The sequence below is a fragment of the Bradyrhizobium sp. CCBAU 11386 genome, from assembly GCF_028128955.1.
Classification (GTDB): Bacteria; Pseudomonadota; Alphaproteobacteria; order Rhizobiales; family Xanthobacteraceae; genus Bradyrhizobium.
Window position 1 is genome coordinate 1 of record NZ_LBKA01000238.1, and the last position, 56207, is coordinate 56207.

The window sequence follows — 56207 nt, forward strand, 5'->3', positions numbered from 1 at the left end:
CGCCTTGACTGCCGAGCACGATGCCGCACACTTACAGCCGATCGGCCCCCTTGACAGACAAGACGGTAGATCTGCGCTGCGCTCTGGGCAACGCTACGCGTTGCCAGGAGCTACGCTTGTCCGGGACGACGGCTGAGCTTGTGGCGGCAGCTCACCAAACCAACGTCTTCAAATCTTACGTCTGCTCCGCCTTCGCAAAGCGATCATCCAGCGCGTAGCCGGCGCCGCGGACGGTGCGGATGGGGTCCTGCTCGCGGCCGAGATTGAGCAGCTTGCGCAGGCGGCCGATATGGACGTCGACGGTGCGCTCGTCGATGTAGATGTCGCGGCCCCAGACGCTGTCGAGCAGCTGCTCGCGCGAGAACACCCGGCCGGGATGCTCCAGGAAGAACTCCAGCAGGCGATATTCGGTCGGGCCGAGGTCGATCGGCCGGCCCGAGCGCGCGACGCGGCGCTTGTCGCGATCGAGCTCGATGTCGCCATAGGCGAGCACGGTGGCGAGCCGCTCGGGGCTGGCGCGCCGCAGCAGGCCCTTCACGCGCGCCAGCAGCTCCGGCACCGAGAACGGCTTGACGATGTAGTCGTCCGCGCCGGTCGCAAGGCCCCGCACCCGCTCGCTCTCCTCGCCGCGCGCGGTGAGCATGATGATCGGGAGTTGCTTGGTCTCGGGCCGGGTCCGCAGCCGCCGGCACAGCTCGATGCCCGACAGTCCCGGCAGCATCCAGTCGAGCACGATCAGATCGGGGATGTGTTCCTTGAGGCGGGTGTCGGCGTCGTCGCCGCGCATCACCGTCTCGACGTCATAGCCGTCGCCTTCGAGGTTGTAGCGGAGAAGCTCGGTGAGAGCTTCCTCGTCCTCAACCACCATAATGCGTGCGCCCATGGTGTCGTCGCTCCTTGCGTCTTCAGGTATTCGGGACCGTCGTGGCGAAGGTCGTCATGTCGCCCTTCGGCCGCTTGTCGGTGATCGCCTGGCCTTCGATCATGTAGAACACGGTCTCGGCGATGTTGGTGGCGTGGTCGCCGATCCGCTCGATGTTCTTGGCGCAGAACATCAGATGGATGCAGAACGAGATGTTGCGCGGATCCTCCATCATGTAGGTGAGGAGCTCGCGGAACAGCGAGGTGCAGATGGCGTCGACTTCCTCGTCGCCCTTCCACACCGCCATCGCCGCCGGCAGATCGTGCGCGGCATAGGCGTCCAGCACCGACTTGACCTGCTGCTGCACGAGGTCGGTCATGTGCTCGAGGCCGCGGAACAGCTTGAGCGGATGAAAATCCGTCTCCAGCGCCGCGACGCGCTTGCCCATGTTCTTGGCGAGGTCGCCGATGCGCTCGAGATCGGTCGCAACGCGCATGGCGCCGACGATCTCGCGCAGATCGACCGCCATCGGCTGGCGGCGGGCGATGGTGAGCACGGCGCGCTCCTCGATGCGCTTCTGCAGCGCGTCGAGATCGGTGTCGGTGGCGACGACGCGCTGGCCGAGCGCGACGTCGCGGCGGATCAGCGCGTCGACGGAATCGACGATCATGCGCTCGGCAATCCCGCCCATCTCAGCGACGAGCCGGGTGAGCTCCTGGAGGTCGGTGTCGAAGGCCTTTGCGGTATGTTCAGAACCCATGTTCCGTCTCCTCAGCCGAACCGGCCGGTGATGTAATCCTGCGTTCGCCGGTCGCTCGGCGACGTGAAGATCTTGCTGGTGTCGTCGAACTCGATCAGCTCGCCGAGATACATGAAGGCGGTCTTGTCGGAGACGCGCGCCGCCTGCTGCATGTTGTGGGTGACGATCGCGATCGTGTAGTTCTCGGACAGTTCCTGGATCAGCTCCTCGACCTTGGCGGTCGAGATCGGGTCGAGCGCCGAGCAGGGCTCGTCGAACAGGATCACCTCGGGCCGCACCGCGACGGTGCGGGCGATGCAGAGGCGCTGCTGCTGGCCGCCGGAGAGCGACAGGCCGGAGGCGTTGAGCTTGTCCTTGACCTCGTTCCACAGAGCGCCGCCGCGCAGCGCCTTCTCGACGCGGTCGTCCATCTCGGACTTCGAGATCTTCTCGTAGAGGCGGATGCCGAAGGCGATGTTCTCGTAGATCGTCATCGGGAACGGCGTCGGCTTCTGGAACACCATGCCGACGCGGGCGCGCAGCAGATTGAGGTCGAGCCTGGGGTCGAGGATGTTGGTCTGGTCGAGCATGAGCTGGCCGGTGGCGCGCTGGCCCGGATAGAGGTCATACATCCGGTTGAAGATGCGCAGCAGGGTCGACTTGCCGCAGCCCGACGGGCCGATGAACGCGGTGACGCGGTTGGTGCCGAGCGTCAGGTTGATGTTCTTCAGCGCGTGGTGCTCGCCGTAATAGAAGTTGAGGTTGCGCACCGTCACCTTGGCCGGGGCCTCGGGCAACACCGACGCCTGGGGCAGTCCACCGGACGCGCTCATCGATACGGAAAGCTCACTCATTTTGCGGTCCTCTCGGCGCCAAGGATGCGCGCGCCAATGTTCAGGGCAAGCACGGTAATCGTGATCAGCAGCGCGCCGCTCCAGGCAAGCTGCTTCCAATAGGCGTAGGGGCTCTGGACGAAGTTGTTGATGGTGACCGGCAGGTTCGCCATCGTCTTGTTCAGGCCAAGGCTGAAGAACTGGTTCGACAGCGCGGTGAACAGCAGCGGCGCGGTCTCACCGGCGACGCGGGCGGTTGCGAGCAGCACGCCGGTGATGAGGCCGGAGCGGGCGGCGCGATAGGCGATCCGCTTGATCACCAGCGAACGCGGCAGACCGAGGGCGGACGCCGCCTCGCGCAGCGCGTTCGGCACCAGCAGCAGCATGTCCTCGGTCGTGCGCAGCACCACCGGGATGACGATGACGGCGAGCGCGAGGCTGCCTGCGATCGCCGAGAAGCCGCGCATCGGCACCACCACCGCGCCGTAGATGAACAGGCCGATGATGATCGAGGGCGCCGAGAGCAGGATGTCGTTGATGAAGCGGATCACCGAGGTCAGCTTGTCGTTGCGGCCGTACTCCGCGAGATAGGTGCCGGCGAACAGGCCGAGCGGTGCGCCGATGCCAACGCCGAGCACGGTCATGATGATCGAACCGACGATGGCGTTGCGCAGGCCGCCTTCGGTCGAGCCCGGAGGCGGCGTGTCTGCCACGAAAATCTCAAGGTTCAGACCGGCGATGCCGTTGTAGAGCAGCGTGATCAGGATCAGCGCAAGCCAGGTAACGCCGAAGGCGGCGGCGGCCATGCAGAGTCCGCGAACGAGGATGTCCTTGCGGCGGCGGCGTGAATAGATCGGGTTCATGGCGTTAGTTCCCCGCCTTCTTTTCCAGCCGCATCAGCATCAGCCGTGCCGCTGCGAGCACGAAGAACGTCAGCACGAACAGCAGCAGGCCGAGCAGGATCAGGCCGGACTGATGCAGGCCGTCGCTCTCGGCGAACTCGGATGCGATCGCCGCCGAGATCGTAGTACCCGGCGCGAAGATCGAGGAGGAGATGCGGAACGAGTTGCCGATGATGAAAGTCACCGCCATGGTCTCGCCGAGCGCGCGGCCCAGCGCCAGCATGACGCCGCCAATGACGCCGACGCGGGTGTAGGGGATCACCACGCTGCGCACGACTTCCCAGGTGGTGCAGCCGACGCCGTAGGCGGCCTCCTTCAGCACCGGCGGCACCGTCTTGAACACGTCGACCGAGATCGAGGTGATGAAGGGCAGCACCATGATGGCGAGGATCAGCGCGGCGTTGAACAGGCTGAGATAGGACGGCGGACCCGCGAAGATCGCGCCCAAGACAGGGACGCCGTCAAAGATCTTGATCATGAAGGGCTGGAACGTGTTGGCCAGGAACGGGCCCAGCACGAAGAAGCCCCACATGCCATAGATGATCGAGGGGATGCCGGCGAGCAGCTCGATCGCCATCCCGATCGGGCGGCGCAGCCATTGCGGACAGAGCTCGGTGAGGAAGATCGCAATGCCGAGGCCGACGGGAATGGCGATCAGCATCGCGATGAAGGAGGTGACGAGCGTGCCGTACATCGGCCCGAGCGCGCCGAGCACGGGCGGATCCGCCGACGGCGCCCAGCGCTGCGTCCACAGGAAGGAGACGCCGTATTCCTTCATCGCCGGGAAGGCGCCGACGATCAGCGAAATGATGATGCCACCGAGGATCAGCAGCACCGAGATCGCGGAGAGCCGCGTGATCCAGTAGAAGGTGACGTCGCCGAGCTTGAACGCGCTCAAGGCCTTGGCGCGATCATACGGTCCGGCGTCGTCGATTACATCGCTCTGAACGGCCATCTCTGCCACGCCGATCCCCTGTGCCCGTTATAACGCTTGCTGTCGGTCTTGTTGTTGGTCTTGCGCTCCGGATGCGGCACGAGGCCGATCCGGAGCGGAGGTCTCTTGAGATCCCGGCGCGCTGTCCGGGACAGGGGCGCTTAGCTCTTGATCTCGGCAGCCCAGGTCTTCTCGATCAGGGTCACGACACCCTCGGGCATCGGGATGTAGTCGAGCTCTTCAGCCGCCTTGCCGCCGTTCTTGAAGGCCCAGCGGAAGAACTTGATGGCTTCCTGCGAGGCCGCCTTGTCGGTGGCATCCTTGTGCATGAGGATGAAGGTCGCCGCCGTGATCGGCCAGGACTTGTCGCCGGGCTGGTCGGTCAGGATGACGTAGTAGCCGGGCGCCTTGGCCCAGTCGGCGTTGGAGGCGGCCGCCTGGAAGGCTTCGACGGTCGGCTGCACCGGCTTGCCGGCCTTGTTGACGAGACCTGCGTAGGTCAGCTTGTTCTGCTTGGCATAGGCGTACTCGACGTAGCCGATCGAGTTCTTGGTCTGGCCGATGTTGCCGGACACGCCCTCGTTGCCCTTGGCGCCGACGCCGACCGGCCACTCGACGGCCGTGCCCTCACCGACCTTGCTCTTCCAGTCCGCGCTGGCCTTGGAGAGGTAGTTGGTGAAGTTGAAGGTGGTGCCCGAACCGTCCGAGCGGCGGACCACGGTGATCGCCTCCGACGGCAGCTTCAGGTTCGGATTGAGCTTCTTGATCGCGGCATCGTCCCACTTGGTGATCTTGCCGAGATAGATGCTGGCGAGCGTCTCGCCGTCGAACACCATCTCGCCCGGCTTCACACCCTCGATGTTGACGACCGGAACGATGGCACCCATCACCATCGGCCACTGGACGAGGCCGTCCTTCTCGAGCTGCTCGGCCTTGAGCGGCGCGTCGCTGGCGCCGAAGGTCACGGTCTTGGCCTGGATCTGCTTGATGCCGCCGCCGGAACCGATCGACTGGTAGTTCAGACCATTGCCGGTCTCCTTCTTGTAGGCGTCAGCCCACTTGGAATAGATCGGGAACGGGAACGTCGCGCCGGCGCCGGTGATGTCGGCAGCAAAGGCTGCCGTCGTCGATGCGGCGACCAAGCCGGCAGCGACGATCGTTTTGAGGAAATTCATGCTGGTCTCCATACAGGGGAGCGAAGCGCCATCCGCGCCCGATCGCGCTCCCCGTGCCGCCCCTTTAGGAGCGGTCGGCTGTGCTTTTACGAAGGTTTCGTGACAGTCGGATGACACCCCCAAGCAATTGAAATCGCTTGAGTTTCAGGTTATGACCGGAGCCCTGACCTGGGGAAAGCAGGCGGTGAAGGTGGCGCCCTGTTTGGGCACGCTTTCGATCACAAGCCGGCCGCGATGCCGGTTAAGAATATGTTTCACCAGCGATAATCCGAGCCCGGTCCCGCCCTGCAGGCGGCTGTCGCCGACGTCGACCCGGTAGAACCGTTCGGTCAGCCGTGGCAGGTGCTCGGGCGCGATGCCGGGGCCGAAATCCCGGACCATGACCCGGATTTCCTGAGTTCCATCAGTGGCGGCGCCCGAGGTCAGCGACACGATGACGCGTCCGCCCGAGGCACCGTATTTGAGCGCGTTCTCGATGAGGTTCTCGAACAGGCGGAGCAGCTCCTCGCGGTCGCCCGCGATCATCACCGGCGGCTCCGGCAGATGGATCTCGACCTCGACCTGGCGCTCGCGCGCCAGCGGCTCGAGCCCGTCGGCGACCTGGCGGATGATCGGCAGCAGGTCGACCAGGGTGTCGGGCCGCACATGGGCCGACAGCTCGACCCGCGACAGCGAGAGCAGATCGTCGATCAGGCGCGCCATGCGGGTGGCCTGGTTGTGCATGATGCCGAGGAAGCGCTCGCGCGCCTTGGGGTCGTCCTTGGCCTGGCCCTGGAGCGTGTCGATGAAGCCCGACAGCGCCGCGAGCGGCGTGCGCAGCTCGTGGCTGGCATTGGCGACGAAGTCGGCCCGCATCTCCTCGACGCGGCGCAGCGGCGTCTGGTCGTGGAAGGTCATCAGCATGCATTTGTCGGCGCCGCCGAAGGTGGTCGGCACCGGCACCGGCGTGATGATCAGCTCCATCCAGCGATCGACCGGGACATGGTCGAGATAGGTCGCGCGCCGCGGCTCGGTGGTCGCGATCGACTCGCGTAGCGCCGTGATGATCTCCGGCGAGCGCAGTGCGAACTGGGCGAGCTCGTTCCTGCGCAGCGCCGGCGCGAGCTGGGCCGCGGCCGCGTTGAGATGGATGACGCGGCCGGCGCGGTCGAGCAGCACCGCCGGGTCCGGCATGCCGGCGACGACCGCGGCCACCGCGGCGCTCTCGACCGGGTTGATGCGCCTGACATCGTCGCGCGAGGCGGCGGTGTCGTGCAGCCGCCAGGGGATCAGCGCCGCAGCGGCGATGCAGAGGAACACGGCAATGGCGTGCAACGCCGACAATTCGCCGAGCGAGACCACGACCGACAGCGCCAGCGCCGCGGCGATCAGGATGATCGTCGAGTGCCGCAGCCGGTCGGACCAGGGCTGCGCGGTGGGAGAAGAAGGGGCGTCGATCGCCATCGGGCGGGCTTCTCCTAAGGGCTTGTCCTGACGGCCTTGTCCTGACGGCTTGGCCGATCAGGCGCCGCTGTCGCTGCGCTCTCTCACATAGGCGGCTTCACGCGCCGGGCCGGGGTCGAGCTTGAGCGCCGCCTGCTGCAAACGCTTCGATCGGGCGCCGATTATAACTTCGCGAAACGTCAGCAAGATTACAGATATGACGAAGGGGGACAGATAATAGAGGACGCGGAACAGCAGCATGCCGCCGAGGAGTTCCTCCCGGTCCATCTGCCAGAGGCCGACCAGCATTGCGGCGTCGAACACCCCGAGTCCCCCGGGCGAGTGGCTGGCAAAGCCGAGCAGGGTCGCCGAGACGAAGATGACGGCGACCACGACGAAGCCGAGATTGGGCTCGTCCGGGACCAGCACGTACATCGCGAGCGCGCAGAAGCCGAGATCGATGATGCCGATCGCGATCTGGAGCAGCGTCAGCGGACCGCCCGGCAGCATCACGGTCCAGGGCCCGCGGCCGACCACGCGCGGCTGGGTCCAGACCCAGACCACATAGCCGACCAGTCCCACGATGATCATCAGCGCCAGCGTCCGGTTCAGCCAGGGCGGAAGCTGGTCGATCGAGGAAGCCGCCTCCGGATGGTAGGAGATGCCGAGGCCCAGCACGGCGGCATTGCCGAGCCAGAAGGTCAGGCCGGCGAGGAAGCAGATCTTTGCGACGTCGATCGCGTTCAGCCCATAGGCCGAATAGATGCGGTAGCGCACCGCGCCGCCGGTGAAGACGCTGGCGCCGACATTGTGGCCGATCGAATAGCTGGTGAAGGCGGCGAGCGCATTGATGCGGTAAGGCACATGGGCGTGGCCAATCGCGCGCACGGCGAACAGGTCGTAGAAGGTCAGGGTGAAATAGCCCGCGGCCACGAACAGCGCCGCCATCGCAATCTGGCTCGGCTCGGTGCTCTTGATCGCCTCGATCACCTCGTTGAAGTCGATGCCGCGCAGCATGTGGTAGAGCACATAGCAAGCGATGCCGATGACCGCGACGCTGATCACAACTCCAAGCTTATGCAGGATTTGCTTCTGGCGCAGCAACGTCATCGCCCTGCGTATGGCTTCCAGCATCTAGACCTCGAACAACGCTTCAGCGGCCGGGACGGCCGGCGAACAGGCGGACGACGCACAGGCACTCAACGAACCCTCGCCGCCGGCTCCGGCATCGCGCATGCCCCCTGCCCCTCCACTAGCGCGTTTTGGGGCGGAGTGGAATTCGGCAATTCGAACAAAAACTCGTGCCTTCAATGTTTTAGGCAGATTGCGGGCTCCTGATGCACGGTTTGGCGCTTTCGGCGGCAAGGCTGACACGAATCTCCATGGCAATCCTGCGCAGGCGCCATGAAGTTTTGATGATTTCGGCCGCACAATGTTCCGTCACGCCTTAAGCCGACGTCAATCTATGGGCCGCGCCCGCCTGTTGAAAGAGGGGCGAGAGGCGCATTGTGCACCGATTTTCCGATGTGCCGAAAGGCCGTGGCGGCAGGCGCCGGCTCCTGACCGCAATGGTCAGGGTGCATGGCAACATCACAGGGCGGCTGGCGGCGCGCTGCGCGAGACCACCCGGTCGCGCAGCCAGGCGCCGATGGTGCAGCCGACCAGGTAGCAGGCGAACATGATGAGGCCGAGGTCGAGCCAGTAGCCGAAGCGGCCGGGGACCACATGCGCGAACGAGGCCGCGACCAGCGCGACGGCGAGCGCGGCGAGCCAGCGCGCGGCGACCTTCGAGGTACCGTTGCCGCGCTGGACCACCGAGATCCAGCCCATGCAGAAGCCCAGCACCAGCGATCCGATCAGCCAGCCCAGATGGAACGAGAGGAGATAGGGCATCGTCACCTCACCAGAAATTCGATGCGGCGGTTCTGCGCCTTGCCGTCGTCGGTGTCGTTGCCGGCGACGGGCTGCGTGCTGCCGTGGCCGACCGCGGTGAAACGGCTGGCGGGAAGGCCGGCCTTGACCAGATAGTCGATCACCGCCTGCGCGCGCTTCTCCGAGAGGGCCTGGTTGAACGCGTCCTCACCGTCGGCATCAGTGTGCCCGGCGACCTCGATATTGGTGGTGGGACAGCGCAGCGCCGTCTCGATCAGATGGTCGAGGATTCCCGCAGAGTCCGGATCGATGTCGGCGCGCTTCGTTGCGAAGCGGATCTTGCCCTTGGTCAGGAGCTCGGAGAACAATTGCTGGCAGACAGTGCCGTCGACCGGGCCCGGCGCGGGCTTCACCGTGATTTCCGGCTTGTACTGCCAGTTTTTCGGGAAGTCCTTGCCGAGGCCGGCGCGGATGTCGTTGGCGGCGCCTTCATAGAGCGCATCGCCCGACAGCTTCACCTCGCGATCGGACACCACGAGCGTGCCGGTCGACAGCCGCGACAGCGCTCCGAGCGCTGCGACCACGGCGGGGTTGAAGGCGCCGGGCGCGCCGAGGCTGGCCTTGAGATTGTCGACGACCTTCTCGTTGAAGAATTTTCGCGACGCGCTGGTTGCGATCGCCGCGTGGACATTGTTGTCGGGAACATAGCCGGTCAGCGTCACGGTCGCGGCAACCGGGTCCTTGTAGGCCTGGAAGATGTAGGGCGGCGCCTTGATGTCGTTGGCGGCGATCGAGAACCCTTCCGGCAAATTCTTCAGCGCAGCCGCGATCGCCTCGCGTCCGCCGAGCTCGCGCGCCATTCCGGACAGATTGACCTGGGTGTCGGAGATCGTGATCTTGCCGTCCTTGAGCTTGCCGATCTGGTCGAGCAGAAGCATCGCGGCGGCCTCGAAACGCGGTGGCGCGCCACGCGCCAGCCTCATCTGATCGGCCACCTCGACGCCGCCGACCTCCTTGCGCGCCGCCTCCGTCAGCCGGGCCTTCATCGACGGCAAGGGCGCGGAGCCCGACAGCGTCACCCGCACCACGTCACGTTCGGCGTTCCAGACGAAGGGCTTTGCCTCGGCAACGAGGCGGGTCCGGTCGTCGACCAGGCGTACGCCCGGGACGATCTCCACCGCCATCACGGCGTCACGGCGCCCTTCCTCGGAAAAGGCGTCCGCGGCCAGGCTGACGTCGCGGCCGTCCACCGCGATCCGGGTCTTGTCCAGAACGGTATCCTTGAGCGCCGCCGAGCTGCGGGCGGACAGGTCCGCCTCGACCGGTAAGGTGTTATTCCAGGCCGCAAATCCCCACATGACGGCCAGGGGGATCAGCCCTGGCCACCATTTGCTGGCCCACCTGAAAAGCTTCTGCATTCGACGACCCGAACTCTGGAACCGGAGACAAAACAAACCCTTGGCAGGCTGTCAAACCGGAAATGGCGGCCCTCGCAAGGCCTTTGCGTGGACAATTGGAATAACTTTTTCTTCAAGGGTTCTTCCGTAAGTTGAAAGCGGAATGCCAGAGTCCGCCAGCGGGTCATGAAACAACTTCGTAACAACGTCATCCGCGCCGGGCTGGGAGCACTCTATTTCAGCGGAGCGCACCACCTGCTGCGCCCGCTCCTGTCGGGCGTCGGCGCCATTTTCATGCTGCACCACGTGCGGCCGGCCCGCGAGGCCGCGTTCCAGCCGAACCGGCATCTGGAGGTCACCCCGGATTTCCTGCGCGCGACGCTGCGCCATCTGCGCTCGCGCGACATCGACATCGTCGGCATGGACGAACTGCATGAGCGGCTGGTGCAGGGCCGGTTCACCCGCCGCTTCGCCGCCTTCACCCTCGACGACGGCTATCGCGATAATCTGGACTATGCGCTGCCGGTGCTGCGCGAATTTGACGCGCCTTTGGCGGTCTATGTGGCCAGCAATTTCGCCGAGGGCACGGGGCGGCTGTGGTGGACGGCGCTGGAAGCCGTGATCGCCGGGGCCGAGCAGATCGACGTAAGAATCGGCAATTCCACGCTCCGGCTCGATGCGACGACGCCTGCCGCGAAACAGGCGGCGTTCGACCGCCTGCACGACTGGCTGCGCGCGCTGCCGGGCGAGCATGATCTCTCGCGCGAGATCGCGGCGCTCTGCACCAGGCATGGCGTCGACATGGAAGCGCTGTGCCGCACCCTCTGCCTGTCCTGGGACGGGGTGAAGCAGCTGGCCGCAGATCCGCTGGTCACGATCGGCGCGCACTCCATCAGCCATTGCAATCTCGCCAGGCAGAGCGAGGAGATCGCCGCGCAGGAGATGGCGGTGAGCCGCACGCGGATCGAACAGGCCCTGGAGCGTCCCGTGTTGCACTTCGCCTATCCCTATGGCGACCGCGAGGCAGCCGGCGAGCGCGAATTTGCGCTGGCCGCATCGGCCGGCTTCAAGACCGCGGTGACGACGCGGCCGGGCATGCTGTTCGCCGAGAACGCCGGCCACATGACCGCGCTGCCGCGCGTCTCGCTCAACGGCAACTACCAGGACACGCGGATCCTGCCGGTGCTGACCTCGGGCGCCGCGACCGCGATGTGGAACGGCTTCCGCCGGATTGCGGCGGCGTAAGCCCAAAACTCCGCTGTCGTCCCGGACAAGCGCGCCCAAAGCGCGCGCAGATCCGGGACCCATATCCACGAAACCGCGTTGGGCGAAGACTCGGGGTTAACAGCCTCGCGCTACAACTGCTCCCTGTGATTATGGGTCCCGGATCTGCGCTCCGCTTCGCTGCGCTTGTCCGGGACGACGAGCTGAGTTGACTCCCCCTTCCTCCCCGCCCAAAACGTCACCAACCAAGGGAGGCACCATGTTCAACGATCTGTTCTCGCTCAAAGGCCGCATCGCACTCGTGACCGGCGGCTCGCGCGGCATCGGCAAGATGATCGCGGCGGGTTTCCTCGCGCAAGGCGCGGCGAAGGTCTACATCACCGCGCGCAAGGCGGGACCGTGCGAGGCGACGGCGAAAGAGCTGTCAGGCCAGTATGACGGCGAGTGCATCGCGCTGCCGATCGACATCTCGACCGTCGAAGGCTGCAACAAGCTCGCCGGCGAAATCATCAAGCTGGAGCCGAAGCTCGACATCCTCGTCAACAATGCCGGGGCGGCCTGGGGCGCGGAGTTCGACGAATTCCCCGAAAGCGGCTGGGACAAGGTGATGGACCTCAACGTCAAGTCGCTGTTCTTCCTGACCAAGGCGCTGGCCAAACCGCTGCGCGCGGCTGCAAGCCCAGAACGTCCGGCCAAGGTCATCAACATCGCCTCGGTCGACGGCATCTTCGTCAATCCGAGCGAGACCTATTCCTACGCCGCCAGCAAGGCCGCCGTGATCCATCTGACACGGCGCATGGCGACGAAGCTGATCAAGGACAACATCAACGTCACCGCGATCGCGCCCGGCGCGTTCAAGTCCGACATGAACCGGGCCGCACGCGACCACGCGGACGAGGTCGCCAAGCGCATTCCGGCGCGGCGCATCGGAACCGCCGAGGACATGGCGGGGGTCGCGATCTATCTCGCCTCGCGTGCGGGCGATTACGTGGTCGGCAACACCATCGCGGTGGACGGCGGCGTGGTCTACGCCAATGCGGGGCTGGAGATCGCGGGGTAGCAGTGCACGCGAATGGTGAGTAGCGAATGGCGAGTAGCTGCTCTTTCGCTACTCGCTACTCGCCATCCACTATTCGCCAACCACCTCACGACTCGATCTTTACATACTCGAAATCGCCGGGCTTGTTGTCGATGCCGACTTTCGGCGGCGAGATCCAGGAGGCGAATTTGCCGGTTTCGGTGACGGGCTGCATCAGCGAGGTGATGAAGTCGCCGTCGGCCGTCGAAGGCAGCCATTCGTCCTTGCGCTTGGCCCAGGTGGCATCGTCGATCAAAATGCCGTCGGGCGTCGCATGGACGTCCTTGAACTCGCCGATGTGGCGGTGGAAGGCGACGTTGGGCAGGGTCAGCTTGAAGTCGTAGCCCGCGGTCGAGATCACCTTGTTCCAGCGCAGCATGCCCTTGACGCAATCCTGGCTGTAATCGTCGCGCAGGCGCATGTTGAGCGCGGTCAGCGCCGGCTCGTCGACCAGCTTGATCTCGCCGTTGATGAACTTGAGCACCGGATAGGTGGCGTTCTTGAGCTGGTGATCGTCCTCGATCTGGGTCTCGTGATAGCGGCCCTTGATGCCGGCGTTGAAGGCGTTCGCCGCGTTGGTCGAGACCTCCGAGCCGAACAGGTCGAGCGACAGCGTGTAGTGCAGGTTCAGCTTCTTCTGGATGGTCGGCAGGTCGATCACACCGAGCGCGCGGACCTTGGCGATGTCGGTGGGATCGGTGATGCCGGCTTCGCGCATTGCATCGCAGGTGCGCTGCACGACACGGGTGATGCCGGTCTCGCCGACGAACATGTGGTGCGCTTCTTCCGTGAGCATGAAGCGGCAGGTGCGCGAGAGCGGGTCGAAGCCCGACTGCGCGAGGCTGTGCAGCTGCATCTTGCCGTCGCGGTCGGTGAAGTAGGTGAACATGAAGAAGGACAGCCAGTCCGGCGTCGCCTCGTTGAAGGCGCCCAGCATGCGCGGCGCATCCGCATCGCCGGAGCGGCGGCGCAGCAGATCGTCGGCTTCCTCGCGGCCGTCGCGGCCGAAATATTTCTGGAGCAGGTAGACCATCGCCCAGAGGTGGCGGCCTTCCTCGACATTGACCTGGAACAGGTTGCGCATGTCGTAGAGCGAGGGCGCGGTCTTGCCGAGATGGCGCTGCTGCTCGACCGAGGCCGGCTCGGTGTCGCCCTGAATCACGATCAGGCGGCGCAGCATGGCGCGATGCTCGCCCGGCACCTCCTGCCAGGCCGGCTCGCCATAATGCTCGCCGAACGGAACGACGCGGTTCTCTTCCTGCGGCGCAAGCAGGATGCCCCAGCGATATTCGGGCATGCGGACATAGTCGAACTTGGCCCAGCCGCGCGGATCGACGGAGTAGGCGGTGCGCAAATACACCAGCGACTCCTGAAAACCTTCCGGCCCCATGTCGCTCCACCAGTCCATATAGCCGGGATGCCAGCCTTCCAGGGCCTTCAGCACCTGGCGGTCTTCGGCGAGATTCACGTTGTTCGGAATCTTGGTCGAGTAGTCGACGTTCATGATGTTCATGTTCATGGTGGACCTCCCGTGTGGGGACTGAGTTACGTGATCGCTGTCATCGTCTTGCGGGCTCGCGAATGGCGAGTAGCGAATTGAAATGCACCATTCGCTATTCGCCACTCCCCATTCGCCCCTACACCCGTGTCATATCGAATTTCGGCTTCTGCCCGCTGCCGTAGCGGCGCAGCGCGCCTTCCTCGCCGACCGCGTTCGGGCGCTGGAAGATCCAGTTCTGCCAGGCGGTGAGGCGCGCGAAGATCTTTGATTCCATCGTCTCCGGGCCGACGAAGCGCAGGCTGGCTTCCATGCCGGTGAGGCTGTCGGGCGAGAAGCTGGCGCGCTCCTCCAGAAACACGCGGACCTCGTCATCCCAGTCGATGTCGTCGAGCGCGAAGGTGACGAGGCCGAGCTCCTCGGCCTCCTCGGCGTCCAGACTGGTGCCGACGGTGGCTTCGGCGCGCTCCAGATCGGACGGGTCGGCCTGGAAGCGCGACTGAAGCCGCGTCAGGCCATGGCTCATCGGATACGGGCCAAAGTTCATCGCCGACAGTTCGATCGACGGCGGCGGCCGGTTGTCGCCCTGGCGGGTGCCGATCAGCATGTAGGAGCGATCGGCGGCGAAGACGAGCTCGGCGAGCGTGCCGGCAAAGCAGGAGCCGGGCTCGACCAGCGTCACCAGCGTGCGCGAGGTGACGTCGATGCGCTTCAGCACGCGCTTCCAGTAATGCCTGATCTCGTTGACCAGCCAGTGCGCCTTGTTGGCTTCGAGGAAGGCGTCGGCTGCGAGCACATGGGCGCGGTCGCCGTGGCTCTTGAACACCAGCATGGCGATCTCGAGCTCGTTGATGCGCAGATGCAGGATCGCATCGTCGAGCTCGCGCGCGACCTGGAGCGGCCAGAACGAAGCGCCCTGCGCCATCATGCCGTCGATGTCGGCAGGCGGAGCGGCCTCCGGCGCCTTGATCGAGATGGTGGCGATGCGGGCGGCACGATCGATGTCGACGGTGACGAAGCCATAGCGCAGGCTGGTCTCGTCGATGATGCGCCTGAGCGGCGTCAGCGCAATGCCCTTGCCGCTGCCGCTGCGTTTGGAGGCAGCTGCGAATTCCTTGACGCGCTCGGCAATCCTGCCTTCCAGCTTGGAGTTCGGCACGATCTCGTCGACGAGACGCCACTGCACGGCGCGCTTGCCTTTCACGCCTTCCTCGATGGTGCAGAAGAAGTCGGCATGGTCGCGGCGCACCTTGCGCTTGTCGACGACGCGGGTGAGGCCGCCGGTGCCCGGCAGCACCGCGAGCAGCGGCACTTCGGGCAGCGCCACCGAAGAGGCACCGTCGTCGGCGAGGATGATGTGATCGGTCGCAAGCGCCAGCTCATAGCCGCCGCCGGCCGCCGAGCCGTTCACCACGGTGATGAAGCGCTGGCCGGAATTCTCGGACGAATCCTCCATGCCGTTGCGGGTCTCGTTGGTGAACTTGCAGAAGTTGACCTTGTGGGCGTGGGTGGAGCCCGCGAGCATGCGGATGTTGGCGCCGGCACAGAACACGCGGTTCTTGGCCGAGCGCATCACCACGACCTTCACCTCGGGATGCTCGAAGCGCAGCCGCTGGATCGCATCGGCAAGCTCGATGTCGACGCCGAGGTCGTAGGAATTGAGCTTGAGCAGATAGCCCTCGAACAGGCCGCCATTCTCGTCGACGTCCATGGTCAGCGTGGCGACGTCGCCATCGACCGCGAGCTTCCAGTGCTTGTAGCGGGACGGTTCGGTCTGGAAATCGATGAATGTCGCGCCGCCTGCGAGGCGCCGATCTTCCCCGGCCATGGGCCACCCTTGAGTTCGTCTTGGTTTAACCGTTAGATGCACAATAGTGCACATTCTGGAGTGAGTCTAGCCCCTAACGGCCAAGACATGCACTTTGTTTCATGCCACCGCCTAGGACCGCACAAGGCCGAGGGCACCAGCGCCTTGGCCATGTCGAGCGTCTCGTCGTCGGCATCCAGCCCGGCGGCCTCGCCCGGCACATAGGCCCATCGCGGCCACGGCAATTGGCCGCTCGCATTCGGCGGCGCACTCATGAAAGGTGCGCGCCGCCGCAACATCATGCGGCGCGTCCCTGAAGTCCCTGATCGTCGCGCAGGGCCGCCTTTGCAAATGGCTCAATCGCGTCAAGCGTCGCCCCCGGCGCTTCACGATGCGGGGAATGTCCCGCGCCTGAAATGACTTTCAAATCTACCGGACAATAACACTCGTCCTGCGCGATCTCGACCTGGCGCAGTGTGCCATATTGGTCGTCCACACCTTGCAGGACCATGACAGGGACGCGGATATAGGCGAGATATTCCGAGATGTCCCAGTCGCGGAATTTCGAATCGAGCCAGGCGCCGTTCCAGCCATAGAAGGCGTTGTCGACGTCCTTGTGCCAGCGCGCGAGCTTCGTCTTGAGATCGGTGGTCTCATAGGCGGTCTTGATTTCCGCGATCGACTTCACCGAGATGTCCTCGACGATGAAATGCGGCGCGATCAGCACGAGGCCGTTCAGGCGATGATCCTGATGCGCGCCGGCATAGATCGTCGCGATCGAGGCGCCGTCGGAATGGCCGAGCAGGAGGCCACGCTTGAAGCCGATGGCATCGAGCAGTTTCGGCAGCACATCCAGCGCCTCGCGCTGCATGTAATCGAGCGGCCGCGGCAGCGCGACCGGGCTCGACTGTCCGTAGCCCGCCCGCGAATAGACGAAGATGCCGGCACCGGTGGCCTCTCGAAGCTTTTCCGGAAAGTCGCCCCAGAGGCCGACCGAGCCGAGGCCCTCGTGCAGCATGACGATGGTCGGTGCGTCGGCTGATTGCGGCGCCAGCCATTTGTATTCGAGGCTGGCGTTGCCGATGCGGAGGAAGCCGGTGGGGGTGAGGTTGGTCATGCTGTCACTCTGCTCTTCTGCCTTGTCCAGCGAGGAACGCAATCACGCGCCGCTCACTCCGTCGTTCCCTCCCCCCTTGCGGGGGAGGGCTAGGGAGGGGGGTGCCATACGGGGACTCTCAGTGTGACGAAGAACGTCTGGCACGCGACAACGAATACCTTTTCCTGGGCTACCCCCCTCCCCTGCCCTCCCCCGCAAGGGGGGAGGGAGCGCAGTGAGGCTTGCCGCAGAAGTATCGATCACACTCGACGTGCGCACGCTCAATTCGCGCCGTCCCGCAGCTTGAACCGCTGGATCTTGCCCGTCGCGGTCTTCGGCAGCGAGTCCACCACGTCGATCCAGCGCGGATATTTCCACGGTCCGATCTTCTGCTTGACGTGCTCCTTCAGCATCTCCTGCAAGTCCGTCGTCTTCACGCCCGGACGCAGCACGACGAAGGCCTTCGGTTTCAGAAGGCCTTCCGGATCGGCCTCGGGCACGACGGCGGCTTCCAGCACCGCCGGATGCGTGATCAGCGCGCTCTCGACCTCGAACGGCGAGACCCAGATGCCGGAGACCTTGAACATGTCGTCGGCGCGGCCGCAGAAGGTGTAGCGGCCCTCGGCATCCCTGACATATTTGTCGCCGGTGCGGGTCCACGGGCCCTCGAAGGTGCGGCGGCTCTTGTGGCGCTGGTTCCAATAGCCTTCGCCGGCGGAAGGCGCATCGACCAGGAGCTCGCCGACCTCGCCATCGGCCACCTCCTGACCGGCCTCGTTGACGAGCCGAACCGCGTAGCCCGGCACCGGCTTGCCGGAGGAGCCGTATTTGATGTCGCCGGGCGCGTTCGACAAGAAGATGTGCAGCAGCTCGGTCGAGCCGACGCCGTCGAGAATGTCGACGCCGAAGCGCGCCTTCCAGCTGTTGCCGACGGATTCCGGCAGCGCCTCGCCGGCCGAGGTGCAGATGCGCAGCGATTTTCCGCCACGCTCGCTCTTCATCGTCTCGTCGTTGAGCATGGCCGCGAACAAGGTCGGCACGCCGTAGAAGATCGACGGGTTGTAGCGGTTCATCAGGTCGAACATGCGTGCGGGCGTCGGACGCTCGCTGTTCAGCACCACGGTGGCGCCGACCGACATCGGGAAGGTCAGCGCATTGCCGAGGCCATAGGCGAAGAACAGCTTTGCTGCGGAGAGGCAGACGTCGCTCTCGCGAATGCCGAGCACCTGCTTTGCATAGGTGTCGGCGGTCGCCTGCAAGTTCGAATGCAGATGGCGCACGCCCTTGGGCATGCCGGTCGAGCCGGACGAATAGAGCCAGAAGGCGGGCTCGTCCGGATGCGTCGCGGCGGTGGTGAACTGATCGCTCTCGCCCGCGAGCTCCTCGGCGAGTTGCTTGTGGCCGTTCTGCTTGGCGCCGGAGACCACGACATGCTCGAGATCGGGCATGCGGCCGACGACGTCCTTGATGACGGGATAGAGCGCTTCGGAGACAAACAGCACGCGGGCACGGCAGTCGGCGAGGATGTAGGCGTATTGATCTGCGGTCAGCAGCGTGTTCAGCGGCACCGGCACGATGCCGGCGCGGATCGCGCCCAGGAACACGATCGGGAAATCGACCGTATCGAGCATGATCATCGCCACGCGCTCCTCGCGGCGGACGCCGAGACGGCGCAGCATGTTGGCGGCGCGGCGGCTTTCGCGCTGGAGCTCGCCATAGGTGAGCCGCGAGACGGTGTCGTCGAAGGCGAGCTTGTTGCCACGCCCCTCCTCGACGTTACGGTCGAGCAGCCAGGTCACCGCGTTATAGGATCCCTCGCTCACGGACTTCTCCCCCGAATTTAGAATTATAATTCATAGAAAGACACTGCGGCGGCTTGCTGTCAATGCTAGCAGGCATTATGTTTCATTAAAATGCGCCGCAGGACATTCGCTAAAGAAGGCTCATGACCGACAGTCCCGACGCCGAATCCCGATTTCTCGAACAGCTCGGCCAACGCGTGCGCACCATGCGCGCACTGCGCGGCATGTCGCGCAAAGTGCTCGCCAAGGTATCAGGAATCTCGGAGCGCTACATCGCGCAGCTCGAAAGCGGCAAGGGCAATGTCTCTATCGTGCTGCTCCGCCGCGTCTCCGACGCGATGGGCGCGCATCTCGAAGATCTGCTGCCCAGCGCCGATCCGACGCCGGACTGGCAGATGTTTCGCGACCTGCTGCGCAAGGCGACGACTGCGCAGATCGCGCAGGCCAAGGATCTGCTCGCTGGCGGCAGCGCATCGGCGCCGCGCCGCGCGCCGTTCTGCGGCATCGCGCTGATCGGCCTGCGCGGCGCCGGCAAGTCCACGCTCGGCAAGATCCTGGCGAAGAAGGTCGGCTGGAGCTTTGTCGAGCTCAACAAGGAGGTCGAGCAGCAGAACGGCCTCTCGGTCGCCGAGATCATCGCGCTGTACGGCCAGGAAGGCTTTCGCCGCATGGAGCAGGCGGCGCTGCAACAGCTGCTCGCGCGCAACGAGCTGATGGTGCTGGCGACCGGCGGCGGCATCGTCTCGGAGCCCCTGACCTTCGACCAGATCCTGTCGTCGTTCTACACGATCTGGCTGAAGGCCGAGCCCGAGGAGCACATGGCCCGCGTCCGCCGCCAGGGCGACCTGCGTCCGATGGCGGACGATCGTTCCGCCATGACGGAGTTGCGCAACATTTTGCGCAGCCGCGAGCCATTGTATGCGCGTGCGACGGCGGTGGTGGATACCGCAGGACTCAGCGTGGATGCCGCCGCCGCGCGCCTGATCGACGCGGTGCGGCCGGTGCTGCAGAACGAAGCCCGCAGTTTTGGTCTGCGCAGCGTGGCGCTGTAGGTCGTTTGGACCTCGCAAGAGCTACACACTCCGCTATCGTCCCGGACGAGCGCGCCACAAGCGCGCGCTGATCCGGGACCCATACCCCCAGGGAGAAGTTGTTGCGCGAGCTGGTAACCACGAGTCATCGCAAAACTGCTCCCTGTGGTTATGGGTCCCGGATCAGCGCTCCGCTTCGCTGCGCTTGTCCGGGACGACAGCAAGGGCTTTGCGCGACCTCCAGCAACACTATATCAGCGCCGAGCAGCAAGCCTTGGGATTCATGATGACCGATAGCGACGTCGCAATCTCCATGTTCGAGCGGATCGGCGGCAGTGCCACGATCGACCGGCTGGTCGAGCGTTTCTATGAGCGGATGGATACGCTGCCGGAGGCGGAGACCATCCGCGTGATGCACGCAGCCGATCTCGGCCTGATCAGGGACGTGCTGAAGCGCTATCTCACCGAATGGACCGGCGGACCAAGACTTTATTCGGTTGAGAAAGGCCATCCGCGGTTGCGCCAGCGGCATATCGGCTTTGCCATCGGCGATGCAGAACGCGATGCCTGGCTCACCTGCATGCGCGGCGCGCTGGAGGAGACAATCACGGACGCTGCCGCGCGGCAGGACCTCGACAAGGCACTGTCCGGCCTCGCCGACTGGATGCGCAACCGGTAACAGTACCGTAGCCCGGATGAGCGAAGCGACATCCGGGACTCTGCGGCCGGCGGTCCCGGGTCTCGCTTCGCTCACCCGGGCTACAAAGATTGCTGCGCCGCTAGATCGACCAGTAATGCGGATGCGGGTAGGGCCGCGAGCGGTCACCCCAGTCGAACGCGTCGCCATCGAACTCACACGGGCCGCTGCTGAGCTGGTCCAGCGTCAACTCGATCTGGAACGCCTGCCGTCCTGGATCGTATTTCAGCGCGCTCCACTGCACCGGATAATGGTGATGAGTACCGAGCAGTCCGCCGGTCTTGATCACGGCATAGGTGACCATTCCGCTGACCTTGTCGAGCATCAGTCGCTCGATCGTGCCGAGTTTCGTGCCGTCGCGCCCGTAGACGGCGACGTGCTCCACGCGATCACTGGGAACCATGGTATGGTGCATGGCATCCTCCCTCGTCTTGGGTGGAGCGCATTATAGTCTCGTAGCCCGGATGAGCGAAGCGACATCCGGGGTCTGCGACACTTTCCCGGGTATCGCTGCGCTCACCCGGGCTACTGGCTACGGCCTACAGCAACCGCGAACGCACCGCTTCGGCGCCCTCGCGCAGCAGCGGCAGGAAGCGGTCGATCAGCTCCTGCGCCGGCACGCGGTCGACATGGGCGCCCATGTTGATGGCTGCGACGATCACGTCGTCATAGCGGCGGACGGGGACGGAGATCGAGCGGAAATGCGGCTCGGCCTCGCGGTCGACCAGTGAGTAGCCCTGCGCGCGGTCGGCAACGATCCGTGCGAGCAGCGCCCTGGGATCGGTCACCGTCTGCGGCGTCAGCGCCTCACGCTTCATCGCCTTCAGGCGTGCGGCAAGTTCGGCATCGTCGCGCTGGCCGAGCATGGCACGGCCGACCGAGGTGCAGAAGGCCGGCAGGCGGTAGCCGATTTCGAGCCCGCCCGAAAACATCCGCGCCGGACTGCTGCGCGCGACGAACACGACGTCGTCACCGTCGAGCACGGCGAGCGAGGAAATTTCGTTTGCCGCTGTTGCGACGCGATCGAGCACCGGTTGCAGGACCGTGACGAGCTGATTGGAACGCAAATAAGACGCCGCCAGCGTCAGCACGTGCGGCGTCAGCGAGAACAGCTTGCCGTCACCGGCAACGAAGCCGCCACGCTGGAGCGTGAACAGCATGCGCCGGGCGGTGGCTCGCGGAAGATCGGCGGCGCGGGCGAGATCGCTCAAGGTCATCGGGCCTGCCGTCGTGCCGAAGCACTGAAGCAGGCGCAGGCCACGATCGAGGCTTTCGACGAAATCCGTCGCGCGCTCGTCGCTCTCGCTCCGCTTCAGCTTGGGCATGGCGCCGGGACTTTCCTGCAAAATAGTGCTTGCTCCCGATCCAAGGCATGTCATAATTCGCCCATTCGTTCAATAGGCGAACAAAACGCCCCTCCAGAAAAAGGACGCGACCGCCATGATGAGCCAGGAGCAGAACGACCTGATCACCCGCACCGGGCCGAAGGACCCGTGCGGAAAGCTGATGCGGAGCTACTGGCAGCCGGCGGCGCTGGTCGACGAGCTGGAAGGTGCGCGCCCGATCCGCCCGGTCAAACTGCTCGGCGAGAACCTGGTGCTGTTCCGCGACGAGCGAGGGCGCTACGGCCTGATCGACCGCCACTGCGCGCATCGCGGCGCCGACCTCGCCTTCGGGCGGCTCGAGCATGGCGGTCTGCGCTGCGCCTTCCATGGCTGGCTGTTCGACGCCACCGGCCAGTGCATCGAGACCCCGGCCGAGCCGAAGGATTCAAAGCTCTGCCAGAACATCCGCCAGCGCTCTTATCCCGTGGTGGAGAAGAGCGGCATCCTCTGGGCCTGGCTCGGCGAGGGTGAGCCACCGGCCTTCCCGGAGATCGATTGCTTCGTCGCACCCGGCACGCATACGTTTGCGTTCAAGGGCCACATGGCCTGCAACTGGCTGCAGGCGCTCGAGGTCGGCATCGACCCCGCGCACGCCTCCTACCTGCATCGCTTCTTCGAGGACGAGGACACCTCCACCGCCTACGGCAAGCAGTTCCGCGGCGCCTCCGCGGGCAGCGACCTGCCGATGACGAAGATCCTGCGCGAATACGACCGCCCGATCATCAATGTCGAGCACACCGAATACGGCCTGCGGCTGATCGCGCTGCGCGAGATCGACGAGGAGCGCACCCATGTGCGCGTCACCAACCAGCTGTTCCCGCACGGCTTCGTCATCCCCATGAGCACGGAGATGACGATCACGCAGTGGCACGTGCCGGTCGACGACGAGAACTGCTACTGGTACGCGATCTTCACCAGCTACACCAACCCTGTCGACAAGAAGAAGATGCGCGACCAGCGGCTCGAGCTCTATGAGCTGCCCGACTACAAATCGCGCAAGAACAGCGGCAACGATTACGGTTTCGATCCGCACGAGCAGCAGACCGCGACCTATACCGGCATGGGCAACGACATCAACGTCCACGACCAGTGGGCGGTGGAGTCGATGGGCGCGATCCAGGACCGCACCAAGGAGCATCTCGGCCAGAGCGACAAGGCGATCGTGCAATATCGCCGCCTGCTGCGGCAGGAGATCGAGAAGGTCGGCGGCGGCGAGAGGCCGATGCTGTTCTTGGACGAGGCCAACGCGCGCAGCATCCAGGGACCGGCGACCATGGACGGCATCGGGCCGACGCGGGGCTGGGAGACCTACTGGATGGAGGTCGACGTCAAGCGCCGCCGCGGCGCGCCCTGGACCGCGCCGGTGCCGAAGGAGATCGCGGATAACGTGCATCGGTTGACGGCGGCGGAGTGACGTTCGTGCACCGAACCCGTAGGGTGGGCAAAGGCGCAAAGCGCCGTGCCCACCAAGCTTCTGTCCGGACGATAGACGCGGTGGGCACGCTTCGCTTTGCCCACCCTACGGCAGCGGAGCGAGTGTGAAGGCCTATCCCCGTCATTGCGAGTGCAGCGAAGCAATCCAGAAATGCATCCGGGGAAAGACCCTGGATTGCTTCGCTGCGCTCGCAATGACGGAGAGTGTGGCGGGCGTCTTGCGCCCATCAAGATCGGTGACTGAGGAGCAATCAAAGTGACTTTCGTCGCGCGTCATGCGCTGTGGTCGGATGAGCAGAGGGACGCGGCGACGCGCATGCGGCGCCTCGTCGAGGAGAGAAACCTCGAAGTCATCCGCCTCGCCTTCCCCGACCAGCACGGCATCCTGCGCGGCAAGACCATCATCGCCGCGGAGGCGATCGCCTCGCTGGAGAGCGGCTGCTCCATCACCACCACCATGTTGGCGAAAGACACCTCGCACCGCACGGTGTTTCCGGTGTTCACCGCTGGCGGCGGCTTCGGCATGAAGGAGATGGAGGGCGCGGCCGACGTGCTGATGGTCGCCGATCCCACCACGTTCCGCGTGCTGCCATGGGCGCCGACGACCGGCTGGGTGCTGTGCGACCTCTATTTCAATGACGGCCGCCCGGTGCCGTTCGCCACGCGCGGGCTCTATCGCAAGGTGCTCGATGATCTCGCTGGCCGCGGCCACGATTTCGTCGCCGGGCTCGAGGTCGAATTCCACATCTTCAAGCTCGACGATCCGCATATGCGTGCGGAAGACGCCGGCCAGCCCGGGACGCCGCCCTCGGTGAGCCTGCTCAGCCACGGCTACCAGTACCTCACCGAGCAGCGCTTCGATCAGATGGAGCCGGTGCTGGAGATCCTGCGCCGCGACGTCGTCGCACTCGGGCTGCCCTTGCGCTCGGTCGAGGTCGAGTTCGGGCCAAGCCAGTGCGAATTCACCTTCGCGCCGAGGAAGGGGCTGGAGCCCGCCGACAACATGGTGCTGTTCCGCTCCGCGGTGAAGCAGATCGCCCGCCGCCACGGCTATCACGCCACCTTCATGTGCCGACCGAAACTGCCGAACCTGTTCGCGAGTGGCTGGCATCTGCACCAGTCGATCGTCTCGCGCACGAGCGGCGAGAACCAGTTCATGGCCAAGGAAACGGTCAAGGCAGGCGGCGAGCCGCTCAGCGCGTTCGGCAGCGCCTACCTTGCCGGCCTGCTCGACCACGCCCGCGCGTCCACCGTGTTCACCACCCCGACCATCAACGGCTACAAGCGCTACCGTTCCTATTCGCTGGCCCCTGACCGCGCGATCTGGGGCCGCGACAATCGCGGCGTGATGATCCGCGTGCTCGGGGCTGCCGGCGATGCCGCCACGCGCCTTGAGAACCGCATCGGCGAGCCCGCCGCCAATCCCTATCTCTACATGGCCTCGCAGATACTTTCGGGCCTCGACGGCGTCGACCGCAAACTCGATCCGGGCCCGTCGGCCGACACGCCCTACGAGACCAAGGCGCCGCTGCTGCCGAAGTCGCTGCGCGATGCGGTTGCCGCGCTGAAGGACGACCCGTTCTTCCGCGAGAAGCTGGGCGCCGAGTTCGTCGACTACTACACCCACATCAAGAACGCCGAGATCGATCGCTTCCTCGCCGAGGTCACCGACTGGGAGCATCGGGAATATTTCGAGATGTTCTGACACCCCTCGACGGGCGGCTTGAGGAGTGCCCGTGCGCCTCACGCCCCCGTGAGGCGACTTCGTCCCGCCTGTTCCGACGACATCACACCCCCATCCGACGAAGCCATTTTCCTCCCTCCTCGAAAACCGCCGGAAAGATACGGGGTCTAGAGTTCTGCTCGATGATCAACAATGGAGTTCGGTCATGTTGGCTCAATTGTTCAGTCTTATCTATCGCTTGTCCTGCCGGGCCACCCTGATCGAAATCGGCACGCACCATCTGTCGCGTTAGTCGCCGGCGCGTGCGAATTGGGTAAGACGGATTGACCAGATAACGGGGATTTCCATGCGCAAGCTGATCCTGATCGCGGCAATGTCGCTGCTCGCAACCGAGGCTTATGCCGGTGGTCCGCGGAGCCTGAGCCTGGCGGCGACCAATTCGAACCAACAGGCGACCGAGCAGCCGGCCGCGACGGCAACTGCCGCGCCGCCGCAGGCCCCGGCGGCAACGCAGGCGCCGAACGTGCAGACGGTGACGACTGCCCCGACGTCAACACCCCCAGCCGCAATCACGGCTACGACGCCGCCGACGGCAGCCGCGCCGGTCGCGACCGCCCCGGTTGCCACGACGCCCACTCGGTCCACTGCCGCACCGGTGGTCGCCACGACCGAAACGGCGAAGCCAAAGCGCCGCCAGCCGTCCACCGAGGCGCGCGTGATCCGCGAGCTGCATCGGCATGGGATTTATTGGTGATTAGAGCGCGCCCTCTCCCCAACGTCGTCCTGGCGAACGCCAGGACCCATTACCCGAGGGCGAAGTTTGGCGAAGACGGGTCGCCTGGTACCAATACCGACCGCACCCGATAGATTCCGCGGTATGGGTCCTGGCGTTCGCCAGGACGACACCGAGTGAGCGGCGCCAGCGTCCCGCCCCTCACCTCAACGGCCGCTAAATCCCCAGATATTTATGCTGCAGATCCGGCTCGGCCATCAGCTCGTGCGACGTGCCGCTCCACACCGTCTTGCCGCGCTCGATGATGAAGTGGCGGTCGCAGATGCGGGCGAGGTGGTCGACGTTCTTGTCGACGACCAGGATCGACTGTCCCCGGCTCTTGAGCAGCGACAGGCAGTTCCAGATTTCTTCGCGGATCAATGGCGCGAGGCCCTCGGTCGCTTCGTCCAGAATGAGGAGTTTCGGGTTGGTCATCAGCGCGCGGCCGATCGCCAGCATCTGCTGCTCGCCGCCGGAGAGCTGGTTGCCCATGTTGGACGCGCGTTCGGCGAGGCGCGGGAACATCACGTAGATCGAAGCCAGCGTCCAGGGATTGCTGCTGCCGAAGCGGTCGGCGGCCGCGGCGACGAGATTTTCGCGCACGGTGAGGTTCGGGAAGATCTGGCGCCCCTCGGGTACGAGGCCAACGCCGAGCTTGGCGATCCGGTAAGACGGGAGCTGCCTGACTTCAGCACCTGCGAAGCGGATCGCACCCGCGCGTGCCGGCGTCAGGCCCATGATGGAGCGGATGGTCGTGGTCTTGCCCATGCCGTTGCGGCCCATCAGCGAGACCATCTCGCCCGGCTTGATCGACAGCGACAGGCCGAACAGCACCTGCGAGAGGCCGTAGCAGGTCTCGATGCCGTCGACGTCGAGCAGCGTGTCAGCCATGGTGCGTCACCACATGCTGGTCGCCGAGATAGGCGCGCTTGACGTCCTCGTTCTGGCGGATCGCGGCCGGTTCGCCCGAGGCGATGACGCGGCCGTAGACCAGCACCGAGATGCGGTCGGCCAGCGCGAACACCGCCGGCATGTCGTGCTCGACCAGCACGATCGAGACCTCCTTGCGCAGCTCCTGGAGCAGTTTCACCATGCGCTGGGATTCGGTGACGCCGAGGCCGGCCATGGGCTCGTCGAGCAGGAGCAATTTCGGCTTGCTGGCCAGCGCGACCGCAAGCTCCAGCTCGCGGCGCTCGCCATGGCTGAGCCTGCTCACCACGACGTCGGCGCGGTGCAACAGGCCGACGCGGTCGAGCGCGGCATGGGCGGCATCGCGCAGGCCCTTTTCCTTGCGCGCATCGGCAAAGAAGCGGAACGAGGTGCCGGCATGGGCCTGCGCCGCCAGCGCGACATTGTCGGCGGCGGTGAAGTCGAGCAGCAGCGAGGTGATCTGGAACGACCGCGCCAGCCCCAGCGCGCAGCGGCGATAGGCCGGCAGGTAGGTGATGTCGCGACCACCGAGCGAGACGCTGCCGGAATGCGGCTCGAGATGCCCGGTGAGCTGGCTGATCAGCGTGGTCTTGCCGGCGCCGTTCGGGCCGATGATGGCGTGCAGCTCGCCGGCCGCGACGTCGAGCGAGACGTTGTCCGTCGCGATGATGCCGCCGAAGCGGCGCACCAGCTTCTCGACGCGGAGCAAGGGTTCAGCCACGGCCAGCCCTCCCGAGCACGCCCATGATGCCGCCGCGCCCGAACAGCACGATCAGCAGCAGCAGCGGCCCCATGATCAGCGCCCAGTACTCGGTAATCTGCGACAGGAATTCTTCCAGCAGCAGGAACACCACGGCGCCCATGACCGGGCCGAACAGCGTACCCATACCGCCGAGGATCACCATCACCATGAGGTCGCCGGACCGCGTCCAGTACATCACGGCCGGGCTGATGAAGTCGGTGTTGTTGGCAAGCAGTGCGCCGGCAAGTCCGCACATCATGCCCGAGATGACGAAGCACACCAGCTGATAGCGCTTGGCAGGAAAGCCGATCGCCTGCATGCGCTGCTCGTTGGAGCGCAGGCCCTGCACCACGAGGCCGAAGCGCGAATTGACGATGCGCCAGATCAGGATGAGCACGGCGAACAGGCAGGCGAGGCAGAGATAGTAGAACTGCGTGCGGTTGCCGAGATTGACCAGGCCGGAGAAGTCGCTGCGCTTGTAGACGGTGAGGCCGTCATCGCCGCCGTACCGCGCCAGCCCCGAGGCGACGTAATAGGCCATCTGCGCGAAGGCCAGCGTGATCATGATGAAATAGACGCCGCGGGTGCGCAAGCTGAGCGCGCCGATCACCAGCGCGTAAGTCGCGGAGGCCGCCAGCGCGACCGGAAACTGGATGAAGCCGCTTCCGACGCCTTCCTGCGCGAGCATGCCGACGGCGTAGCCGCCGATGCCGAGATAGGCGGCGTGGCCAAAGCTCATCATGCCGCCAAACCCCATGATGAGGTTGAGGCTCGCGGCGGCCAGCGCCAGGATGACGATGCGGGTGAACAGCGTCAGGATGAAGACGTTGCCGGAGAGCTGCGAATAGAGCGGCAGCAGCACGAGGCCCGCCAGCATCAGGGCCGTGACGGCCTTGCTCACAGTGAAAGCCTTCATCGACGATTGGCCGGAAACAGCCCCTCCGGCCGCACCACCAGCACGATCGCCATCACCAGGTAGATCAGCATGGAGGACAGCGCGGGCGCGGCGGTGGAGGCAGCGGCGCCGCTCAGCACCTGCCGCAGCAGGTTGGGCAGGAAGGCGCGGCCGAGCGTGTCGATCATGCCGACGAAGATCGCGGCTAGGAACGCGCCGCGGATCGAGCCGATGCCGCCGATCACGATGATGACGAAGGCGAGGATGAGGATGTTCTCGCCCATGCCGATCTGCACGGTGAGAATCGGCGCCTGCATCAGGCCGGCAAGGCCGGCGAGCGCCGCACCGAGCCCGAACACCAGCGTGTAGAGCAGCTTGATGTTGATGCCGAGCGCGCCGATCATCTCGCGGTTGGAGGCGCCGGCCCGGATCAGCATGCCGATGCGCGTGCGCATCACGCCGAGATAGAGCAGAAGCGCGACCAGCAGCGCCACCACGATGATGGCGAGGCGATAGGCGGGATAGTGAATGCCGGGCAGGATCGGCACCGGCACGGTGAGCCAGGCCGGCAGCGGCAGCGCGAGGCCCGCCGGGCCCCAGATCAGCCGCACGGCTTCATTGAAGAACAGGATCAGGCCGAAAGTCGCGAGCACGTGGTCGAGATGGTCGCGGCCGTAGAGATGCCGCAGCGCCGTCACCTCGAGGACGATGCCGAGCACGAGCGTTGCACCGAGCGCCATCAGCGCACCGAGCAGGAAGCTGCCGGTCCAGGCCGCGAAGGTCGCGGCGAAATAGGCGCCCATCATGTAGAGCGAGCCGTGCGCGAGGTTGACGAGATCCATGATCCCGAACACCAGCGTCAGGCCGGCGGCGAGCAGGAACAGCAGCAGGCCGAACTGCAATCCGTTCAGGAACTGTTCGACGACGAGCAGCATCAAAACTCTTTCAGGCGCACGCAGCGTCGCGCCGATGTTCGAACACAGTCGCCATCAGTGAAAGAGCTCCCCCTGCCTCTTCAAGGCCGAAAAATGGGTAATGGCAGTATCGTGCCGAGGCAAGAGCGATTTGACACCAAACATGCACTTTGTTGCATCCCGGCACCTACGGCCGAAACCTGTCCTGCAATGCAAGAAGGCTGCCGCTCAGCATGGGGCAACCTGCCGCACCCAAACGATCACCCTCCCCCGCAGCAAGGCAATCGCATCTGACCTGAGAGCTTGAGCACTAACGCATCCACGGCGTCATGGCCGGGCTTGTCCCGGCCATCCACGTCTTGCCGAGCCGTACGAAGAACGTGGATGCCCGGGACAAGCCCGGGCATGACGACCTCTTGCAAACGCTCAAAAGTAATCACCCTCCCCCCCGGGTAGGCCGGGGAGAGGGTGAGGACGTCGTCGGAATGAAGGAAGTGAAGAAGGATGCGTCTAGTGCGACGTCATCTGCCGGGGAAGATCGTCCGGCTCGGCGAGCACGCTGTTTGCCGTCGAAGCCTCCAGTGCGGCCATCCGGAACAGATAGGCAAGCGTCGTCAGTCCGGAGTCGTCCGCCATCTGCGCCAGCTCGAGCGCCATGTCGGACATGTAGCCGAGATTCTCGTCCTTGATTTGCGCCATGATCTGGCTGTCCCGCATCATGTTCGACATTTCAGACAATCTTTCGTTGTGCGGCAAGGCCGCAGGTGTGGGCACGGGCGATGCAGTCGATGCGCGGACCGTCCTGCAGGATGACATTCATCATTCCGATACGCTCGCGCACGACATCGAGCGATTCCTGACGGACCTCGATGGTTGCGGCCATGGTCCAGGAGTCTTCGACCAGCGCCGGTAACCCGAGCGGGGTGACGACGAAGCCGATGTCGTGGAAGCGCGGCAGCCACCAGGTCTCCATGACGAGACAGAGACGCTCGATGCCCTGATCGAGACAGAACTCCTGCGCTGCCGCCATCAATTGCAGATTGAACGCACCGTCGCGGCGCTCGCGCGACACGAAGAAGCGTGACCACTCCCAGACCAGCGGGTCCGACGGGCAGCCGCGCACCGCGGCGAGATGCGGGAAGACCTCGCTCATCATCGTCGGCTTGGTGGTCGGATACAGGCGGGAGCCGCCGAGCACCCGGCGGTTTTCGAGAGCCAGCAGGTAGACCGCATCCTCATTGTCATAGGTATCGATCTCGCGGCTATCGGGCTTCCGCAGCCCCTCCCATTTCCGCTCCTCGACAAAAATCTCGTGACGCACCCGGAAATGTTGCTCGATGACGTCCTCGTAGAGGTGCCGGTTGACGGCCGAAATCACATGAATCATGAACTCCCCCATGGCTTGAAATGAGGGAAGCGTCAGCGAAAAAGGCCGAGCCGACTATTGGGAAATTTCCCAGTAGGCGACGATTTCAGGGATTGATGATTCTGTGGCGGATCGCGATCGCGACTGCATGCGTCCGGTTGACGGCGCCAAGCTTGCGCGCGGCGGTTGCAAGATGCTCTTCCGCGGTACGCTGCGTGATATTCAGTATCTCGCCGATTTCCCAGGCCGACTTGCCCTGTGAAGCCCAGGCGATCACCTCGCGCTCACGCGGAGTGAGGCGCATCGACGGATGCGGCGCCGGATCGAGCAGACGGCGAATGTGGTCGAAGCCATACATCGCCATCAGGTGCAGCGCCGGCTTGCTGCGGGGATTGAGGTCGAGATGGACGCCGCCGAGCGAGACGCCGGCCTCGTAGCCGGTCAACCCGTGGATCGGAACGACGAAGCCGCGCGACATCCGGAAATCGGCGGCGCGCCGCATCACCTCCACCGCGCCAGGCTCCAACTCGGGATCATAAGGCGCCTCGGACCACTCGAAGGGATTCACCGTCTGCCGGCATTTGCGGATCACGGGATCGACGCGGTCATAGCTCTTTTGAGTGTAGAGGCTGAACCACTCCGCCGGCCACTTCTTGGCAAGCACCATCTGGGAAAAGCGCTGATCGGGATTCGGCAAGCCGGTCACGATGATGTGCTCGAAGCCGTACCCGCCGAACGCAGTCGCGAGCGCATCCATGGCGTCCGGAACCTTGGTATAGGCCCCCAGCCCTTCGATGAAGTCGAGCGCTTCCCGGCCATAATCGACGGCGGACATCGATGCGTTTCCTGACCCTCGCCGTCCGCTATAGCACGTATTTGGGGGCTGCCTCAATTCGCTGCTTCCGTAGTTCTCCGGCATCCACCTGCTCCGAAGCTTTAATCTACTTGTGGAAGAAGTGACGTCAAGTTACACCTGTAGCGTACGAAGCGGGAAACCCACGATGGACGACGAGAACATCGCCCTCAACAGCGTGCTCGGCCTGGAATTGAACCGCGTGTTTTTCGCCGTCCGTGAAACGGCGAACAAGCAGAAGATCATCGAGTTCGCGCGCGAGGTGCTGCAAAGCGAGCGCGCCGAACTCGCCGACCGCGTGTCGCCCGACGGGCCGGCGAGCTAGAACGCAGGTTGCGGCAGACGCGAGAGCTGCTCGCGCGGATGCGACGTCCTTCCATTTGAACGCGCAGATTTTAGTCGAAACACTCCCACCGCGAAGTTGGCTCTCCCTTCTCCCCGTGTGGAAGAAGGTAAGAAATCCGCCGCTCTCCCGCTGACATTGACAGACACTTGCCGCTGGATGACATCACGGCTCTCGTGAGATGATCGCCGCAAGATCCTCTTTCGGAAGCCCGGGACATGATGACGCTGCGCCAGGTTGAAGTGATCCGTGCCGTGATGGTGACGGGCACCATTGGCGGTGCGGCGAAGCTGCTCAACGTCTCGGCGCCGGGGATCAGCCGCCTCGTCAAATACACCGAGCGCTCGCTCGGCATCCGCTTCTTCCAGCGCCAGAACGGACGCTATTTCCCGACGCCGGAGGCCGAGACCATCTTTGAGCAGATCAACAGCGTCTACAAGAAGGTCGACGACCTCTCCGAGATCATCTCCAAGATCGGCCGCGGCGGCCTGTCGGAATTGCGCATCGGCTCGGTGCCGAGCATCTCGCAGGTGATGGTGCCGCGCGCGATCGAGCGCGTGCGCCGGCGCTATCCCGATCTCGGCATCGACATCAACATCCTCAAGCTCGAGGAAGCCATCGACTATCTCATGCTCGGCCGCGGCGAGTGCGTGGCGATGAGCTACCGGCTCGAACATTCCGGGCTCGACTTCATGCCGCTCGCCTCGGGCGAGCTTTATTGCATCGTGCCGCCTGGCCACGAGCTTGCGGGCCGCAAGCAGGTCTCTGCCGCCGAGATCACCCGCTACCCGCTGATCGGCATCGATCCGAACGATCCCTACGGCCGGATCATGGCCGAGATCTTTGCGCGCCACCGGCTCGACTACAACATCACCATTCGCGCGCGCTTCGGCACCACGGTCTGCGCGCTGGTGAAGGCGGGGCTCGGCATCGCCATCATCGACCAGTTCACGGTGGCCCATGGCGGCTATCCCGGCATCGAGCTGCTGAGGATCACCGAGCCGACGCGGTTCGACACCTACATCGCGGTGAAGCGCGGCGCGCCGCTGTCGCTCCATGTCGAGTACTTCATCGAATCCCTTCGCGCCGAGATGCGCGCGGTCGAGCCGTCCCGCGGCAATGGCAAGGCCGCCACGGGGCGCATCCGGAAGAAATAACATTATGTTAGGTTTGTCGGATAAATGGGTAATTGTGTTAGGTGGGGGAAAGGCTAACGTCGCACTTGGAATTGCGCAGGTTTCCCCGCTAATGGCCGGGACCGAACGCTCCCAGCGAGACGATAGCGAACCATGTCGAAGCGCGGATACGCCGCCAGCAAAAAGCTCCTCACCGGCCTGATCGGCGCGCCGATCGCGCATTCCGCTTCCCCTGCCATGCATGAGTGCGCCGCCGAGGCGCTCGGCCTGCGCGGTCACTACCAGCTCATCGAAGTGGCCGGCGCCGACGCGACCGGGCTCAGCCTGATGCTCGAAGGCGTGCGGCGGCTCGGCTTTGCCGGCGTCAACGTGACTTACCCTTACAAGGAAGCGGTGGTCCCGCTGCTCGACGCGCTGGCGCCCGGCGCCGCCGCGATGGGCGCGGTCAACACCGTCGTGGTCAAGGACGGCCGGCTGACCGGCCACAACACCGACACCACCGGCTTTGCCCGCGCGGTGGCGCCGCTGCTGGCCCCATCCGGCAACGCCGTTGCCGTGATCGGCGCGGGCGGCGTCGGCAAGGCCATTGCCTTTGCGCTGGCGAGCCTGAAAGTGGCTGACATCCGCATTTTCGACAGCGAGCCGGCGCGCGCCGAAAAACTCGCCGCGCTGCTTGCCAAGCATGGCGGCGCCAGGGTCGCGAAAAGCGTCGAAGACGCGCTCGACGGCGCAACCGGCCTCGTCAACGGCACACCGGTCGGCATGCTGCCGAACCGGGGCATGCCTGTTCCGGCCGCGCTGCTGCACGAGAAGCTCTGGGTCGCCGACGCCGTCTATTCGCCGCTGATCACGCCGCTGCTGGCCGCGGCACAGGAGCGCGGCGCGAAGATCATGACCGGGCGGGAGCTAGCGATCTACCAGGCCGCCGACGCGTTCGAACTGTTTACCGGCCTTGCCCCATCGACCGAGATCATGGGAAAGGCTTTTGACGAGGTGATGGCGGCACGAAGCTCAGCCTATCACGCAGCGTAACCGAAGCGGCCGGACACAAGGCCGCGGACAACAACATCAGAGGAAACGGGAGGAGAGACCATGAAATCGGCTATTCTGGCAGGCGCCCTGCTTGCCTTCGCGACTGCAACCAGCGTCCACGCACAGGCGATCAAGCTCGCCGACGTCGCCGAGCTGTCGGGTGGCGGCGCCACCGTCGGCACCAACTGGAAGAACGGTATCGACCTTGCGATCGAGGAGATCAACGCCAAGGGCGGCGTGCTCGGCCGCAAGCTCGAGGTCACCCATGCCGACTCGCAGTCCAACCCGGGCGTTGCCCGCGCACAGGTGCAGAAGGCGCTCGATGCCGAGCCCTATGTGCTGCTCGGACCCGGCTATTCCGGCTCGGTGAAGGTCACCGCACCGCTCGCGGCCGAAGCCGGCATCGCGCAGATCATGGGCGGCGAAGCCGCCGAGCTGACGCAAGCCGGAAACAAGTTCCTGTTCCGCACCTCGTTCGGCCAGCAATCCTCGATGCCGAAGGTCGCAAAATACATCCACGACGAGATGAAGGCGAAGTCAGTCGCGGTGGTCTGGGTCAACAACGACTTCGGCCGCGGCGGACGCGACGTCGTCGTGAAGGAGCTCGACCGGCTCGGCTCCAAGGTCGTCGCCGACCTCTCGACCGAAGCGGGCCAGGCCGACTTCGCCGCCGACGTCGGCAAGATCAAGTCCGCCAATCCCGATGCCGTGTTCGTCTATCTCAACGAGGAAGAGAGCGCGCGCATCCTGAAAGAGCTGAAGCGCCAGGGCGTCACCGCGCCGCTGATGGGCGAGACCACGCTGATCGGCCAGAAGGTGATCGAGCTTGCCGGCGACGCCGCCAACGGCGCGCGCGGCCATGTCGGCCTCACCACGGATGCGCCGGTCGATTTGATCAAGGCGTTCCGCGAGAAGTTTTCCAAGAAGTACAATTACGTGCCCGACCACAACGGCCTGAAGGGCTATCTCGCCGTCTACATGGTGAAAGCCACCACCGAAAAGATGGGCAAGGTCGACCCGAAGAAGTTTGCCGACACGCTGCACGGCCTCACCATCAAGGCCGCGGACGAGCCGGGTATCCTGATGGATGTCACCTTCAGCGAGACCGGCGACATCGATCGCCAGAGCTTTCTGGTCGAAGTGGTCGAAGGCAAGCAGGTGGTGAAGCAGGTGCTGCCGAAGGTGAAGTGAGGCGTTCTTTGCCTCTCCCCGCGCCTGTCCCGCCGAAGCTTCAGCGAAGGCGGATGCGGGGAGAGCTCTCTCTTCTCCCTCTCCCCGCTCTTCGCGGGGAGAGGGGTGGGGTGAGGGGTGCTTTCGCGAGTCCAACTGTATTCGCGGAGAGAGGCCCCTCACCCCGACCCTCTCAGCGCGAACGAAGTTCGTCGCGGCCCCGTAAGAACGGGGAGATGGAGAAAAGGAGAGCAGGGAGAGGGAAGGCAGAAAGCCGAGAGGGGAAAATGTCCAATCTGTTCGATCTTCTGGTCGCGGGACTTGCCACCGGCGCGATTTATGCACTGGTCGCGGTCGGCTTTACGCTGCTGTGGCAGACGTCGCAGACCATCAATTTCGCGCAAGGCGAGTTCGTGATGCTGCCGGCGTTCCTGATGCTGGCGGCGATGCATGCCGGCGCGCCGTTCTGGCTCGCGATCATCCTCGGCATTTTGCTCTCGATGATCCTGCTCGGCCTCGCCTTCAAGATGCTGCTGGTCGATCCGATGATGCGCCATGGCGTGCTGCCGCTGGCGATCGCGACCATGGCGCTGGCGATCGGCATCAAGGAATCGGTGAAGCAGTTCTTCAGCGCGGAGGCCTCGCCCTTCCCCTCGATCGTGCCGACCGGCGATATCTCCATCCTCGGCCACGCCGTCTCGCTGCAAAGCATCGGCGTCCTCGTCGTCGCCATTCTTGCGGTCTTCGGCCTGACCTCGCTCCTCAACCGCACCTCGCTCGGCCACCAGATGCAGGCGGCGGCGCAGAACCCGACCGTGGCGCGCATCATCGGCGTGCCGGTGGAGCGCATGATCCTCCTGACCTTCCTGATCAACGCCTTCCTGGTGGCGCTGGCCTCGCTGCTGATCACGCCGATCTATCTGGCAAAATTCTCGTCCGGCGAGGTGCTGGGCCAGGCCGCCTTCATCGCGGCGATCGTCGGCGGCTTCAACCAGGTGCGCGGCGCGATCGCCGGCGGCCTCCTGATCGGCGTGCTCGACAATCTCGCGGCAAGCTACGTCTCCACCCAGTATCGCGCGGCGGTGCCGCTGATCTTCCTGATCGTCGTCATCCTGTTCCGGCCGCAAGGACTGCTCGGCCGCGCCGAGGAGCGCACGGTATGAGCGGATTTGGCAAACCCCTCAAGATCGTGCTCGGCCTCATCGTCATCGCCGGCCTGATCATCGTCCCCATGAACTTCAACCGCTACGGCCTGTTCATCCTGAGCCAGTGGGCGGTGATGACCATCGCCGCGATGGGCCTCAACCTCACGCTCGGCTATGCCGGCCAGGTCTCGCTCGCCCAGGGCGCCTTCGTCGGCATCGGCGCCTATGCGGCGGCGATCATGACCACGCATGGCTGGCCGTTGCCGGCCGCGATCGTGGTCGCGGTTCTCTTGAGCTTCGGCGTCGGCTGGGTGCTCGGCTATCCCGCGCTGCGCGTGCAGCACCATTACCTCGCCTTCGTCACGCTCGCCTTCTCCACCCTCGCCTTCCTCGTGTTCCGCAACGAGAGCTGGCTCACCGGCGGCATCTACGGCATCTCCAACATTCCGCGCCCGCACATCTTTGGCATCGCGACCAACAAGCCGCTGCCTTTCTACTATGTCTGCCTCGGCTCGCTCGCGATCGTCTCGATCGCGGTGTGGTGGCTGATCCGCTCGCCCTGGGGCCGCGCCTTCATGGCACTGCGCGAAAACCCGCTGCGGGCGCAATCGCTCGGCATCGACACGCGGCGCTACACGCTGATGGCGTTCGCGATCGGCTCGGCGCTCGGCGGCGTCGCCGGCGCGCTCTATGCGCCGCTGACGCAATATATCGATCCCGTGCCGTTCAACCTGTCGCTCTCGCTCGATCTCCTGATGATGGTGATCGTCGGCGGCGCCGGCTTCTATTTCGGTCCCTTCCTGGGGGCGATGATCGCGGTGCTGCTGCCGGAATGGCTGCGCTTCACGGAAGGGTATTATCTGATGCTCTATGCGATCGCGGTGATGCTGCTGCTGATCTGGTCGCCGACCGGCATTCTGGGAATCCTCGACCGCTATCTCGCCGAGCGCCGCACCAAGGCGGCCTCCGCGCTGCGCGCCGTCGCGAAATCCCGGCTGGAGACGGTGCAATGAGTGCGGTCCTCGAAGTCACCAACATCAAGAAGAATTTTGGCGGCATCAGCGCCGTCGCCGACGTCAGCTTCGACGTCCGCGAAGGCGAGATCCTCGGCCTGATCGGGCCGAACGGCTGCGGCAAGTCCACCCTGTTCAACTGCATCCTCGGCCAGCTCACGCCGACCGGCGGCGAGGTGAAGCTCGACGGCAAGGTGGTCACGGGCCTGCGTCCCTCCGAGCTCAACAAGCTCGGGGTCAGCCGCACCTTCCAGCTGTTGCAGGTGTTTCCAAAACTGTCGGTGCGCGAGAACCTGATCCTCGCCGGCCAGGAGCACCAGGGCAACATGGCCTCGCGCCTGGTCGGCCGCTCCGATGCCGGGCTGACGGAGGCCGCCAACCAGATGATCGGCTTCTTCAAGCTCGATCATCTCGCCGCTGAACCTGCCGGCGGCCTGTCCTACGGCCAGCAGAAACTGCTCGATGCCGCCATGGCCTTCATGGGCGGCCCGCGCCTGGTGCTGCTCGACGAGCCCGCCGGCGGCGTCAACCCGTCGATGCTGGCGGACCTGAAGGACCGGCTGGTGGCGATCAACCGCGAGAAGAACGCCACCTTCGTCGTGATCGAGCACAACATGGAGTTCGTGATGTCGCTGTGCTCGCGCGTGATGGTGATGGCGGAAGGCAAGGTGCTGGCGATGGGACGGCCGGACGAGGTCCGCAAGAACCCGGCCGTGATCGAAGCTTATCTGGGACATTGAGGGCACGAGCCATGAGCGACCCGATCCTCTCGGTTCACAATCTCGTCGGCGGCTACGGCAAGATGACGATCTTGAACGGCACGATGTTTTCCGTTCCGCAAGCCACCATCACCACCATCATCGGCCCCAACGGCGCCGGCAAGTCGACCGTGTTCAAGGCGATCTTCGGCCTGCTCAAGCTGCGCGAGGGCAAGATCAGCTTTGCCAATCGCGACGTCACGAACTTGAGCCAGCGCGCGCTGCTCAACGCCGGCATCTGCTACGTGCCCCAGGGCCGCAACATCTTCCCCGAGCTGTCGGTGCGCCACAACATCGAGCTCGGCGGCGTCGCCGCCGGGAAGGGTCTCGACCTGCCCAGGCGGATCGAGGCGGCACTCGACCTGTTTCCGGCGCTGCGCCGCAAGTCGGCACAGCAGGCGTCCACGCTCTCGGGCGGCGAGCAGAAGCAGCTCGAGATCGCCCGCTCGCTGCTGCTCGAGCCAAAGCTGGTGCTGATCGACGAGCCTTCGATCGGCCTGTCGCCGCTGATGGTGCAGCAGACCTTCGACATCCTCAAGAGCCTGCGCGAGCGCGGCGTCACCATCCTGATGATCGAGCAGAACGCGCGCTCGGCGCTGGAGATCTCCGATATCGGCATCGTGCTCGAACTCGGCCAGACCCGCATGGTCGACGGCGCGAAGCGCATCCTGAACGATCCCCGCATCGGGCAACTCTTCCTCGGCGGCGCCATGGAGGAGACCGCGGCATGAACGCGCGAATGCGCATCGGCGTTGCCGGTGCCGGCCTGATCGGCCGCCGTCATATAGAGTTGATCGCGGCATCGCCGGACTGCGAGCTCTCCGGCATCGCCGACCCCTCGCCTGCCGCGAAGGACTATGCGCAAGCGCGCAATACGCCCTGGTATGCCGATCACCGCGCATTGCTGGAGCAGGAAAAGCCCGACGGCCTCATCATCGCCTCACCCAACACGCTGCACCTGCCGATGGCGCTCGACTGCGCGGCGGCGGGCGTGCCTGCGCTGATCGAGAAGCCGGTGACGGACACGGTTGCCACCGCGCAGCGCCTCTGCGCGGCCGTCAAGCGAACCGGCGTTCCGATGCTGGTCGGCCACCATCGCCGGCACAATCCGATCATCAAGGCCGCGCGCGAGGCCGTCGCAACCGGCCGGCTCGGCCAGCTCACCGCCGTGGTCGGATTGTGGCTACTCAAGAAGCCCGACGATTATTTCGAGGTGGCCTGGCGGCGCGAGCAGGGCGGCGGGCCGCTGCTCATCAACCTCATCCATGACATCGACAACCTCCGCTTCATCTGCGGCGAGATTGCCGAGGTGCAGGCGCTGACCTCGAACAGGGCCCGCGGCTTCGCCGTCGAGGACACCGCAGCGTTGCTGCTGCGCTTCGCGGGTGGCGCGCTGGGGACGGTGACCGTGTCGGATGCAACGCCGGCGCCATGGAGCTGGGAACTGACATCGGGCGAGAACCCCGCTTATCCCAAACAGGACCAGCCCTGCTACATCTTCTCCGGCACCGCGGGATCACTGTCGGTGCCAAACATGGAGCTGTGGTCCTATGCGCGGCAGCCCGGCTGGTACGCCCCGCTGTCGCGCGAGACCGTTGTACCGGCCGCCTTCGATCCGCTGGTCGAGCAGCTCCGGCATTTCTGCGCAGTCATTGCAGGCCGCGAACAGCCGCTGATCCCGGCCGAAGACGCGATGGGAACGCTCGCCGTCGTCGAAGCCGTCAGCGAGGCCGCGCGCACGGGCCAGACAATCTCACCGGGGCGGATCATGGAGCAGGCAGCATGAACAAGCGCTCGATCGCCACCGTTTCCCTCTCAGGCGCCCTCGACGAAAAGCTCCGCGCCATCGCCGCCGCCGGCTTCGACGCGGTCGAGATTTTCGAGAACGACCTGCTGTCGTTCGGCGCAGGCCCGCGCGACATCGCAAAGCTATGCCGCGACCTCGATCTGGAGATCTGCGCGTTCCAGCCGTTCCGCGATTTCGAGGGCATGCCGGAGCCGCAGCGCGCGCGCAACTTTGCCCGCGCGGAACGCAAGTTCGATTTGATGCAGGAGCTCGGCACCGACCTGCTGCTGATCTGCTCCAACGTCTCCCCCAGCTCGCTCGGCGGCATCGACCGCGCCGCGGATGATTTTCGCGAGCTCGGCGATCGCGCGGCCAAGCGGGGCTTGCGCGTCGGCTACGAGGCGCTGGCGTGGGGACGGCACGTCAACGACTACCGCGACGCCTGGGAGATCGTGCGGCGCGCCGACCACGCCGCGATCGGCGTCATCCTCGACAGTTTTCATGCACTCGCCCCGGGCTTTCCAGTCCGCGCGATGGCCTCGATCCCCGGCGACAAGATCTTTCTGGTGCAGCTTGCCGATGCGCCGAAGCTCGAGCTCGACATTTTGTCGTGGAGCCGGCACTTCCGCTCGTTCCCCGGCCAGGGCGATCTGCCGGTCGGCGAATTCATGGCGGCGATCGCGGCGACCGGCTATGCCGGGCCGCTGTCGCTGGAGATCTTCAACGACCAGTTCCGCGCAGGCTCGGCCGCGCAGACCGCCATCGACGGCCTGCGCTCGCTGATCCTGCTGGAGGACCAGCTCGCACCGGATTGGCCGAAGCTCGTTAGCGAGCCGCTGGCACCGAAGGCCAAGAGCCACGGCACCGGCTTCATCGAATTCGCCGTCAACGAGACCAAGGCGACCGATCTCGCGCGCCTGTTCGGACAGCTCGGCTTCCGCAAGACCGGCAAGCATCGCAGCAAGGCGGTGGAGCGCTGGTCGCAAGGCAAGGTCGAGCTCGTGATCAATTGCGAGACCGACGGCTTTGCGCATTCGCACTACGTCACGCACGGCCCCGGCGTCTGCGCCATCGCGCTCGATGTCGACAATGCCGGCCTTGCCATGCAGCGCGCCGAGACACTGAAGGCGCGCACCTTCTACCAGCCGGTCGGGCCGGGCGAGCTGGAGATCCCCGCGATCCACGGCGTCGGCGGCAGCCTGCTCTATTTCCTCGATCAGGCCGGCAAGAACTGGGACACCGATTTCGAACCGGTTGCGAGCGATGCGCGTGCAGACGCGCTGCTCGCCGTCGACCACATCGCGCAGTCGATGCCCTATGACGAGATGCTGTCCTGGCTGCTGTTCTACACCGGCATCCTCGACCTCAAGCGGCTGCCGCAGATGGAGATCGCCGATCCCAGAGGCCTCGTGCAGAGCCAGGCCATCATCAACGGCGACCAGAGCCTGCGTTTCGTGCTCAACGGCTCCTCCGCCAACCGCACCCTGCCGGCCCGATTCATCTCGGAGTTCTTCGGCTCGGGCGTGCAGCACGTCGCGTTTGCGTGCCGGGACATCTTTGCAGCGGTCGCCGCGATGCGCGCCCGCGGCGCGGACTTTCTGGATATTCCCGACAATTATTACGACGACATCGAAGCCAAATACGACCTCGCGCCCGACCTGATGGCGCAGCTGCGCGCCAACCACATCCTCTACGACCGCGAGGGCGACGGCGAGTTCTTCCAGGTCTACACCCACATCTTCGACGAGCGCTTCTTCTTCGAGATCGTCGAGCGGAGGAATTATCAGGGGTTTGGCGCGGCCAATGCCGGGATCAGGCTTGCGGCGCAGTCGCGCGAAGTGCGGCCCGCGAGCATGCCGCGGATGTAGGCCTTCGCCTCTCCCCGCCTGCGGGGAGAGGCCGGAATTCAAGCACAGCTTGAATTCCGGGTGTGGGGGAGTCTCCGCGAGTCTCATGACAATCAGGAGCAACGGCCGCTCAACACGTCATTGCGAGCGCAGCGAAGCAATCCAGAATCCCTCCGGGGAAAGACTCTGGATTGCTTCGCGGAGCCTGTCATCGGGCCGCGCTTCGCGCGGACCCGTTGGCTCGCAATGACGAGGAGAGTGCGCGGGAATACGGTAACGGGATCGCCCGTGGCGAGAGCCCCTCACCCCGACCCGCTCCCCGCAAGCGGGGAGAGGGGGAAGACAGACCTCACTTCATCTGACACTTCTGATGGAAGCGATCCTGGTCGTTCTCGACGATGGTGGCGACCGTCTTCAGCGCGAGCTGGCCGTCGGCATCCTTGACCACGTCCTGGAGGTAGAAGCTCTGCACCGGGATGTGGTTGTTGCCGTATTTGAACGCACCGCGCAGCGACTTGAAGTTGGCCTTCTCCATCTCGGCCTTCATCGCGTCCTTCTTGCTGGTGTCGCCCTTCACCGCAACCACCGCGCTGTTGATGAGCTGGGCGGCGTCATAGGTCTGGGCGCCGTAGAAGCTCGGCCGCAGGCCGGTATACTTCTTGCGGTAATCAGCGACGTAGCGCTTGTTTTCCTCGTTCGGCAGGTCGTTCACCCATTGCTGCGCGCCGGGAACGCCGAGCGCGTTGTCCTTCTGGAGCGGCAGCGACAATTCGTCGATGGTGAAGGCAGTGTAGAGCGGGATCTGCTGCTTCAGGCCGGCCTGGGTATACTGGTTGAGGAACTGCACGCCCGCCGCACCCGGATAGAACACGAAGATGGCGTCCGCCTTGGAGTTACGCGCCTTGGAGAGCTCGGCGGAGAAGTCGAGCTGGCTCGGCCACACCGTATACTCCTCGCCGATCACCTGGCCCTTGAACGTGCTCTTCACGCCGGCCAGCATGTCCTTGCCCGCCGCATAGTTCGGCCCGATCAGGAAGACGTTCTTGATGCCCTTCTGGTTCATGTACAGGCCCATGGCCTGCGGCGTCTGGTCGTTCTGCCAGGAGGTCGAGAACACGTAAGGCGAGCAGAGCTCGCCGGCGATCTGCGACGGGCCGGCATTGGCCGAGATCAGGAAGGTCTGCGAGTCCACCGCCGTTTTCAGCGAGGCCAGCAGCACGTTGGACCAGATGTAGCCGACGATGAAATCGACCTTGTCGGACTGCACCAGCTTTTCGGTCTTCTGCTTGCCGACATCTGGCTTCTGCTGATCGTCCTCGTAGATCACCTCGACCGGCTTGCCGTCCATCTTGCGGCCGAGATGATCCAGCGCCAGCTCGAACGAGTTGCGCATGTCGTTGCCGATCACGGCGGTCGGGCCGCTGAAGGTCGAGACGAAACCGATCTTGATGGTGTCGCCGGCGAATGCCTGATTTGCCAGCACCAGCGCCGCTGCGCCCGCCAGCCAGAATGCCGTCCTCATAACCACTCCCCTCCTTATTATTGATCCCGGAAACGGGGTGATCGCCGCCCCGGGCCTGTCTCTATTGAACGCAAAATCTGTCGAGCCGCCAATGGCTCAGCGCCCGCCCTGCACCATATTTCGCCCCCATCGGCGATGGCAAGAAATATAATTCTACTCACTTCGGCCAAGGCCTGGTCCAAGGCTGCGGCGCTTTTTCGCAGCATGACGATACGCCCAGCCTATTCCGCGATTGATGACGGCTATTGGACCGCGGGTCACTTTCCGCACTTAAATGAAGCAGAGAAGCAGCGAGAGTCGAGGGCGTATCATGACCACCACACCCCATCGCGTCGTCATCGTCGGCGCCGGCTTCGGCGGGCTGGAGGCGACCTACCGGCTCGCGGGCGCCCCGGTCGACATCACGCTGATCGACCGCCGCAATCATCATCTGTTCCAGCCGTTGCTCTACCAGGTCGCCACCGCCTCGCTTGCCACCAGCGAGATCGCCTGGCCGGTGCGCCATCTCATGCGCGACCGACGCGAGGTGACGACGTTGTTCGCGACCGTGAGCGGCGTCGATGCGACGAGGCGCTGCGTGCTGATCGACGACGGCAGCGAGGTGCCCTACGACACGCTGGTGCTCGCGACCGGCGCGCGTCACGCCTATTTCGGCCATGACGAGTGGGAGCAGTTCGCGCCCGGCCTGAAGACGCTGGAGGATGCCACCACACTGCGCCGTCACATCCTGGTGGCGTTCGAGCGCGCCGAACGCGAGACCGATCCGGCGCGGCGCGCGGCGCGGCTCACTTTCGTCATCGTCGGCGCCGGCCCGACCGGCGTCGAGCTCGCCGGCACCATCGCGGAGATGGCGCACCACACCCTGCCGGGCGACTTTCGCAACATCGATACGACCAAGGCGCGCGTGGTGCTGATCGAGGCAGGGCCGCGCGTGCTCGCCGGCTTCGCCGACGACCTCTCGGCTTACGCGCAGGCCTCGCTGGAGAAGATCGGCGTCGAGGTGGTGCTGGGACAGCCCGTCACCGAGATCAATCGTGAGGGCGTGGTGTTCGGCGGCAAGCTGCTCGAGGCAAAGACAAGAATCTGGGCCGCGGGCGTGCGCGCTTCGCCCGCCGCCGAATGGCTCGGCGCGCCGGCCGATCGCGCCGGACGCGTACAGGTCGAAGACGACCTGACGATTCCAGGCCATCCCGAAATCTTTGCGATCGGCGATACCGTCAGCATCAACGCCTGGGAGGGCAAGCCCGTACCCGGCATCGCCCCGGCCGCCAAGCAGCAGGGCAAGCATGTCGCCGAAACCATCAAGGCGCGGCTACGCGGCGAGAACAAAGGCCCATTCCGCTACAAGCACGCCGGCAGCCTCGCGCAGATCGGCAAGCGCCTCGCCGTGATCGACTTCGGCCGCATCAAGCTGCGCGGCACGATCGCGTGGTGGATCTGGGGCATCGCCCACATCTACTTCCTGATCGGCCTCCGCCACCGCCTCAGCGTCGCCCTCAGCTGGCTCTGGATCTACGCCCGCGACCAGCGCGCCGCACGGCTGATCACGCAGGGCAGCAGCAAGGTGGTGGGGTGAGGCTTCTCCCGCTCCCCGCTTGCGGGGAGAGGGCTGGGGTGAGGGGGAGTCTCCGCGGGGACAGTGAGAGTCGAATCCTTCGATGTTCCCCCATCGTCATTGCGAGCAATGACCTGTTGAAAGACCGTCACTTCCGCGGACATCAAACTCGCGGAAGCGCCCCCCTCACCCGGATTGCATCTTCGATGCAATCCGGCCTCTCCCCGCAAGCGGGGAGAGGCAAAGAGCAGCTACTTCACCAACTCGCACCCGCCCTCCGCCAGCGGCCGAAACGCCTGCTCCGCCGGGATCGTCGAGACCAGCTTGTAATAATCGTACGGATATTTCGACTCCTCCGGCTTCTTCACCTCGAACAGATACATGGGATGCACGACGCGGCCGTCCTGGCGGATGACGGTGTCGCCGAACAGCTTGTCCTTGCCCCTGAACTTCTTCATCTCGGGCACCGCGTTCTTGGCGTTGTCACTGCCGGTCGCGGCGACGGCGTTGAGATAGGCGAGGGTGGAGGCGTAGACGCCGGCCTGGTTGCCGCTCGGCATCTTGCCGTTCATCCCCGGCCGCGCACCGAAGCGCTTGGCAAACGCGCGGGTGTCGTCGTTCATGTCCCAGTAGAAGGCTTCCATGAGCTGCAAGCCCTGCGCGACCTTGATGCCCATGCCGTGGACGTCGTTTATGAAGAGCAGGAAGGCGACGAGCTTCTGCCCGCTTTGCTGGATGCCGAACTCCGCGGCCTGTTTCACCGCGTTGATGGTGTCGCCGCCGGCATTGGCAAGGCCGATCACCTGCGCCTTCGAGCTCTGCGCCTGCAACAGGAAGGAGGCAAAGTCCGACGTGCCGAGCGGGTGCTTGGAGGAGCCGATCACCTTGCCGCCATGCGCCTCGATATATTTCTGCGCTTCGGCCTCGATGCCCTTGCCGAGCGCGAAATCGACCGTGAGGAAGTACCAGTCCTTGCCGCCGCGCGACACCATCGCGGCCGCCGTAGTGTTGCCGGTCGCCCAGGTGTCGTTGACCCACTGGATGGTGTTGGGCGAGCAGGCCTTGCCGGTGAGATCCGAGCTCGCCGTGGACGACGCCAGGAAGGTCATGCGGCTGTCGCGCAGGAGCGTGTTGATGGAGAGGCCGACCGCAGAATTCGGCACGTCGACAATGGCATCGACGCCCTCGACATCGTGCCATTTGCGCGCGATGGCGTTGCCGACATCGGCCTTGTTCTGGTGGTCGGCATAGACGATCTCGACCTTGATGTTCTTGCCGCCGCCGTTGAAATCTTCGGCCGCCATGCGCGCGGCCTCGACCGAGCCCATGCCGTTGGTGTCCTGGAAGATGCCGGAGATGTCATTGAGCACGCCGATGCGCACGACATTGTCGGAAATTTCGGCGCTTGCCACGCCGCTCACGAGGCTTGCGGCCAGCGCGAGCGTCCATTTCAGGTGTTTCATTATTCCCTCCCCTTTGCGTGTCGCGCCGGTCGTCGCCGGCACGTTCTGGAATTCAGACCTGTCGTTCCGGCAGTCTCAGCACCAGTCCGTCGAGCGCGGGCGTGATCATGATCTGGCAGGACAGCCGGCTGTTCGGCAGCCGCTCGGCGGCGGCGCCGTCGAGCAGCGCGTCTTCGTCATCAGCCATTGCGGGCAGGCGCGCGAGCCAGGCTTCGTCGACATAGACGTGGCAGGTCGCGCACATGGCATTGCCGCCGCACTCGGCCAGGATGCCGTCGAGACCATGGCGGGTCGCGGCCTGCATGGCGCTTTCGCCGCCTGAGGTCTCGACGCGGTCGGACTTGCCGTCGGCATGGATGAAAGTAATGGCGGGCATCGAGGCTCCTCGTCAGGCCGGGGTGATGGAGACCGGCAGGCTGTCGAGCCCGCGCAGCGTGTTGTTGAAGCGGCGTTTCGGCTCGCCCGTGATCTCGATCTTCGCGATGCGCCGCGCCAGCGCCGTCAGCATCACCTCGCCTTCGAGGCGCGCGACGAGCTGGCCGACGCACATGTGGATGCCGGAGCCGAAGCCGACATGGCCGGACGAGCGGCGGGTGATGTCGTAGCTGTCGGGCTTGTCCCAGCGGCGCGGATCGCGATTGGCGGCGGCGAGGAACATCAGCACCTTCTCACCTTCGCCGATCGTCGCGCCTGACAGTTCGACCTCACGCGTGGTGGTGCGGAAGAAGGTCTGCACCGGGCTTTCGAAACGAACCGCTTCCTCGAAGGCGCTGCGCGCGAGCGTGAGATCGCCGCGCAGGCGCTGCCATTGATCCGGAAAGCGCGCGAGGCAATAGACGGCCGCGCCGATGCCATTGACGGTGGTGTCGAGACTGGCCGAGAGCAGCGAGCGCACCAGCAGCGGCGCTTCGGTGGCGGTGATGGCGCCCTCGTCGACCTGGGCATGAATGCAGGCGCCGAACCCGCCGGGCGCGAGGTTCTCGCGCTGGCATTGCTCGGCAACATAGGCCTGGTGGGGCGTCGACCGCGCGATCGCCTCCTGGCGCAGCTGGTTGGGCGGCCCGAACGCGTTGAACACGACGCTCGCATAGGGAATCAGATGCTCGCGTCCCTCGGATTTCAGCCCGAGCGCATCCGGGAAGATCGACAGCGGATAGGCCTCGGCGAGGTCGGTGATCGCATCGAAGCTGCGCCTTTCGATCAGCGCGTCCACCCGTTCCTCCGCCGCCGCGGCAAAGCGGTCGCGCACCTGCTTCATCACGGTCGGCGACAGCACCTTTGACAGCACGGCGCGGGTGCGCGTGTGCGCGGGCGGATCGGCCTCGAGGATCAGGCTCGGCGGCCGCCACGGCGTCTCCTTCTTGAAGTCGGAGAGGCCGACGCCACGGCTGGAGCAGAACGTCGCGGGATCGTTCAGCACGGCATGGACCTCGGCATAGCGCGCCACGCCATAGACGTTCCACTTGTCGAGATAGACCACCGGTCCCGCCTCCCGCAGCAGCTCGTGCGTCGGATAGGGGTCGGCAAAAAAATTCATGTCGAAGGGATCGACGTTGAGGTGCGGGACGCCTGATACGGCGGAGCCAAATGCGCTCATTGAAGTCCTCCCTCATTTTGATCTTGTGAAACGGCCGCGCTTGCCCTTAGGTCTTCGGGCACCTCACGAGTCAAAAGCCCGACATGCCGCCGTCTTCGACCAGAGCCCGCCAAAAGCCCGCGCCCGCCGAGACCGGGCCGACGCTCGATCTCGACCGTTACGTCCCGGCGTTCATCACCTTTATCGCCAACAAGCTCTCGAACAGCGCGACCGCGTTCTACCAGCGAGAGTTCGGCGTCAACGTCACGGAATGGCGGATCATGTCGCTGCTGGCGATCGAGCCCGGCATTCCCGCTTCGCGGATCTGCCACGTCATCGGCTTTGACAAGGGTCCGGTGAGCCGGACGCTGGCCGGCCTCGAGAAGCGCGGGCTGGTGTCGATCCGCACCGACCCGAATGACGGCCGCACCCATTCGATCGCGCTCACGGCGAGAGGCCGCGCCACCCATGACAAGGTGATCGTCGCGGCGTTCGAGCGCGAACGGCGCCTGCTGTCCTGCCTCAGCAAGGACGAGCGCGAGGTGCTGATCGATCTGCTCCGCCGGCTGCACGAAAATCTCGGCGCGGTGACGGACAGCAGCACGACCTGACGCACCGCGCGTGAAGCGCGCCGTATCGCCGCTTTCAGGCATGCGCCAGTATTTGCCCGCAGCACCAGTCCTGCCGAGCATTGTTTCCTCCGAGATCAGACGCGGCGGTTCCTCCACCGTCATCCCTGTCTGGAACGGTTCGCACAAATTAGTTGCTTAGGCAACAAAAGAATCAGGCAGGATATTGCGGCAGGTTGGCTGGCCTATTTAGCGAGCTGCCCGCCCCTATCTTCGTCATTGCGAGCGCAGCGAAGCTATCCAGAATCCCTCCGCGGAAAGACCCTGGATTGCTTCGCTGCGCTCGCAATGACGATGTGGAGAGAGCGCGACCTCACTCCGACTCGATCTGCCAATGGCTACAGACCGATCCACTCGCCCGCCGCATCATCATTCAACCGCGCCACCGCCTCGGCGCGGCGCGTCAGCACGGCGCGCTGGTTGATGTAGCCCTTGTCGGTGATCTCGCCGCCGTCCACCGACGGCGGCTCGGCAAGCAGCAGCGCACGCGTGGCGTGGCCGGAGGAATTGGCGCCCTGCTGCTTCAGCTTCGCAAGGCCCTGTGCGATTGCGGTCCTGACCTTGTCATGGGCCAGCACATCATTCACATCAGCCGTCTCGGGCAGACCGGCGTGCGTGCGGCACGCCGCGATGTTCGGGAACACCAGGAAGCGCACCTCGTCGCCGCCGTGACCGGCGACGACGATATCCTGCGCGAGCGGCGCCAGCGCGGCGATGCCGGCGAGGCGCAGCGTGCCGACACTGACCCAGGTGCCGGAATTGAGCTTGAAGTCTTCCGCGACACGGCCGTCGAAGAACAGGCCGCGCTCCGGCCGCGCGCTATCAGCAAGCTTCACCGCGTCCCCGATGAGATAGAAGCCCTCCTCGTCGAACGCCTGCCTGGTCAGCTCGGGCGCCTTCCAGTACCCCGGCGTGACGTTGGGGCCGCGCACGCGCACCTCCAGCTTGTCGCCGGAGGTGACGAGCTTCAACTCGGTGCCGGGTATCGGCACGCCGATATTGCCGGATCGTTCGGCGAGGAAATGGCAGTCGGTCGCCAGCGGCGAGGTTTCCGTCGAGCCCCAGGCCGACACCATCGGCAGTGGGCGGCCGACCGTCTGGATGGACAATTGTTCGAGCGCGTCCCAGAGATTCTGCGGCAGCGCGGCGCCGGCATAGAAGGCGAATTTCACCTCGCTGAAGAAGCGGCGGCGCAATTCCTCATCACCGCGCAATGCCGCGATCAGCATGTCGAAGCCACGCGGCACGTTGAAATAGACCGTGGGCATCACGCTTTTCAGGTTGGCAAGCGAGGTCGCGAACAGACCAGGCGCAGGCTTGCCGCCGTCGATATAGAGCGAGCCGCCGTTGCGCAGCACGAGGTTGAAATTGTGGTTGGCGCCGAAGGTGTGGCTCCAGGGCAGCCAGTCGAGAATGACGAGATCGCTGCTGGCGTGTCCGAGGAAGGTCCAGGTCTGCGCCTTGGCCTGCTGGCTGGAGGTCAGCATGCGCTGGGTGTTGATGACGGCTTTCGGCGTGCCGGTCGAGCCGGAGGTGAAGAGGAATTTTGCGATCGTGTCCGGCGTCACCGCGGCAAAGGCTCTTGCGACGTCGGCAATTTCGGGCGTTGCCGCAACGGTGCTGAAGGCGAGTGCGTCAGAGTCATCGCCTTTGCCGCTGATGATCTGCGCGCGGTGCAGCGGCTTGATCGCGGCCAGCGCCGCCGCGAACGGCTTCGTCGCGGCGACGTAGATCGCGCCCGGCTCGAGCAGCGCGATCATACTCTTCAGCTTGTCGAAATCCCTGGACATCAGCGAATAGGCCGGCGAGATCGCAGCGGAAGGCACGCCGACATGCTGCGCGGCAAGCGCGAGCAGCGCATGGTCGATACTGTTGTCGGAGAGGATCACGAGCGGGCGTTCCGCGCTGAGGTCTTGCGCCAGGATCCACGACGCCGCTCCACGCACCTGGCGCAATGCCTGCGCATAGGTGACGGTGGTCCATGGCGCTTCGACATTGCCGCGCTCGGCGAGGAAGATCGCATCGGGCGTCTGCCGCGCCCATTGCTCCAGCCAGTCGCCGATGCAGCGCGCACTGTCGCGCAACGGTTCGGGCGAGCGCAGCACGATGCTGCCGTCGGCGCGATGCTCGGCGATCGTCTTCGGCGCTGCGAACAGACTTGACGCGTCACCGCGTAAGGCGGCTGTCATGTGTTTCCTCCTCCGCCCGGACCGGGATCGGGCGCAGCCTCGTTCCGGACTGCTTTGGCCATAATGTTGGGCACGACAATTGTTGTCGTCAACAACAATCTTCCGCTCGAGCCATCGAGACGCTAGGCTCCCCCTCACCCGGATCGCATCTTGCGATGCGATCCGGCCTCTCCCCGCAAGTGGGGAGAGGCGAAGGGGACGCGGCGATGTTTGCGGAGACGATGCGTGGATAGAGCAATCGATCGAGAGACAGGCAGCCTGCCGCGCAAACGCGCCGGCAACGGCGCGGCGCGGCGGAACGACGCCGGCGAGATCGGGCTCGACGCGCTGGTCGGGCACGCCGGCTATGCGGTGCGGCGCTTCCAGATCTGGATCTTTCAGGACTTCATCAAGACGCTCGGCGGGGTCGACATCCGGCCGACGCAATATTCGGTGCTGACGGTGATCGGCGCCAATCCGGGCCTGTCGCAGATGGCGGTGGCCAAGCGCCTCGGCATCGAGCGCGCCCGGCTGGTGCATCTGCTCGACAGCCTCGAACAGCGCAAATACGTGAAACGGATCAAGTCGAAGGCGGACCGGCGCTCGCACGCGCTGCATCTCACCGCGCAGGGCGAGACGGCGCTGGCGAAGTTCAAGCGGCTCGCCGCCGAGCACGAGCGGCATGTCGAGGCGAAGATCGGCAAGGAGAACCGGGAGCGGCTGCTCCAGATCCTCGCTGGCTTCACCTGATCCAGGCCTGCCCAAAATTTGCGCAAATGCCCGGAACAAGGCGTTGGCGCGATGGCCCGCCCGGCCACCGAAATATCCCCCAACCTACTGATCTTCCGATAGTATCCGAAGCATCCGCGCTGCCCGGATTCTGTACACAATGGCACATCGCTTGCTTCGATCCGGGTGAAGACATGTTGCCGGAGTTTTGTCGCCATGAGGGCTGAAAATGGGGGCTGAGCAGCCTGAAACGATCGCCGCGATTGTGGCCGCGCATCGCGCGGGCACGCTCACGCCGGCACAGACGATCGCGCGCAGCTACCAGCGCATCCGCGACCACAACGATCCCGCCGTCTTCATCAGCCTGCGCGACGAGAAGGACGCGATCGCGGAGGCTGAAAAGCTTGCCGCGCGCGCGGATGCCGCCAGCCTGCCGCTCTACGGCATCCCGGTCGCAGTGAAGGACAATATCGACGCGCTGGGATTTCCGACCACGGCGGCCTGCCCGGCCTTCTCCTATACCCCGACCCATGACTCGACTGCCGTGGAGCGGTTGCGCGCCGCCGGCGCCATCATCATCGGCAAGACCAATCTCGACCAGTTCGCGACCGGCCTCGTCGGCGTGCGCTCGCCCTACGGCATTCCCAAAAATTCGATTCGCGAGGATCTGATTCCCGGCGGGTCGAGCTCGGGATCGGCCACCGCCGTCGGCGCCGGCCTCGTGCCGCTCACGCTCGGCACCGACACGGCCGGCAGCGGGCGCGTGCCGGCGATGCTGAACAACATCGTCGGGCTGAAGCCGAGCCTCGGCATGATCTCCACCGCGGGACTCGTGCCGGCCTGCCGCACGCTCGATTGCATCTCGGTCTTCGCCTTGACGGTGGACGATGCCGCGCTCGCGCTGTCGGTGATGGCGGGACCGGACCAGGCCGATCCGTTCTCGCGCGACCGGCCGCTTGGGGCGATCACGCCGTTTCCGGCAAATTTGCGCCTCGGCGTGCCGCGCAACGGGCAGCTGATCTTCTTCGGCGACAGGAAGGCGGAAGCAGCTTACGGCGAGGCGCTGAAGCGCTGGACCGCGCTCGGCGCAACGCTGGTCGAATTCGATCTCGAGCCGTTCTACGAGACGGCGCGGCTGCTCTATGAAGGGCCCTGGGTCGCCGAGCGCTATCTCGTGATCAAGAATCTGCTCGCCTCCGCACCCGACTCGATCCTTCCGGTGACGCGGGAGATCACCGCCGCCGGCGCGCGGCTGACGGCGGCAGATACCTTCTCCGCGCTCTATCGCCTGCAGGGCCTGCGCAAGATCGCCGAGCGCACCTTTGCCAATATCGACGCGCTGGTGCTGCCGACGGCGCCGACGGCGTATACGACCGCGCAGGTGCTGGCCAACCCGATCGAGCTCAACAGCCGGCTCGGCACCTACACCAATTTCGTCAACCTGCTCGACCTCTGCGGACTCGCCGTGCCGGCATCGATGCGCGCCGACGGCATCCCGTTTGGCATCACGCTGCTGGCGCCCGCAGGCCGCGATGCGCTGCTTGCGAGCATCGGCCGCGTGTTCCATGCGGATACCAAGCTGAGCGTCGGTGCAAAGGGCGTGGCGCAACCTGCGCTCACGCCGCCTGCCGCAAGCGGCATCGACGAGATCCCGATCGCCGTCGTCGGCGCGCATCTGTCCGGCATGGCGCTGAACGGCGAGTTGAAGGCGCTGAACGGAAAGCTGATCGAGGCGACCAGGACGGCGCTGGACTACAAGCTCTATGCGCTTCCGACCACGCCGCCGAAACCCGGCATGCTGCGCGTGGAAGCAGGCAAGGGTTCTGCGATTGAACTCGAGATCTGGTCACTGTCGTCGGCCGCGTTCGGCAAGTTCGTCAACGCGATTCCGGCGCCAATGGCGATCGGCACTGTTCGCTTGGCCGATGGCAGAAGCGTGAAGGGCTTTCTCGTCGAGCCGGAAGTGCTGGGCGAGGCGCGAGACATCACTGCCTATGGCGGCTGGCGGAAGTATATGGCGGAGGCTGCGACGGCGTGAATTCTACACCGTCGTCGTCCCGAACAAGCGCAGCGAAGCGGAGCGCCGATCCGGGACCCATACCCACAGGAAGTCGTTATGCGATGACTCGGAGTGGGAACTTTCCCTCACACTACTCCCTGTGGTTATGGGTCCCCGCCTTCGCGGGGACGACAGCGAGTGTGTGGCGACTGTCGTGCCCTACACCGACACCGCGTAGATCTCGTACTCCCCGCGCACCAGCTCGATATGCGCACGCATGGCGGCGGCGGCGCCCTGCTTGTCGCCGCGCATGATGGCGACGACGACGCGGTCGTGCTCGGCTTGCGATTTGGCGAGACGGCCGAGGTTGCGGAACTGGGCACGGCGGAACGGCTGCACGCGCACGCGCGTCGCCAGCGTGATCTCGGCGATATAGCCGTTCTGCGAGCCCGCATAGATCGCGTTGTGGAAGCGCTCGTTGACCTCGTGAAAACGATCGGGATTGCCGGTGTAGCTGAGGACACGCAGCTCTTCGTGGATCGCCTCCAGGCCGTGGCGCTCAGCGGCGGACATGCGCTCGGCGGCAAGGCCGGCGCACAGCGCCTCGAGCTCCGCCATCGCCTCGAACATGCTCTTCAGCCGTTCGATCGACGGCTGCGCCACCACCGCGCCGCGATGCGGCCGTGCCTCGACGAGGCCGCTCGCCACCAGCTGGCGCAGCGCCTCGCGCACCGGCGTGCGCGAGACGTTGAAACGCCGCGCGATGTCGGTCTCGTCCAGCGGCGAGCCGGGAGCCAGCGCTCCGCGCACGATCTCGTCGGCAAGCTGAAGTCGCAGCTCCTCGGCACGCGTGACCTTTTGCACCGACGGCAGTGCCCGGTCGACGCGCGGCACCACCGGCTCGGCCGGCAGTGTTCCCTGCGGAAGGTCGTCAAGCGTCATTCGATCAGGTCTCTTTCGACTCGTCGATGATGCTGACATGGGCGGCGACGACGCGCCAGCCCTCCGGGAAGCGAATCCAGGTCTGCATCTGCCGGCCGACCTTGCCGGGCGCCGTGTCGCGATAGAACAGGGTGGACGCCACGGCCGTGTCGCGGCCATAGCTGCTGATGACGGTCTTCGCGGTGCGACGGTTGAGGCCGACCGGCGAGCGGCCGGCGCGAAAGCCGGAGATCGCCTCATAGCCATAGAGGTTCTCGCCGATGCCGTAGCGCAGCGTGCGGGGATCGTTGCGGAACAGCTCGCCGAGCACGGCGACATCGTTGGTGACGAGGGCCTGCTCATAGCGATCGAACGCGGCTTTCACTTCCGCGATCACGTCGGGGAGGTCGATCTCCATCTCAGAATCCTCTCGGGGCAGGCGCGGATACGACGCCCATCCGTTCCAATGCATGCGCGACGCGCAGCGCGATGTCCTCGCGCCAGGGCGCGGCGATGATCTGCACGCCGATCGGCAGCGGCTCGAGCGGCACCGGCACGGCAACGACGGGTAGTCCGATGAAGGAGATCGGTTGGGTGTGGATGCCGATATTGGCGCGCACCGGCAATTCGACGCCGTCGAGATTGAAGTTCACCTGCCCCAGCTTCGGCGCGGTGCACGGCGTTGCCGGTGCGAGCAGCACGTCGACCGACTTGAAGATCTCGGAAAACTGCGCGCGATACCAGCGGCGGAATTTCTGCGCGCGGTCCACCAGCGGCGCCGGCACCATGGCGCCCGCGATCAGCCGGTCGCGCACGGCGGGATCGAAATCGTTCGGGCGCTTGCGCAGGCGATCGAGATGCAGCGAGGCGCCTTCCGTGGTGGAGATGACGTAAGCCGCCGCGCGGGCGCGGGCGGCTTCGGGCACCTCGACGATTTGCGTCGCGCCGAGCGCCCTGGCGACGCGGCCGACGGCTTCGACCGCCTCGGGAAACACGTTCTTCTGGAAGTAACCGCCGGCGATCGCGATGCGCAGGTCCGAAACCGGATTGGCGAGCAGCGGCACCGTCGGCTCCAGACCGCGTGTGGTGCAGGCGGCATCGTCGGCATCCGGCCCCTGCATCGCGTCGTAGGCGAGCGCGAGATCGGTGACGGAGCGCGCGAACGGACCGAGATGATCGAAGCTCGCGACGAACGGAAACGACCGCGCGCGCGACAGCCGGCCATAGGTCGGCTTCAAACCAAAAATGCCGCAGAACGAGGACGGCACGCGGATGGAGCCGTTGGTGTCCGAGCCCAGCGCGACCGGCACCAGCGCGCCGCCGACGGCGCTCCCCGAACCGCCGGACGAGCCGCCGCTCATCCGCGTCGTGTCGTGCGGATTGCGCGAGGGACCGTCATGGACGTTCTCGCCGGTGAAGTCGTAGGCGTATTCGCCCATGTTGAGCGCGCCGACCAGAACCGCGCCGGCCGCTTCCATCCGCTCGATCAAGGTGGCATCGCGCCTGGCGGGCGCGAGATCGCGGTTGATCTTCGAGCCGGCACGCGTCGGCAGGCCCGCGACGTCGAACAGGTTCTTCACCGCGAAGGGCACACCGGCGAGCGGGCCGACCTCCTTGCCGGCGGCAATGTCGGCGTCGATCGCACGCGCCTTGGCGCGGGCGCGCTCGGCGGTGACGTCGGTGAAGGAATTGAGGATGGTGTCGTGCTGCTTGATGCGCGCAAGCGCGGCTTCGGTGGCAGCGAGGGCGGACATCTTGCCGCCCGCCACCGCCTTGGCGATATCGGCAGCACTCATCTCTGGCTTGGTGGTCATGGCGACGTCAGACGGTGAAGATCGGCGCCGGCTCGGTCTCGTCCGGCAGCGCGAATTCGTCGACGAGGCGGCCGAGCCGCAGCGAGACTTCGAGATTGGCGCGAACCGCCGGCCTCCAGGCCTCCTCGACCGGCAGTGCCAGCGCCTTGGAAACAGCGTCGATATAGTCGTCCAGCGGCTCGGCCATCACGCTCCCAAACAATCTCAATGCACCGGCAACGGCGGATGCGGGATCGCCGTCAGCAGCTCCTTGGTGT

At 65.2% G+C, this 56207-nt stretch carries 54 protein-coding genes (1 of these 54 running past the window's edge); 21 read left to right on the plus strand and 33 right to left on the minus strand.

Annotated features, from left to right (window positions below; translation table 11 throughout):
• Positions 1–175: 175 nt before the first annotated feature.
• From phoB to XI09_RS25290, 10 genes are all read right to left on the minus strand, one after another.
• The gene (gene phoB / locus XI09_RS25245) at positions 176–883 is read right to left on the minus strand and encodes a phosphate regulon transcriptional regulator PhoB (RefSeq protein WP_008143479.1); all 708 of its coding nucleotides are present in this window, start codon (positions 881–883) and stop codon (positions 176–178) included.
• Positions 884–905: 22 nt separating this feature from the next.
• Positions 906–1622: a phosphate signaling complex protein PhoU gene (gene phoU / locus XI09_RS25250; RefSeq protein WP_271569258.1), complete on the minus strand. Its 717-nt coding sequence runs from the start codon at positions 1620–1622 to the stop codon at positions 906–908.
• A gap of 11 nt (positions 1623–1633) precedes the next feature.
• Entirely contained in the window at positions 1634–2455 is an 822-nt protein-coding gene (gene pstB, locus XI09_RS25255; RefSeq protein ID WP_271569259.1) for a phosphate ABC transporter ATP-binding protein PstB, read from the minus strand.
• Positions 2452–3297: a phosphate ABC transporter permease PstA gene (gene pstA, locus XI09_RS25260; protein WP_271569260.1), complete on the minus strand. Its 846-nt coding sequence runs from the start codon at positions 3295–3297 to the stop codon at positions 2452–2454. Before pstA ends, pstB begins: the two co-directional genes overlap by 4 nt.
• Before the next feature lie 4 nt (positions 3298–3301).
• Positions 3302–4291: a phosphate ABC transporter permease subunit PstC gene (gene pstC / locus XI09_RS25265; protein ID WP_271569330.1), complete on the minus strand. Its 990-nt coding sequence runs from the start codon at positions 4289–4291 to the stop codon at positions 3302–3304.
• Between the two features lie 140 nt (positions 4292–4431).
• Positions 4432–5445 carry a phosphate ABC transporter substrate-binding protein PstS gene (pstS, locus tag XI09_RS25270; protein ID WP_271569261.1) on the minus strand — a complete coding sequence of 338 codons (1014 nt, stop codon included), beginning with the start codon at positions 5443–5445 and terminating at the stop codon, positions 4432–4434.
• Between the two features lie 144 nt (positions 5446–5589).
• Positions 5590–6888 carry an ATP-binding protein gene (locus XI09_RS25275; RefSeq protein WP_271569262.1) on the minus strand — a complete coding sequence of 433 codons (1299 nt, stop codon included), beginning with the start codon at positions 6886–6888 and terminating at the stop codon, positions 5590–5592.
• A gap of 57 nt (positions 6889–6945) precedes the next feature.
• Entirely contained in the window at positions 6946–8001 is a 1056-nt protein-coding gene (locus XI09_RS25280; protein WP_271569263.1) for a lysylphosphatidylglycerol synthase domain-containing protein, read from the minus strand.
• A 456-nt stretch (positions 8002–8457) separates the two neighbouring features.
• Entirely contained in the window at positions 8458–8760 is a 303-nt protein-coding gene (locus XI09_RS25285) for a hypothetical protein (RefSeq protein WP_271569264.1), read from the minus strand.
• Positions 8761–8762: 2 nt separating this feature from the next.
• Positions 8763–10157 (minus strand): OmpA family protein, encoded by a 1395-nt coding sequence (locus tag XI09_RS25290; RefSeq protein WP_271569265.1) that lies wholly within the window; start codon positions 10155–10157, stop codon positions 8763–8765.
• Between the two features lie 165 nt (positions 10158–10322).
• On the opposite strand from XI09_RS25290, the gene XI09_RS25295 reads away from it, so the two are divergent.
• Together XI09_RS25295 and XI09_RS25300 are read left to right on the plus strand one after the other, a co-directional pair.
• Positions 10323–11381 (plus strand): polysaccharide deacetylase family protein, encoded by a 1059-nt coding sequence (locus XI09_RS25295; protein WP_271569266.1) that lies wholly within the window; start codon positions 10323–10325, stop codon positions 11379–11381.
• Between the two features lie 238 nt (positions 11382–11619).
• Entirely contained in the window at positions 11620–12420 is an 801-nt protein-coding gene (locus XI09_RS25300; protein WP_271569267.1) for an SDR family oxidoreductase, read from the plus strand.
• A gap of 85 nt (positions 12421–12505) precedes the next feature.
• On the opposite strand, the gene boxB is transcribed toward XI09_RS25300, so the two are convergent.
• From boxB to XI09_RS25320, 4 genes are all read right to left on the minus strand, one after another.
• Complete coding sequence (gene boxB / locus XI09_RS25305; protein ID WP_028172728.1) at positions 12506–13957, minus strand: benzoyl-CoA 2,3-epoxidase subunit BoxB; 1452 nt, start codon at positions 13955–13957, stop codon at positions 12506–12508.
• Positions 13958–14075: 118 nt separating this feature from the next.
• Positions 14076–15764, minus strand: coding sequence for a 2,3-epoxybenzoyl-CoA dihydrolase (boxC, locus tag XI09_RS25310; protein WP_271569268.1), 1689 nt, complete (start codon positions 15762–15764; stop codon positions 14076–14078).
• A 277-nt stretch (positions 15765–16041) separates the two neighbouring features.
• Positions 16042–16860: an alpha/beta fold hydrolase gene (locus XI09_RS25315; RefSeq protein ID WP_271569269.1), complete on the minus strand. Its 819-nt coding sequence runs from the start codon at positions 16858–16860 to the stop codon at positions 16042–16044.
• A 260-nt stretch (positions 16861–17120) separates the two neighbouring features.
• The gene (locus XI09_RS25320; protein ID WP_271569270.1) at positions 17121–18662 is read right to left on the minus strand and encodes a benzoate-CoA ligase family protein; all 1542 of its coding nucleotides are present in this window, start codon (positions 18660–18662) and stop codon (positions 17121–17123) included.
• A 122-nt stretch (positions 18663–18784) separates the two neighbouring features.
• Between XI09_RS25320 and XI09_RS25325 the strand changes: the two genes are divergently transcribed.
• Positions 18785–19693 carry a helix-turn-helix transcriptional regulator gene (locus XI09_RS25325; RefSeq protein ID WP_271569271.1) on the plus strand — a complete coding sequence of 303 codons (909 nt, stop codon included), beginning with the start codon at positions 18785–18787 and terminating at the stop codon, positions 19691–19693.
• Between the two features lie 265 nt (positions 19694–19958).
• Positions 19959–20351 carry a group II truncated hemoglobin gene (locus tag XI09_RS25330; protein WP_271569331.1) on the plus strand — a complete coding sequence of 131 codons (393 nt, stop codon included), beginning with the start codon at positions 19959–19961 and terminating at the stop codon, positions 20349–20351.
• Positions 20352–20451: 100 nt separating this feature from the next.
• On the opposite strand, the gene XI09_RS25335 is transcribed toward XI09_RS25330, so the two are convergent.
• Both XI09_RS25335 and XI09_RS25340 read right to left on the minus strand, forming a co-directional pair.
• Positions 20452–20784 carry a PRC-barrel domain-containing protein gene (locus XI09_RS25335; RefSeq protein WP_271569272.1) on the minus strand — a complete coding sequence of 111 codons (333 nt, stop codon included), beginning with the start codon at positions 20782–20784 and terminating at the stop codon, positions 20452–20454.
• 124 nt (positions 20785–20908) lie between these two features.
• The gene (locus XI09_RS25340) at positions 20909–21694 is read right to left on the minus strand and encodes an IclR family transcriptional regulator domain-containing protein (RefSeq protein WP_271569273.1); all 786 of its coding nucleotides are present in this window, start codon (positions 21692–21694) and stop codon (positions 20909–20911) included.
• 115 nt (positions 21695–21809) lie between these two features.
• On the opposite strand from XI09_RS25340, the gene XI09_RS25345 reads away from it, so the two are divergent.
• The 3 genes from XI09_RS25345 to XI09_RS25355 all read left to right on the plus strand — a co-directional run bounded on the left by XI09_RS25345 (position 21810) and on the right by XI09_RS25355 (position 25626).
• Positions 21810–23168 (plus strand): aromatic ring-hydroxylating dioxygenase subunit alpha, encoded by a 1359-nt coding sequence (locus XI09_RS25345; RefSeq protein ID WP_271569274.1) that lies wholly within the window; start codon positions 21810–21812, stop codon positions 23166–23168.
• Between the two features lie 276 nt (positions 23169–23444).
• Positions 23445–24893, plus strand: a complete 1449-nt coding sequence (locus tag XI09_RS25350) for a glutamine synthetase family protein (protein WP_271569275.1) — start codon at positions 23445–23447, stop codon at positions 24891–24893.
• A gap of 325 nt (positions 24894–25218) precedes the next feature.
• A complete protein-coding gene (locus XI09_RS25355) occupies positions 25219–25626 on the plus strand; it encodes a hypothetical protein (RefSeq protein WP_271569276.1) in 408 nt (135 codons plus the stop codon).
• 195 nt (positions 25627–25821) lie between these two features.
• Here XI09_RS25355 and XI09_RS25360 read toward each other — a convergent pair whose 3' ends face one another.
• The 7 genes from XI09_RS25360 to XI09_RS25390 form a co-directional block, all read right to left on the minus strand.
• The gene (locus XI09_RS25360; RefSeq protein ID WP_271569277.1) at positions 25822–26535 is read right to left on the minus strand and encodes an ABC transporter ATP-binding protein; all 714 of its coding nucleotides are present in this window, start codon (positions 26533–26535) and stop codon (positions 25822–25824) included.
• On the minus strand, positions 26528–27295 hold the full coding sequence (locus tag XI09_RS25365) for an ABC transporter ATP-binding protein (protein ID WP_092186341.1): 768 nt from the start codon (positions 27293–27295) through the stop codon (positions 26528–26530). The genes XI09_RS25360 and XI09_RS25365 overlap by 8 nt, the downstream gene beginning before the upstream one ends.
• Positions 27288–28232, minus strand: coding sequence for a branched-chain amino acid ABC transporter permease (locus tag XI09_RS25370; protein ID WP_027542282.1), 945 nt, complete (start codon positions 28230–28232; stop codon positions 27288–27290). The genes XI09_RS25365 and XI09_RS25370 overlap by 8 nt, the downstream gene beginning before the upstream one ends.
• Positions 28229–29146, minus strand: coding sequence for a branched-chain amino acid ABC transporter permease (locus XI09_RS25375; protein ID WP_028179513.1), 918 nt, complete (start codon positions 29144–29146; stop codon positions 28229–28231). The genes XI09_RS25370 and XI09_RS25375 overlap by 4 nt, the downstream gene beginning before the upstream one ends.
• 489 nt (positions 29147–29635) lie before the next feature.
• On the minus strand, positions 29636–29854 hold the full coding sequence (locus tag XI09_RS25380; RefSeq protein ID WP_060909418.1) for a hypothetical protein: 219 nt from the start codon (positions 29852–29854) through the stop codon (positions 29636–29638).
• A gap of 1 nt (position 29855) precedes the next feature.
• Entirely contained in the window at positions 29856–30512 is a 657-nt protein-coding gene (locus tag XI09_RS25385) for an acyl-homoserine-lactone synthase (RefSeq protein ID WP_271569278.1), read from the minus strand.
• An 85-nt stretch (positions 30513–30597) separates the two neighbouring features.
• On the minus strand, positions 30598–31326 hold the full coding sequence (locus tag XI09_RS25390) for a helix-turn-helix transcriptional regulator (RefSeq protein WP_271569279.1): 729 nt from the start codon (positions 31324–31326) through the stop codon (positions 30598–30600).
• Between the two features lie 166 nt (positions 31327–31492).
• On the opposite strand from XI09_RS25390, the gene XI09_RS25395 reads away from it, so the two are divergent.
• The 10 genes from XI09_RS25395 to XI09_RS25440 all read left to right on the plus strand — a co-directional run bounded on the left by XI09_RS25395 (position 31493) and on the right by XI09_RS25440 (position 41595).
• On the plus strand, positions 31493–31669 hold the full coding sequence (locus XI09_RS25395; protein WP_271569280.1) for a hypothetical protein: 177 nt from the start codon (positions 31493–31495) through the stop codon (positions 31667–31669).
• 236 nt (positions 31670–31905) lie between these two features.
• The gene (locus tag XI09_RS25400) at positions 31906–32844 is read left to right on the plus strand and encodes a LysR family transcriptional regulator (protein ID WP_271569281.1); all 939 of its coding nucleotides are present in this window, start codon (positions 31906–31908) and stop codon (positions 32842–32844) included.
• 132 nt (positions 32845–32976) lie between these two features.
• Entirely contained in the window at positions 32977–33855 is an 879-nt protein-coding gene (locus tag XI09_RS25405) for a shikimate dehydrogenase (protein WP_271569282.1), read from the plus strand.
• Positions 33856–33915: 60 nt separating this feature from the next.
• Positions 33916–35046: an ABC transporter substrate-binding protein gene (locus XI09_RS25410; RefSeq protein ID WP_092186332.1), complete on the plus strand. Its 1131-nt coding sequence runs from the start codon at positions 33916–33918 to the stop codon at positions 35044–35046.
• Positions 35047–35312: 266 nt separating this feature from the next.
• Positions 35313–36188, plus strand: coding sequence for a branched-chain amino acid ABC transporter permease (locus tag XI09_RS25415; RefSeq protein WP_271569283.1), 876 nt, complete (start codon positions 35313–35315; stop codon positions 36186–36188).
• The gene (locus tag XI09_RS25420) at positions 36185–37183 is read left to right on the plus strand and encodes a branched-chain amino acid ABC transporter permease (RefSeq protein ID WP_271569284.1); all 999 of its coding nucleotides are present in this window, start codon (positions 36185–36187) and stop codon (positions 37181–37183) included. The genes XI09_RS25415 and XI09_RS25420 overlap by 4 nt, the downstream gene beginning before the upstream one ends.
• Entirely contained in the window at positions 37180–37923 is a 744-nt protein-coding gene (locus XI09_RS25425) for an ABC transporter ATP-binding protein (RefSeq protein ID WP_271569285.1), read from the plus strand. The genes XI09_RS25420 and XI09_RS25425 overlap by 4 nt, the downstream gene beginning before the upstream one ends.
• 11 nt (positions 37924–37934) lie before the next feature.
• A complete protein-coding gene (locus XI09_RS25430; protein ID WP_271569286.1) occupies positions 37935–38672 on the plus strand; it encodes an ABC transporter ATP-binding protein in 738 nt (245 codons plus the stop codon).
• On the plus strand, positions 38669–39727 hold the full coding sequence (locus tag XI09_RS25435) for a Gfo/Idh/MocA family protein (protein WP_271569287.1): 1059 nt from the start codon (positions 38669–38671) through the stop codon (positions 39725–39727). The genes XI09_RS25430 and XI09_RS25435 overlap by 4 nt, the downstream gene beginning before the upstream one ends.
• Complete coding sequence (locus XI09_RS25440) at positions 39724–41595, plus strand: bifunctional sugar phosphate isomerase/epimerase/4-hydroxyphenylpyruvate dioxygenase family protein (protein ID WP_271569288.1); 1872 nt, start codon at positions 39724–39726, stop codon at positions 41593–41595. The genes XI09_RS25435 and XI09_RS25440 overlap by 4 nt, the downstream gene beginning before the upstream one ends.
• Before the next feature lie 328 nt (positions 41596–41923).
• On the opposite strand, the gene XI09_RS25445 is transcribed toward XI09_RS25440, so the two are convergent.
• Positions 41924–43096 (minus strand): ABC transporter substrate-binding protein, encoded by a 1173-nt coding sequence (locus tag XI09_RS25445; RefSeq protein ID WP_271569289.1) that lies wholly within the window; start codon positions 43094–43096, stop codon positions 41924–41926.
• Positions 43097–43406: 310 nt separating this feature from the next.
• On the opposite strand from XI09_RS25445, the gene XI09_RS25450 reads away from it, so the two are divergent.
• Positions 43407–44672: an NAD(P)/FAD-dependent oxidoreductase gene (locus XI09_RS25450; protein ID WP_271569290.1), complete on the plus strand. Its 1266-nt coding sequence runs from the start codon at positions 43407–43409 to the stop codon at positions 44670–44672.
• A gap of 230 nt (positions 44673–44902) precedes the next feature.
• On the opposite strand, the gene XI09_RS25455 is transcribed toward XI09_RS25450, so the two are convergent.
• From XI09_RS25455 to XI09_RS25465, 3 genes are read right to left on the minus strand one after another with little or no spacing between them, the layout of a single operon-like run.
• Entirely contained in the window at positions 44903–46114 is a 1212-nt protein-coding gene (locus XI09_RS25455; protein ID WP_271569291.1) for an ABC transporter substrate-binding protein, read from the minus strand.
• Between the two features lie 52 nt (positions 46115–46166).
• Positions 46167–46490: a 2Fe-2S iron-sulfur cluster-binding protein gene (locus XI09_RS25460; RefSeq protein WP_271569292.1), complete on the minus strand. Its 324-nt coding sequence runs from the start codon at positions 46488–46490 to the stop codon at positions 46167–46169.
• Between the two features lie 12 nt (positions 46491–46502).
• Positions 46503–47711 (minus strand): cytochrome P450, encoded by a 1209-nt coding sequence (locus XI09_RS25465; protein ID WP_271569293.1) that lies wholly within the window; start codon positions 47709–47711, stop codon positions 46503–46505.
• Between the two features lie 83 nt (positions 47712–47794).
• On the opposite strand from XI09_RS25465, the gene XI09_RS25470 reads away from it, so the two are divergent.
• Entirely contained in the window at positions 47795–48301 is a 507-nt protein-coding gene (locus XI09_RS25470; protein ID WP_092186320.1) for a MarR family winged helix-turn-helix transcriptional regulator, read from the plus strand.
• Between the two features lie 356 nt (positions 48302–48657).
• On the opposite strand, the gene XI09_RS25475 is transcribed toward XI09_RS25470, so the two are convergent.
• Positions 48658–50508 carry a feruloyl-CoA synthase gene (locus tag XI09_RS25475; RefSeq protein ID WP_271569294.1) on the minus strand — a complete coding sequence of 617 codons (1851 nt, stop codon included), beginning with the start codon at positions 50506–50508 and terminating at the stop codon, positions 48658–48660.
• 225 nt (positions 50509–50733) lie between these two features.
• Between XI09_RS25475 and XI09_RS25480 the strand changes: the two genes are divergently transcribed.
• Positions 50734–51237, plus strand: a complete 504-nt coding sequence (locus XI09_RS25480) for a MarR family winged helix-turn-helix transcriptional regulator (protein ID WP_271569295.1) — start codon at positions 50734–50736, stop codon at positions 51235–51237.
• Between the two features lie 208 nt (positions 51238–51445).
• Positions 51446–53254 carry an allophanate hydrolase gene (atzF, locus tag XI09_RS25485; RefSeq protein WP_271569296.1) on the plus strand — a complete coding sequence of 603 codons (1809 nt, stop codon included), beginning with the start codon at positions 51446–51448 and terminating at the stop codon, positions 53252–53254.
• 180 nt (positions 53255–53434) lie between these two features.
• Here the strand turns inward: atzF and XI09_RS25490 are convergent, their stop codons facing one another.
• The 5 genes in view from XI09_RS25490 to XI09_RS25510 are tightly spaced (at most 17 nt apart) and all read right to left on the minus strand, a layout consistent with a single transcriptional unit that may run on beyond the window.
• On the minus strand, positions 53435–54157 hold the full coding sequence (locus tag XI09_RS25490) for a GntR family transcriptional regulator (RefSeq protein ID WP_028172700.1): 723 nt from the start codon (positions 54155–54157) through the stop codon (positions 53435–53437).
• Positions 54158–54161: 4 nt separating this feature from the next.
• Positions 54162–54554 carry an oxalurate catabolism protein HpxZ gene (gene hpxZ, locus XI09_RS25495; protein WP_025576623.1) on the minus strand — a complete coding sequence of 131 codons (393 nt, stop codon included), beginning with the start codon at positions 54552–54554 and terminating at the stop codon, positions 54162–54164.
• Position 54555: 1 nt separating this feature from the next.
• A complete protein-coding gene (locus XI09_RS25500) occupies positions 54556–55950 on the minus strand; it encodes an AtzE family amidohydrolase (protein ID WP_271569297.1) in 1395 nt (464 codons plus the stop codon).
• 7 nt (positions 55951–55957) lie between these two features.
• Entirely contained in the window at positions 55958–56137 is a 180-nt protein-coding gene (locus XI09_RS25505) for a DUF4089 domain-containing protein (protein WP_028148078.1), read from the minus strand.
• A 17-nt stretch (positions 56138–56154) separates the two neighbouring features.
• Positions 56155–56207, minus strand: partial view of a dipeptide ABC transporter ATP-binding protein gene (locus tag XI09_RS25510; protein ID WP_271569298.1) — the 3' portion only. 1729 nt of this gene lie beyond the right edge of the window; the window shows 53 of its 1782 coding nt (coding positions 1730–1782); its start codon lies off the right edge, out of view — the gene reads right to left on this strand; its stop codon occupies positions 56155–56157.

Bases quoted from the DNA above. Each gene is read 5' to 3' on its own strand.
- phoB (WP_008143479.1), bottom strand. From the start codon at position 883: ATGGGCGCACGCATTATGGTGGTTGAGGACGAGGAAGCTCTCACCGAG.
- phoU (WP_271569258.1), bottom strand. From the start codon at position 1,622: ATGGGTTCTGAACATACCGCAAAGGCCTTCGACACCGACCTCCAGGAG.
- pstB (WP_271569259.1), bottom strand. From the start codon at position 2,455: ATGAGTGAGCTTTCCGTATCGATGAGCGCGTCCGGTGGACTGCCCCAG.
- pstA (WP_271569260.1), bottom strand. From the start codon at position 3,297: ATGAACCCGATCTATTCACGCCGCCGCCGCAAGGACATCCTCGTTCGC.
- pstC (WP_271569330.1), bottom strand. From the start codon at position 4,291: ATGGCCGTTCAGAGCGATGTAATCGACGACGCCGGACCGTATGATCGC.
- pstS (WP_271569261.1), bottom strand. From the start codon at position 5,445: ATGAATTTCCTCAAAACGATCGTCGCTGCCGGCTTGGTCGCCGCATCG.
- XI09_RS25275 (WP_271569262.1), bottom strand. From the start codon at position 6,888: ATGGCGATCGACGCCCCTTCTTCTCCCACCGCGCAGCCCTGGTCCGAC.
- XI09_RS25280 (WP_271569263.1), bottom strand. From the start codon at position 8,001: ATGCTGGAAGCCATACGCAGGGCGATGACGTTGCTGCGCCAGAAGCAA.
- XI09_RS25285 (WP_271569264.1), bottom strand. From the start codon at position 8,760: ATGCCCTATCTCCTCTCGTTCCATCTGGGCTGGCTGATCGGATCGCTG.
- XI09_RS25290 (WP_271569265.1), bottom strand. From the start codon at position 10,157: ATGCAGAAGCTTTTCAGGTGGGCCAGCAAATGGTGGCCAGGGCTGATC.
- XI09_RS25295 (WP_271569266.1), top strand. From the start codon at position 10,323: ATGAAACAACTTCGTAACAACGTCATCCGCGCCGGGCTGGGAGCACTC.
- XI09_RS25300 (WP_271569267.1), top strand. From the start codon at position 11,620: ATGTTCAACGATCTGTTCTCGCTCAAAGGCCGCATCGCACTCGTGACC.
- boxB (WP_028172728.1), bottom strand. From the start codon at position 13,957: ATGAACATGAACATCATGAACGTCGACTACTCGACCAAGATTCCGAAC.
- boxC (WP_271569268.1), bottom strand. From the start codon at position 15,764: ATGGCCGGGGAAGATCGGCGCCTCGCAGGCGGCGCGACATTCATCGAT.
- XI09_RS25315 (WP_271569269.1), bottom strand. From the start codon at position 16,860: ATGACCAACCTCACCCCCACCGGCTTCCTCCGCATCGGCAACGCCAGC.
- XI09_RS25325 (WP_271569271.1), top strand. From the start codon at position 18,785: ATGACCGACAGTCCCGACGCCGAATCCCGATTTCTCGAACAGCTCGGC.
- XI09_RS25330 (WP_271569331.1), top strand. From the start codon at position 19,959: ATGACCGATAGCGACGTCGCAATCTCCATGTTCGAGCGGATCGGCGGC.
- XI09_RS25335 (WP_271569272.1), bottom strand. From the start codon at position 20,784: ATGCACCATACCATGGTTCCCAGTGATCGCGTGGAGCACGTCGCCGTC.
- XI09_RS25340 (WP_271569273.1), bottom strand. From the start codon at position 21,694: ATGCCCAAGCTGAAGCGGAGCGAGAGCGACGAGCGCGCGACGGATTTC.
- XI09_RS25345 (WP_271569274.1), top strand. From the start codon at position 21,810: ATGATGAGCCAGGAGCAGAACGACCTGATCACCCGCACCGGGCCGAAG.
- XI09_RS25355 (WP_271569276.1), top strand. From the start codon at position 25,219: ATGCGCAAGCTGATCCTGATCGCGGCAATGTCGCTGCTCGCAACCGAG.
- XI09_RS25360 (WP_271569277.1), bottom strand. From the start codon at position 26,535: ATGGCTGACACGCTGCTCGACGTCGACGGCATCGAGACCTGCTACGGC.
- XI09_RS25370 (WP_027542282.1), bottom strand. From the start codon at position 28,232: ATGAAGGCTTTCACTGTGAGCAAGGCCGTCACGGCCCTGATGCTGGCG.
- XI09_RS25375 (WP_028179513.1), bottom strand. From the start codon at position 29,146: ATGCTGCTCGTCGTCGAACAGTTCCTGAACGGATTGCAGTTCGGCCTG.
- XI09_RS25380 (WP_060909418.1), bottom strand. From the start codon at position 29,854: ATGTCGAACATGATGCGGGACAGCCAGATCATGGCGCAAATCAAGGAC.
- XI09_RS25385 (WP_271569278.1), bottom strand. From the start codon at position 30,512: ATGATTCATGTGATTTCGGCCGTCAACCGGCACCTCTACGAGGACGTC.
- XI09_RS25390 (WP_271569279.1), bottom strand. From the start codon at position 31,326: ATGTCCGCCGTCGATTATGGCCGGGAAGCGCTCGACTTCATCGAAGGG.
- XI09_RS25395 (WP_271569280.1), top strand. From the start codon at position 31,493: ATGGACGACGAGAACATCGCCCTCAACAGCGTGCTCGGCCTGGAATTG.
- XI09_RS25400 (WP_271569281.1), top strand. From the start codon at position 31,906: ATGATGACGCTGCGCCAGGTTGAAGTGATCCGTGCCGTGATGGTGACG.
- XI09_RS25405 (WP_271569282.1), top strand. From the start codon at position 32,977: ATGTCGAAGCGCGGATACGCCGCCAGCAAAAAGCTCCTCACCGGCCTG.
- XI09_RS25410 (WP_092186332.1), top strand. From the start codon at position 33,916: ATGAAATCGGCTATTCTGGCAGGCGCCCTGCTTGCCTTCGCGACTGCA.
- XI09_RS25415 (WP_271569283.1), top strand. From the start codon at position 35,313: ATGTCCAATCTGTTCGATCTTCTGGTCGCGGGACTTGCCACCGGCGCG.
- XI09_RS25420 (WP_271569284.1), top strand. From the start codon at position 36,185: ATGAGCGGATTTGGCAAACCCCTCAAGATCGTGCTCGGCCTCATCGTC.
- XI09_RS25425 (WP_271569285.1), top strand. From the start codon at position 37,180: ATGAGTGCGGTCCTCGAAGTCACCAACATCAAGAAGAATTTTGGCGGC.
- XI09_RS25430 (WP_271569286.1), top strand. From the start codon at position 37,935: ATGAGCGACCCGATCCTCTCGGTTCACAATCTCGTCGGCGGCTACGGC.
- XI09_RS25435 (WP_271569287.1), top strand. From the start codon at position 38,669: ATGAACGCGCGAATGCGCATCGGCGTTGCCGGTGCCGGCCTGATCGGC.
- XI09_RS25440 (WP_271569288.1), top strand. From the start codon at position 39,724: ATGAACAAGCGCTCGATCGCCACCGTTTCCCTCTCAGGCGCCCTCGAC.
- XI09_RS25445 (WP_271569289.1), bottom strand. From the start codon at position 43,096: ATGAGGACGGCATTCTGGCTGGCGGGCGCAGCGGCGCTGGTGCTGGCA.
- XI09_RS25450 (WP_271569290.1), top strand. From the start codon at position 43,407: ATGACCACCACACCCCATCGCGTCGTCATCGTCGGCGCCGGCTTCGGC.
- XI09_RS25455 (WP_271569291.1), bottom strand. From the start codon at position 46,114: ATGAAACACCTGAAATGGACGCTCGCGCTGGCCGCAAGCCTCGTGAGC.
- XI09_RS25460 (WP_271569292.1), bottom strand. From the start codon at position 46,490: ATGCCCGCCATTACTTTCATCCATGCCGACGGCAAGTCCGACCGCGTC.
- XI09_RS25465 (WP_271569293.1), bottom strand. From the start codon at position 47,711: ATGAGCGCATTTGGCTCCGCCGTATCAGGCGTCCCGCACCTCAACGTC.
- XI09_RS25470 (WP_092186320.1), top strand. From the start codon at position 47,795: ATGCCGCCGTCTTCGACCAGAGCCCGCCAAAAGCCCGCGCCCGCCGAG.
- XI09_RS25475 (WP_271569294.1), bottom strand. From the start codon at position 50,508: ATGACAGCCGCCTTACGCGGTGACGCGTCAAGTCTGTTCGCAGCGCCG.
- atzF (WP_271569296.1), top strand. From the start codon at position 51,446: ATGGGGGCTGAGCAGCCTGAAACGATCGCCGCGATTGTGGCCGCGCAT.
- XI09_RS25490 (WP_028172700.1), bottom strand. From the start codon at position 54,157: ATGACGCTTGACGACCTTCCGCAGGGAACACTGCCGGCCGAGCCGGTG.
- hpxZ (WP_025576623.1), bottom strand. From the start codon at position 54,554: ATGGAGATCGACCTCCCCGACGTGATCGCGGAAGTGAAAGCCGCGTTC.
- XI09_RS25500 (WP_271569297.1), bottom strand. From the start codon at position 55,950: ATGACCACCAAGCCAGAGATGAGTGCTGCCGATATCGCCAAGGCGGTG.
- XI09_RS25505 (WP_028148078.1), bottom strand. From the start codon at position 56,137: ATGGCCGAGCCGCTGGACGACTATATCGACGCTGTTTCCAAGGCGCTG.